This is a genomic window from Saccharopolyspora thermophila (genome assembly GCF_014646075.1).
Taxonomy (GTDB): Bacteria; Actinomycetota; Actinomycetes; order Mycobacteriales; family Pseudonocardiaceae; genus Saccharopolyspora; species Saccharopolyspora thermophila.
The window spans coordinates 1-57,671 of record NZ_BMMT01000020.1; the positions used below are offsets into that span (position 1 = coordinate 1).

General features: G+C 71.6%; 46 protein-coding genes, 3 tRNA genes, 1 rRNA gene, 2 pseudogenes and 2 riboswitches (1 of these 54 running past the window's edge). Of the genes and pseudogenes, 32 read left to right on the forward strand and 20 right to left on the reverse strand.

Translation table 11 applies throughout. The features are described from left to right. The first annotated feature begins 9 nt into the window (after positions 1-9). Together rrf and ilvD are read left to right on the forward strand one after the other, a co-directional pair. Positions 10-126 (forward strand): 5S ribosomal RNA (gene rrf, locus IEY17_RS22040). A 129-nt stretch (positions 127-255) separates the two neighbouring features. Next, positions 256-1,962, forward strand: a complete 1,707-nt coding sequence (ilvD, locus tag IEY17_RS22045; protein ID WP_229680450.1) for a dihydroxy-acid dehydratase — start codon at positions 256-258, stop codon at positions 1,960-1,962. A 60-nt stretch (positions 1,963-2,022) separates the two neighbouring features. Here the strand turns inward: ilvD and IEY17_RS22050 are convergent, their stop codons facing one another. From IEY17_RS22050 to IEY17_RS22065, 4 genes are all read right to left on the reverse strand, one after another. Then, entirely contained in the window at positions 2,023-3,090 is a 1,068-nt protein-coding gene (locus IEY17_RS22050) for a ribonucleotide-diphosphate reductase subunit beta (protein ID WP_188990831.1), read from the reverse strand. 31 nt (positions 3,091-3,121) lie between these two features. After that, positions 3,122-5,467 (reverse strand): ribonucleoside-diphosphate reductase subunit alpha, encoded by a 2,346-nt coding sequence (locus IEY17_RS22055; protein ID WP_188990833.1) that lies wholly within the window; start codon positions 5,465-5,467, stop codon positions 3,122-3,124. A gap of 119 nt (positions 5,468-5,586) precedes the next feature. Continuing rightward, a riboswitch (cobalamin riboswitch) is annotated at positions 5,587-5,817 on the reverse strand. 123 nt (positions 5,818-5,940) lie between these two features. Then, positions 5,941-6,879, reverse strand: a complete 939-nt coding sequence (locus tag IEY17_RS22060) for an ABC transporter substrate-binding protein (protein WP_188990835.1) — start codon at positions 6,877-6,879, stop codon at positions 5,941-5,943. A 225-nt stretch (positions 6,880-7,104) separates the two neighbouring features. Beyond that, complete coding sequence (locus IEY17_RS22065; RefSeq protein WP_188990837.1) at positions 7,105-7,662, reverse strand: DUF5134 domain-containing protein; 558 nt, start codon at positions 7,660-7,662, stop codon at positions 7,105-7,107. Between the two features lie 163 nt (positions 7,663-7,825). On the opposite strand from IEY17_RS22065, the gene IEY17_RS22070 reads away from it, so the two are divergent. Then, a complete protein-coding gene (locus tag IEY17_RS22070; protein WP_188990839.1) occupies positions 7,826-8,185 on the forward strand; it encodes a cupin domain-containing protein in 360 nt (119 codons plus the stop codon). 216 nt (positions 8,186-8,401) lie between these two features. On the opposite strand, the gene IEY17_RS22075 is transcribed toward IEY17_RS22070, so the two are convergent. Then, positions 8,402-8,474 (reverse strand) — tRNA-Lys (locus tag IEY17_RS22075). Between the two features lie 295 nt (positions 8,475-8,769). On the opposite strand from IEY17_RS22075, the gene IEY17_RS22080 reads away from it, so the two are divergent. Next, positions 8,770-9,972 (forward strand): L,D-transpeptidase, encoded by a 1,203-nt coding sequence (locus IEY17_RS22080; RefSeq protein ID WP_188990841.1) that lies wholly within the window; start codon positions 8,770-8,772, stop codon positions 9,970-9,972. A gap of 115 nt (positions 9,973-10,087) precedes the next feature. Here the strand turns inward: IEY17_RS22080 and IEY17_RS22085 are convergent. The 5 genes from IEY17_RS22085 to IEY17_RS22105 all read right to left on the reverse strand — a co-directional run bounded on the left by IEY17_RS22085 (position 10,088) and on the right by IEY17_RS22105 (position 13,834). Then, positions 10,088-10,163 (reverse strand) — tRNA-His (locus IEY17_RS22085). Positions 10,164-10,274: 111 nt separating this feature from the next. Continuing rightward, the gene (gene orn, locus IEY17_RS22090; RefSeq protein WP_188990843.1) at positions 10,275-10,934 is read right to left on the reverse strand and encodes an oligoribonuclease; all 660 of its coding nucleotides are present in this window, start codon (positions 10,932-10,934) and stop codon (positions 10,275-10,277) included. A 49-nt stretch (positions 10,935-10,983) separates the two neighbouring features. After that, positions 10,984-12,597: an AMP-binding protein gene (locus IEY17_RS22095; protein ID WP_308424017.1), complete on the reverse strand. Its 1,614-nt coding sequence runs from the start codon at positions 12,595-12,597 to the stop codon at positions 10,984-10,986. Between the two features lie 106 nt (positions 12,598-12,703). Continuing rightward, positions 12,704-12,901, reverse strand: a complete 198-nt coding sequence (locus IEY17_RS22100; protein WP_188990845.1) for a hypothetical protein — start codon at positions 12,899-12,901, stop codon at positions 12,704-12,706. Positions 12,902-13,096: 195 nt separating this feature from the next. Continuing rightward, positions 13,097-13,834, reverse strand: coding sequence for a hypothetical protein (locus tag IEY17_RS22105; protein ID WP_188990847.1), 738 nt, complete (start codon positions 13,832-13,834; stop codon positions 13,097-13,099). A 277-nt stretch (positions 13,835-14,111) separates the two neighbouring features. Further along, a riboswitch (TPP riboswitch) is annotated at positions 14,112-14,208 on the forward strand. Here IEY17_RS22105 and thiD point away from each other — a divergent pair. From thiD to IEY17_RS22120, 3 genes are all read left to right on the forward strand, one after another. After that, on the forward strand, positions 14,196-14,993 hold the full coding sequence (thiD, locus tag IEY17_RS22110) for a bifunctional hydroxymethylpyrimidine kinase/phosphomethylpyrimidine kinase (protein WP_188990849.1): 798 nt from the start codon (positions 14,196-14,198) through the stop codon (positions 14,991-14,993). Its footprint overlaps the riboswitch before it by 13 nt. Before the next feature lie 119 nt (positions 14,994-15,112). After that, on the forward strand, positions 15,113-15,823 hold the full coding sequence (gene tenA, locus IEY17_RS22115) for a thiaminase II (protein WP_188990851.1): 711 nt from the start codon (positions 15,113-15,115) through the stop codon (positions 15,821-15,823). A gap of 168 nt (positions 15,824-15,991) precedes the next feature. Beyond that, positions 15,992-16,135, forward strand: coding sequence for a hypothetical protein (locus IEY17_RS22120; RefSeq protein ID WP_188990853.1), 144 nt, complete (start codon positions 15,992-15,994; stop codon positions 16,133-16,135). A 73-nt stretch (positions 16,136-16,208) separates the two neighbouring features. Here IEY17_RS22120 and IEY17_RS22125 read toward each other — a convergent pair whose 3' ends face one another. Both IEY17_RS22125 and IEY17_RS22130 read right to left on the reverse strand, forming a co-directional pair. After that, a complete protein-coding gene (locus IEY17_RS22125) occupies positions 16,209-16,553 on the reverse strand; it encodes a hypothetical protein (RefSeq protein ID WP_188990855.1) in 345 nt (114 codons plus the stop codon). A 12-nt stretch (positions 16,554-16,565) separates the two neighbouring features. Further along, complete coding sequence (locus tag IEY17_RS22130) at positions 16,566-17,480, reverse strand: hypothetical protein (RefSeq protein WP_188990857.1); 915 nt, start codon at positions 17,478-17,480, stop codon at positions 16,566-16,568. A 246-nt stretch (positions 17,481-17,726) separates the two neighbouring features. Between IEY17_RS22130 and IEY17_RS22135 the strand changes: the two genes are divergently transcribed. From IEY17_RS22135 to IEY17_RS22175, 9 genes are all read left to right on the forward strand, one after another. After that, complete coding sequence (locus IEY17_RS22135; protein ID WP_229680452.1) at positions 17,727-19,049, forward strand: GNAT family N-acetyltransferase; 1,323 nt, start codon at positions 17,727-17,729, stop codon at positions 19,047-19,049. Between the two features lie 96 nt (positions 19,050-19,145). Then, entirely contained in the window at positions 19,146-26,150 is a 7,005-nt protein-coding gene (locus tag IEY17_RS22140) for an amino acid adenylation domain-containing protein (RefSeq protein ID WP_188990963.1), read from the forward strand. Between the two features lie 98 nt (positions 26,151-26,248). Then, on the forward strand, positions 26,249-26,437 hold the full coding sequence (locus tag IEY17_RS22145; RefSeq protein WP_188990861.1) for an MbtH family protein: 189 nt from the start codon (positions 26,249-26,251) through the stop codon (positions 26,435-26,437). A gap of 5 nt (positions 26,438-26,442) precedes the next feature. Beyond that, positions 26,443-27,828, forward strand: coding sequence for a DHA2 family efflux MFS transporter permease subunit (locus IEY17_RS22150; protein ID WP_229680454.1), 1,386 nt, complete (start codon positions 26,443-26,445; stop codon positions 27,826-27,828). 90 nt (positions 27,829-27,918) lie between these two features. Continuing rightward, positions 27,919-28,728, forward strand: coding sequence for a siderophore-interacting protein (locus IEY17_RS22155; RefSeq protein ID WP_229680456.1), 810 nt, complete (start codon positions 27,919-27,921; stop codon positions 28,726-28,728). 92 nt (positions 28,729-28,820) lie between these two features. Continuing rightward, complete coding sequence (locus IEY17_RS22160) at positions 28,821-30,122, forward strand: lysine N(6)-hydroxylase/L-ornithine N(5)-oxygenase family protein (protein ID WP_188990864.1); 1,302 nt, start codon at positions 28,821-28,823, stop codon at positions 30,120-30,122. Between the two features lie 61 nt (positions 30,123-30,183). After that, positions 30,184-31,272, forward strand: a complete 1,089-nt coding sequence (locus tag IEY17_RS22165; protein ID WP_188990866.1) for an LLM class flavin-dependent oxidoreductase — start codon at positions 30,184-30,186, stop codon at positions 31,270-31,272. 225 nt (positions 31,273-31,497) lie between these two features. After that, positions 31,498-31,890: a DUF3817 domain-containing protein gene (locus IEY17_RS22170; RefSeq protein ID WP_188990868.1), complete on the forward strand. Its 393-nt coding sequence runs from the start codon at positions 31,498-31,500 to the stop codon at positions 31,888-31,890. Further along, positions 31,887-32,816 (forward strand): heme o synthase, encoded by a 930-nt coding sequence (locus IEY17_RS22175; protein ID WP_188990870.1) that lies wholly within the window; start codon positions 31,887-31,889, stop codon positions 32,814-32,816. Before IEY17_RS22170 ends, IEY17_RS22175 begins: the two co-directional genes overlap by 4 nt. Before the next feature lie 40 nt (positions 32,817-32,856). Here IEY17_RS22175 and IEY17_RS22180 read toward each other — a convergent pair whose 3' ends face one another. Continuing rightward, positions 32,857-33,480 (reverse strand): maleylpyruvate isomerase N-terminal domain-containing protein, encoded by a 624-nt coding sequence (locus IEY17_RS22180; RefSeq protein WP_188990872.1) that lies wholly within the window; start codon positions 33,478-33,480, stop codon positions 32,857-32,859. 309 nt (positions 33,481-33,789) lie between these two features. Between IEY17_RS22180 and IEY17_RS22185 the strand changes: the two genes are divergently transcribed. The 13 genes and pseudogenes from IEY17_RS22185 to IEY17_RS22235 all read left to right on the forward strand — a co-directional run bounded on the left by IEY17_RS22185 (position 33,790) and on the right by IEY17_RS22235 (position 47,572). Then, positions 33,790-34,338: a snapalysin family zinc-dependent metalloprotease gene (locus IEY17_RS22185; RefSeq protein WP_188990874.1), complete on the forward strand. Its 549-nt coding sequence runs from the start codon at positions 33,790-33,792 to the stop codon at positions 34,336-34,338. 218 nt (positions 34,339-34,556) lie between these two features. Continuing rightward, positions 34,557-35,207: a nucleotide exchange factor GrpE gene (gene grpE / locus IEY17_RS22190; RefSeq protein WP_188990877.1), complete on the forward strand. Its 651-nt coding sequence runs from the start codon at positions 34,557-34,559 to the stop codon at positions 35,205-35,207. Further along, positions 35,200-36,846: an Hsp70 family protein gene (locus tag IEY17_RS22195; RefSeq protein WP_188990879.1), complete on the forward strand. Its 1,647-nt coding sequence runs from the start codon at positions 35,200-35,202 to the stop codon at positions 36,844-36,846. The genes grpE and IEY17_RS22195 overlap by 8 nt, the downstream gene beginning before the upstream one ends. Further along, entirely contained in the window at positions 36,846-39,194 is a 2,349-nt protein-coding gene (locus tag IEY17_RS22200; protein ID WP_188990882.1) for a SaeA-related protein, read from the forward strand. Before IEY17_RS22195 ends, IEY17_RS22200 begins: the two co-directional genes overlap by 1 nt. A gap of 239 nt (positions 39,195-39,433) precedes the next feature. Further along, positions 39,434-40,504, forward strand: a complete 1,071-nt coding sequence (locus IEY17_RS22205; protein WP_229680458.1) for a TRAFAC clade GTPase domain-containing protein — start codon at positions 39,434-39,436, stop codon at positions 40,502-40,504. Next, positions 40,501-42,918 carry a GTPase-associated protein 1-related protein gene (locus tag IEY17_RS22210; protein WP_188990886.1) on the forward strand — a complete coding sequence of 806 codons (2,418 nt, stop codon included), beginning with the start codon at positions 40,501-40,503 and terminating at the stop codon, positions 42,916-42,918. Before IEY17_RS22205 ends, IEY17_RS22210 begins: the two co-directional genes overlap by 4 nt. Continuing rightward, positions 42,919-44,499, forward strand: coding sequence for a TRAFAC clade GTPase domain-containing protein (locus IEY17_RS22215; RefSeq protein WP_188990888.1), 1,581 nt, complete (start codon positions 42,919-42,921; stop codon positions 44,497-44,499). Beyond that, positions 44,496-44,636 (forward strand): hypothetical protein, encoded by a 141-nt coding sequence (locus IEY17_RS22220; RefSeq protein ID WP_188990890.1) that lies wholly within the window; start codon positions 44,496-44,498, stop codon positions 44,634-44,636. Before IEY17_RS22215 ends, IEY17_RS22220 begins: the two co-directional genes overlap by 4 nt. Beyond that, positions 44,629-45,084: pseudogene (locus tag IEY17_RS25885) on the forward strand (Hsp70 family protein); the annotation flags it as partial. The gene IEY17_RS22220 and the pseudogene IEY17_RS25885, both read left to right, overlap by 8 nt. 116 nt (positions 45,085-45,200) lie before the next feature. Further along, a pseudogene (locus IEY17_RS25890) lies at positions 45,201-45,632 on the forward strand (Hsp70 family protein); the annotation flags it as partial. A gap of 79 nt (positions 45,633-45,711) precedes the next feature. Further along, a complete protein-coding gene (locus IEY17_RS25895; RefSeq protein WP_268240383.1) occupies positions 45,712-46,140 on the forward strand; it encodes an Hsp70 family protein in 429 nt (142 codons plus the stop codon). A gap of 14 nt (positions 46,141-46,154) precedes the next feature. After that, the gene (locus tag IEY17_RS22230; protein WP_188990892.1) at positions 46,155-46,781 is read left to right on the forward strand and encodes a vWA domain-containing protein; all 627 of its coding nucleotides are present in this window, start codon (positions 46,155-46,157) and stop codon (positions 46,779-46,781) included. Between the two features lie 233 nt (positions 46,782-47,014). Then, on the forward strand, positions 47,015-47,572 hold the full coding sequence (locus IEY17_RS22235) for an Rv1733c family protein (protein WP_188990894.1): 558 nt from the start codon (positions 47,015-47,017) through the stop codon (positions 47,570-47,572). Between the two features lie 15 nt (positions 47,573-47,587). Here the strand turns inward: IEY17_RS22235 and IEY17_RS22240 are convergent, their stop codons facing one another. The 4 genes from IEY17_RS22240 to IEY17_RS22255 are packed head-to-tail and all read right to left on the reverse strand — an operon-like array spanning position 47,588 to position 54,278. Further along, a complete protein-coding gene (locus tag IEY17_RS22240; protein ID WP_188990896.1) occupies positions 47,588-48,250 on the reverse strand; it encodes an RES family NAD+ phosphorylase in 663 nt (220 codons plus the stop codon). A gap of 1 nt (position 48,251) precedes the next feature. Continuing rightward, entirely contained in the window at positions 48,252-48,890 is a 639-nt protein-coding gene (locus tag IEY17_RS22245) for a hypothetical protein (protein ID WP_188990898.1), read from the reverse strand. A 12-nt stretch (positions 48,891-48,902) separates the two neighbouring features. Then, positions 48,903-50,498: an Hsp70 family protein gene (locus IEY17_RS22250; RefSeq protein ID WP_188990901.1), complete on the reverse strand. Its 1,596-nt coding sequence runs from the start codon at positions 50,496-50,498 to the stop codon at positions 48,903-48,905. Positions 50,499-50,519: 21 nt separating this feature from the next. Continuing rightward, a complete protein-coding gene (locus IEY17_RS22255; protein WP_188990903.1) occupies positions 50,520-54,278 on the reverse strand; it encodes a CHAT domain-containing protein in 3,759 nt (1,252 codons plus the stop codon). Positions 54,279-54,542: 264 nt separating this feature from the next. Here IEY17_RS22255 and IEY17_RS22260 point away from each other — a divergent pair, with 264 nt between their 5' ends. Continuing rightward, a complete protein-coding gene (locus tag IEY17_RS22260) occupies positions 54,543-55,835 on the forward strand; it encodes a hypothetical protein (RefSeq protein WP_188990905.1) in 1,293 nt (430 codons plus the stop codon). 12 nt (positions 55,836-55,847) lie between these two features. On the opposite strand, the gene IEY17_RS22265 is transcribed toward IEY17_RS22260, so the two are convergent. Beyond that, positions 55,848-56,243 carry a hypothetical protein gene (locus tag IEY17_RS22265; protein ID WP_188990907.1) on the reverse strand — a complete coding sequence of 132 codons (396 nt, stop codon included), beginning with the start codon at positions 56,241-56,243 and terminating at the stop codon, positions 55,848-55,850. Between the two features lie 211 nt (positions 56,244-56,454). On the opposite strand from IEY17_RS22265, the gene IEY17_RS22270 reads away from it, so the two are divergent. Next, positions 56,455-56,676, forward strand: a complete 222-nt coding sequence (locus IEY17_RS22270; protein WP_188990909.1) for a hypothetical protein — start codon at positions 56,455-56,457, stop codon at positions 56,674-56,676. A gap of 24 nt (positions 56,677-56,700) precedes the next feature. Here IEY17_RS22270 and IEY17_RS22275 read toward each other — a convergent pair. Together IEY17_RS22275 and IEY17_RS22280 are read right to left on the reverse strand one after the other, a co-directional pair. After that, a tRNA-Arg gene (locus tag IEY17_RS22275) sits at positions 56,701-56,774 on the reverse strand. A 123-nt stretch (positions 56,775-56,897) separates the two neighbouring features. After that, complete coding sequence (locus IEY17_RS22280) at positions 56,898-57,470, reverse strand: DUF3558 family protein (protein ID WP_229680460.1); 573 nt, start codon at positions 57,468-57,470, stop codon at positions 56,898-56,900. A 185-nt stretch (positions 57,471-57,655) separates the two neighbouring features. On the opposite strand from IEY17_RS22280, the gene IEY17_RS22285 reads away from it, so the two are divergent. Further along, positions 57,656-57,671: the start of a bifunctional copper resistance protein CopD/cytochrome c oxidase assembly protein gene (locus tag IEY17_RS22285; RefSeq protein ID WP_188990911.1), read on the forward strand. Its footprint extends 2,012 nt past the window's final position; 16 of the gene's 2,028 nt are visible here — the first part of the coding sequence; the start codon lies at positions 57,656-57,658; its stop codon lies off the right edge, out of view.

Below are 57,671 nucleotides of genomic sequence, written 5' to 3' on the forward strand. Positions count from 1 at the left end.
GTGTGGGTTGTCGGTGGCGATGGCGGGGAGGGTACGCCCGGTCCCATTCCGAACCCGGTAGCTAAGTTCCCCAGCGCTGATGGTACTGCACTCGGTGGGGTGTGGGAGAGTAGGACACCGCCGACACGTAACGATGATAGGGAGGGGGTCTCTTTTTCCCGGGACAGGGAAAAAGAGACCCCCTCTCTTTTTGCTGGTATGGGCCGCGCAGCTGTGAGCGCGCACCTGCGGTGTGTCGCGCATTACAGTCGTGGTGTGGACGATGCCAAGCTCACCGACGCTCGGCGGGCGGCGGGGCTGAAGCCGCGCAGCCACGAGGTCACCGAAGGACTGGAACGGGCCGCAGCGCGCGGGATGTTGCGCGCCGTCGGCATGCAGGACGCGGACTTCGCGAAGCCCCAGATCGGGATCGCGTCCTCCTGGAACGAGATCACCCCGTGCAACCTGTCGTTGCACCGACTCGCCCAGGCCGCGAAGGAAGGGGTGCACGCGGCCGGCGGCTTCCCGCTGGAGTTCGGCACGATCTCCGTGTCCGACGGCATCTCGATGGGGCACGTCGGCATGCACTACTCCCTGGTGTCGCGAGAGATCATCGCCGACTCGGTCGAGACGGTGGTGGAGGCGGAGCGGCTCGACGGGACGGTGCTGCTCGCGGGCTGCGACAAGAGCCTGCCGGGCATGCTGATGGCCGCGGCGCGGCTGGATCTGGCCGCCGTCTTCGTCTACGCCGGCTCGATCCTGCCCGGGTACGTCGATGACCGTGAGGTCACCATCATCGACGCCTTCGAGGCGGTCGGGGCCTGCTCCCGCGGCCTGATCAGCCGCGCCGAGGTCGACCGCATCGAACGCGCCATCTGCCCAGGTGAGGGCGCGTGCGGCGGGATGTACACGGCGAACACCATGGCCTGTGCGGCCGAAGCGCTGGGCATGTCGGTGCCGGGGTCGGCCAGTCCGCCGTCGGTGGACCGGCGACGTGACGCGGGCGCCCGCGACGCCGGGCGAGCTGTGGTGGGGATGCTGGAGCGCGGCCTCACCGCGCGGCAGGTGCTGACGAAGGAGGCGTTCGAGAACGCCATCGCCGTGGTCATGGCGTTCGGCGGCTCGACCAACGCGGTGCTGCACCTGCTGGCCATCGCCCGCGAGGCCCGGGTGGAGCTGACCCTCGACGACTTCAGCCGGATCGGCGACAGGGTGCCGCACCTGGCCGACGTCAAGCCGTTCGGCCGGTACGTGATGCCCGCGGTGGACCGGATCGGCGGTGTCCCGGTGGTGATGAAGGCGCTGCTCGACGCGGGGCTGCTGCACGGCGACTGCGTGACGGTGACCGGCCGGACGGTGGCGGAGAACCTCGCCGAGCTGGATCCGCCGGAACTCGACGGCGAGGTCCTGCACCGGTTGTCGAATCCGATCCACCCCACCGGCGGCATCACGATCCTGCGCGGGTCGCTGGCCCCCGACGGTGCCGTGGTGAAGAGCGCGGGCTTCGACTCGACGAGCTTCAACGGCATTGCGCGGGTTTTCGACGGCGAGCAGGGCGCGATGGACGCCGTCGAGAACGGGACGGTGCAGCCCGGTGACGTGGTGGTGATCCGCTACGAAGGGCCGCGCGGTGGTCCGGGCATGCGGGAGATGCTGGCGGTGACCGGTGCGATCAAGGGCGCCGGGCTCGGTAGGGACGTGCTGCTGGTCACCGACGGCAGGTTCTCGGGCGGCACCACGGGTCTGTGCATCGGGCACGTCGCACCGGAGGCCGCGGACGGCGGGCCGATCGCGCTGGTGCGCGACGGCGACCCGATCCACCTCGACCTCCGCGACCGGACCCTGCACCTGCTGGTCGACGAGGCGGAACTCCAGCGCCGCCGGGCGGACTGGGTGCCGCCGGAACCGCGCCTGCGGCACGGGGTCCTCGGCAAGTACGCGAGGCTCGTCGGCTCCGCGGCCGAAGGCGCGGTCTGCTCATGAGGGATCCGCGGCCGGCCGCGGGGGTGGGAGTGCCGGGCCCGGCCGCGGAAGATCCGGTGGTCAGTCCCACTCCAGGGACGCTCCGGACTGGTACTCGATGACCCGGGTTTCGAAGAAGTTCTTCTCCTTTTTCAGGTCCATTGCCTCCGACATCCACGGGAACGGGTTGTCGGTCTCCCCGAACACCGGGTCCAGGCCCAGCTGGGCGCAGCGTCGGTTGGTGATGAAGTGCATGTACTGGGCGCACAGCTCGGCGTTGATGCCCAGGATGCCGCGCGGCATGGTGTCACGCCCGTAGGCGATCTCCAGTTCGCACGCCTCCGCCAGCATCCGCCGCACCTCCGCCTGGAACTCTGGGGTCCACAGGTGCGGGTTCTCCAGCTTGATCTGGTTGATGCAGTCGATGCCGAAGTTCAGGTGAATCGACTCGTCCCGCAGGATGTACTGGTACTGCTCGGCGATGCCGACCATCTTGTTCCGCCGCCCCAGCGCCAGGACCTGCGCGAACCCGGTGTAGAACCACATGCCCTCGAAGATCACGTAGAACGCGACCAGGTCGCGCAGGAAAGCCTGGTCGGCCTCGGGGGTGCCGGTGGCGAAGTCGGGGTCCTCCAGGCTGCGGGTGTACTGCAGCGCCCAGGCGTCCTTGTCGGCGATCGACGGGACCTCCCGGTACATGTTGAACAGCTCGCCCTCGTCGAGTCCGAGGCTTTCGCAGACGTACTGGAAGGTGTGGGTGTGCACGGCCTCCTCGAACGCCTGGCGCAGCAGGTACTGGCGGCATTCGGGGTTGGTGATGTGGCGGTAGACGGCCAGCACGATGTTGTTGGCCACCAGGGATTCCGCGGTGGCGAAGAAGCCGAGGTTGCGTTTGAGCAGCAGCCGCTCGTCGTCGGTCAGGCCGTCCGGCGACTTCCACAGCGCTATGTCGGCCTGCATCGAGATCTCGGTCGGCATCCAGTGGTTGTTACAGCCGGCCAGGTACTTCTCCCACGCCCAGCCGTACTTGAGCGGGAGCAGCTGGTTGACGTCGGCGCGGGCGTTGATCATCGCCTTGTCGCCGACGTCGACGCGCCCGGCGGTGCGGTCGATCTCGCCGAGCCCGGTGAACGGTTGTGCTGCGGTCATGCTGTGGTGCTCCAGGGTGCGGTGGGTTCGGTCACTGGCAGGCTTCGCAGTCGGGGTCCTCGACAGAGCAGGCGACGGGCACGGCGTTGAGCTTGCCGTCGGTGCCCCGCAGGGTGCTCTTCTCCACGTGCGTGGCGCTGGTGGAGCGCAGGTAGTACGTGGTCTTCAGGCCCTTGCGCCAGGCCAGCCGGTACAGCTCGTCGAGGGTGCGGCCGCTGGGGCGGCTGACGTAGAGGTTCAGTGACTGGGCCTGGTCGATCCACTTCTGCCGCCGGGCCGCGGCCTCCACCAGCCAGCGCGGTTCGATCTCGAACGCGGTGGCGTAGAGCTCCTTGAGGTGCTGTGGGATGCGGTCGATGGGCTGCAGGCTGCCGTCGTGAAACTTCAGCTCGGCGACCATCTCGGCGTCCCACAGCCCGGCCGCCTTGAGGTCGGCGACCAGGTACGGGTTGATCACGGTGAAGTCGCCGGACATGTTGGACTTGACGTAGAGGTTCCGGTAGACGGGTTCGACGGACTGGTTGACGCCGCAGATGTTGGCGATGGTCGCGGTGGGTGCGATGGCCATCACGTTGGAGTTGCGCATGCCGTCGCGGCGGACCCGGGCCCGCAGCGCGTCCCAGTCCAGTGTGGACGAATAGTCCAGGTCGACGTCGCCGTCGCGTGCGTCGGCGAGCAGCCGCAGCGAGTCGATCGGCAGGATGCCGCGGCTCCACAGCGATCCTTCGTAGGACTCGTAGCGGCCACGCTCGGCGGCCAGTTCGCTGGAGGCGCCGATGGCGTGGTAGCTGATCAGCTCCATGCTGCGGTCGGCGAACTCCACGGCCGCCGCCGAGGCCGCCGGGATGCGCTGCGTGAACAGGGCGTCCGCGAAGCCCATCAGGCCCAGGCCGATCGGCCGGTGTCGCAGGTTGGACCGGCGGGCCTCGGGGATGGTGTAGAAGTTGATGTCGATGACGTTGTCCAGCATCCGCACCGCGGTGCGGGTCGTGCGCTGCAGCCGGTCGACGTCGATGCCGTCGGGGGTGACGTGCCGGGCGAGGTTGATCGACCCGAGGTTGCACACCGCGACCTCGTCCGGGCTGGTGTTCAGGGTGATCTCGGTGCACAGGTTCGACGAGTGCACGACGCCCGCGTGCTGCTGCGGGGAGCGCAGGTTGCACGGGTCCTTGAAGGTGATCCACGGGTGCCCGGTCTCGAACAGCATGGTGAGCATCCGCCGCCACAGGTCGACCGCGCGGACCCGCCGGAACACCTTGATCTCGCCGCGGTCGGCGGCCCGCTCGTAGGCGCGGTAGCGCTCGGCGAACGCCGGGCCGTACAGGTCGTGCAGGTCGGGCGTCTCGTCCGGGGAGAACAGCGTCCACTGCTGGTCGGCCTCGACGCGGCGCAGGAACTCGTCGGGCACCCAGTTGGCGGTGTTCATGTCGTGGGTGCGGCGGCGCTCGTCGCCGGTGTTCTTGCGCAGGTCGAGGAACTCCTCGACGTCGATGTGCCAGGTCTCCAGGTAGGCGCAGACCGCGCCCTTGCGTCGGCCGCCCTGGTTGACCGCGACCGCGGTGTCGTTGGCGATCTTCAGGAACGGCACGACTCCCTGCGACCTGCCGTTGGTGCCCTTGATGTGCGCTCCGATGCCGCGCACCGGGGTCCAGTCGTTGCCCAGCCCGCCGGCGTACTTCGACAGCAGCGCGTTGTTGCTGATGGCGTGGAAGATCGCCGACAGGTCGTCGTCCACAGTGGTCAGAAAGCAGGAGGACAGCTGCGGGCGGGTGGTGCCGGCGTTGAACAGGGTCGGCGTCGAGCACATGAAGTCGAACGACGACAGCAGGTGGTAGAACTCGATGGCGCGGGCCTCGCGGTCGTCCTCGCGCAGCGCCAGGCCCATCGCCACCCGCATGAAGAACGCCTGCGGCAGTTCGAAGCGGGTGCCGTCGTGGTGCAGGAAGTAGCGGTCGTAGAGGGTCTGCAGGCCGAGGAAGCCGAAGGCGCGGTCGCGTTCGGGCACCAGCGCGTGGGCGAGCCGGTCGAGGTCGAAGGTGGCCAGCTCGGGGTCGAGCCGCTCCAGTTCGACGCCGCGGCGGACGTAGACGGGGAAGTGCTGCGGATAGTCGGCTTCCGGCGGCATGCCCAAAAAGTCCAGCGCTTCGCGGCGCATCCGCTCCAGCAGCAGGCGGGCGGTGACCTGGGAGTAGTTCGGTTCGGTCTCGATCAGGGTGCGCGCCGCCATGATCTGGGCCAACGACAGCTCGTCGTCGCTGATGCCCGCGTAGCCGGTGCGTCGCACCTCCTCGAGCACGGCCGCGGCGGACACGCCGGGCAGCCCGGCGCATGCCTGGTGGACCGACAGGCGGGTCCGGTCGTTGAGCGTCGCCGTCACTGGCTCTCTCCCTCGCAGAGCTTTCGGGTACAGACCGCGAGAGCGCGCGAGGTGACGGCGGCGGACGCGTGCCGCCGGTCGTCCGCGCAGACCCGCCCTCGAGGTCCCGGACAGCACGCGCGTGGCGTGCACCGGTGGCAGGTCTTCGGACTCACGGGCGTTGGCTTCGCGCCGGTCCTACTGGTCGTGGCTTCCCAGGCGTGGTGCCCAGTGCTCTACCCGCTGCCTGTCGGGGCAGCCGGGTCACGACGGTCGTTCCCGTTCACCGCTGCGGGGCAGTCCCGGATTCGCACCGGGTTCCCTCTTGCCTCACCGGATCGCTCCGGTGAACCACCAGCGAGCGACACACTACATGTTGGGTTCGGAGCCGTTGCGGATGGGCAGATAACGGCGTGCCGCCGCAGCGGTGGTCTACTTCGGACGACGGCGCGGAGCCCGTGCGCCGAGTGGCCCGCGGGCTCCGCGCCGCCTGATCACTTCGCGGCGAACTTCTGCAGGTCGTCGAGGACCAGGTTGGCCGCGATCGGGCCGAGGCCGAGGAACCAGGTGTCGTCGGGCACCTCGATGGCCTTGCCGTTGCGCACGGCGCCGAGCGTGGTCCACTGCACCGAGCCGGTCACGTCGGCCATCTGCTGCTTGGTGTTGTCGCCGTAGGCGGAGTAGAACAGCAGGTCGCCGTCGGCCAAAGAGAGCTGCTCACGGCTGATCTTGACGTGCGTCTTGTCGACGAGCTGGGTGTCCGGCCGGGTGAAGCCGACGTCCTTGAGGATCGTGCCGATGTAGGAGCCGGTGCCGTACATCCGGAGCTCGCCGGGCAGGAACCGGAGCGTGCTCACCCTGGTGGCGCCCGGGTTGCCGAACTGCCTGCCGATCTCGGCGGCTCGCTGGTGGTAGGCGTCGAGAATCCGCTGCGCCTCCTCCTTCTTGCCCAGGGCCTCGGCGTCCAGCAGGAAGTTCTCCTTCCAGGTCTTGCCGACCGTCTCGGCGAACACCGTCGGGGCGATCTTGCTCAGCGCGTCGTAGTTCTGGTCGTCGCGCACCTTGCTGGACAGGATGAGGTCCGGCTTGAGGGCGGCGATCTTCTCCAGGTTCGGCGAGCCGATGGTGCCGACGATCTCGATGTTGCCCGCCTTCTCCGCCAGGTACGGCTGGAGGTTCTGGTTGGCGTCGGGCAGCACGGTGCCGACCGGCTTGACGCCCAGCGCCAGCACGGCGTCGAGTTCGCCGGTGTCGAGCACGACGACCCGCTGCGGAGTTCCGGTGATCTTGGTCTGGCCCTTGGCGTGCGTGATGACGCGCTCGCCCGCCTGCGGCGCGGCGGGCTGTTCGCCGGTCGATGCCCCGCACGCTGCGGTGGCGCCCAGCGCGAGCAGAGCGGTGACCGTCGCGAGCAGTCGACGGGGACGGAACATGGTGCTCCCTACCTGTCCGGTTGGTTCCGAAAGTTTGGCTAGCCTAACCTGATAGGAGTAAGGAGACCAGGTTTGAGACCGTTCTCACGGCGAGATCAACCACACATGTCGATCAAGGTGTGGTAAGGAGCCCCGGGTGGAGGCGCTGATCTACGACGCCACCGCCCGGATGGGCATGCACCAGGACCGGGACGAGCGCAGCCGGGCACGCCTGGCCTGAGCCTGTCACAGCATGGCCAGGAACATGTACCCCATGCTCAGCGACAGCACGAGCTCGGTCGTCGCGGTCAGCGCGGGGCGGGCGCGCAGCAGGTCGGTCCCGGCGAACCCGGCGCTCAGCGCGCAGTAGACCGCCAGGACCCACGCGATCAGCGGGAACGCGAACCCGGCTGGGGTGGCGGGGCCGAGCGTGACGGCGCTGCCGTGGCCGTGCCCGGCGGACAGCGACACCAGGTGCGTGGTCGGCTCGTGGGGGCGGGCGGCGGCGAACATGTAGGCCATCGCCAGCGCGCCGATGACGTGGTGCAGCGCGGACCACCCGGTTCGGCGGCGCCAGGCGAGCGCGGCCGACCACACCGCGTACGCGGTGAACAGCGCGGCCCACGCGGCCGCGGGCAGCACCGGCGGCAGGAACATCGCCACCATGCCGACGCCCATCAGCACGTGGGCCACATCGGAGCCACCCGGTTGCCGACCGGCGCGCCGACAGCGCACCAGGCGGGTCAGGCACGCGGTCGTGACGGCGACGACGGCGGCGGTCAGCACCTGGTCGATCCACCCCATGGTCACCTCCCGCGCTCAGGGGCGCGCCTGATTGTTCGCGAGCCGCCCCGGCTGGTTACAGGCCCAGCAGGGCGTTGTCGGGCCGCCAACCGGGTAATGGGCCTCTGGTCGGGGAGCCAGGGACCCGGCACGGTGGGTGCGGAGCCGACCTGGGGAGGCTGAGATGGCGCTGGAGAAGAAGAGCCTGGACCAACCGGACGACACCCGGGACTTCTCCCACGGCAAGGTCGACGTGGTGGAGCTGCCCGGGGTGACGGTGGGCCGCGGCACGATGCGGCCGGGCTGGAAGTGGTCGAACGACGTGAAGCCGATCGTCGGGACGAACAGCTGTGAGCAGGCGCACACGATGTATGTCTTGCAGGGCCGCCTGCACGTCGTGATGGACGACGGCGCGGAGGCGGAGATCGGCGCGGGCGAGGCGGCGGTGGTGTCCCCGGGCCACGACGCCTGGGTGGTGGGTGACGAGGACTTCGTGGCCCTGGACTGGTCAGGAGCGGCCACCTACGCCGCACCGGAGGAGTAGACAACAAGGGTGGGGGCCACCCCGCCCGCATTCGAAATGCATGGCACGCCCAGAGGAAGAGACGGGCCTCACCAATTCACCGGAGCCCCCGAGCCCAACACGTCCCGAAGCCGAAGCGACCGCACCGTGACGGTTTCGACCCGCCGAAGAAGAGAAATGACGAAGAAGGACACAAAACGAAGTGCCCCGCACAGAGCGGGGCACTTCGTTTTCGAGTGCGCCAACAGGGACTCGAACCCCGAACCCGCTGATTAAGAGTCAGCTGCTCTGCCAGTTGAGCTATTGGCGCTGGTCTGTCGTTCAGTTCTGACCGTTTCGTTTTCCGTCCCGGTCTCCCTGGCGACATGGAGAACATTAGCACGCCTTCGGGGGGCCTTGAACGGGGGGGGTGGGTTTCGGGAGGAGGGCGAGGTTGGTGTGGGTGGGGACGCAACCTCGGCGCGGGGCGCCGCGTCTCCGGGGTGGTTGATCCACTGACGTTGGTCACCGGGTGTGCACAGGTTGGTCCCCTCACTCACTGTCGGGGCATTGCTGCACACTGTTCACAGGCGTAGTGGCGCATCGCATCGAACGGACTGTTGCCCATGAAGGAGTTGTGTAACCCGGCCGGGATTCCCGTCAGGGTGTCGCGGCTGTTGAGTTTGTTGATCTTCGGCTTGGTGGCCGTACTGGTTGCCGGTTGCAGTGGGGGTGCTTCTGGGGCGGGGTCGACAGCCGCAGCCGAAGTTCCTCCCGGGCCGACAGTCCAGTTCACCCCGGCCAACGGAGCCCAGGACGTCTCGCCGGTCGGGCCGATCACGGCGACGGCTACCCACGGCCGGATCGTCAACGCGGTGTTGACCAACGACGACGGTGAGCAGGTGCCCGGCACCGTCTCTCCGGACGGCACCACCTGGACCACGGGGGCGAAGCTCGGCTACGGCCGGACCTACACGCTGACCGTGACCGCGCAGGGCGCCAGCGGTCCGGCGATCGACCAGCGGGCCACATTCACCACGGTCAAGCCGGGTAAGCAGACCTACGTGTCGATGAACCCGCTGGACGGGCAGACCGTGGGCGTCGGCCAGCCGCTGGCGTTCTACTTCAGCAAGAACGCGCCCGCGCCGGACAAGGCCAGGGCCGAGGCGGCCATCAAGATCCGCACCGAGCCGGCCGTGGAGGGCGCGTTCTACTGGTTCGACAGCCGGGAGGTGCACTGGCGGCCCAAGGAGTACTGGAAGCCGGGTACCAAGATCTCCATCGACATCGACGTGTACGGCCGGGACCTGGGCAACGGGGTGTGGGGCAAGGAGGACCGCAAGGCCACCATCACCATCGGTGACGCGGTGATCCTCAGGGCCGACGGTGCCACGCACCAGATGACCATCGAGAAGAACGGGCGGCTGCTGCGCACGCTGCCGGTGTCGCTGGGCAGGCCCTCGTTCCCGTCCAACAACGGCGTGCACGTGGTCACCGAGCACCACGCGAAGAAGGTGATGGACTCCTCCACCTACGGGCTGCCGATCGAGGCCGGGGGCTACCGCACCGAGGTGGAGTGGGCGGTCCGGATCTCCAACGGCGGCGAGTTCCTGCACGCCGCTCCGTGGTCGGTGGGCGACCAGGGGCGCCGCAACGTCAGCCACGGCTGCATCAACATGAGCACGGCCGACGCCAAGTGGGTCTTCGACCTGGTCAAGAAGGGCGACGTGGTGGAGATCACGAACTCGGGCGGCCCCAATCTGCGGGCCTGGGACGGGTTCGGCGACTGGCAGATCCCCTGGGACCAGTGGCTGACGGGAAACCGCTGACCCGGTAGACCGACAAGCCCGCCCCGCGCACCTGGTCGCGCGGGGCGGGCTTGTTTCGCGATGGGGAACACCGGAATGACGAAGGCCCCGTTCCGGGGGAACGGGGCCTTCCGCGTGGGGTGAGTGACGGGATTCGAACCCGCGACACCTGGGACCACAACCCAGTGCTCTACCAACTGAGCTACACCCACCACGGCTGCTCGGTGGGGCCGTTTCAGGCCCGCTTCCGGAGCAACGCTGACATCGTAGCGTGTGCTGTCACGGGCTTTTTCACCGGCTCCGGTTATCCACTCGGTGCCTGGTCAGCGGGCGTTTCCCGGGCTCTGCTCCTGCTGCCGCGCCTTCTCGGTGCCGCCGACGCCCTCCCCGGTCAGCAGCGCCGCGGCCACCGCCTGGGCCTGCTCGGTGGTCGGGCCCGGCTGCGGCACGAACGCGGTCTCCCGGTAGTAGGCCAGTTCCCGGATGGACTCCCGGATGTCGGCCAGCGCGCGGTGCGCCAGGCCCTTCTCCGGCTGCGCGTAGTAGATCCGCGGGTACCAGCGCCGGCACAGCTCCTTGATGGACGACACGTCGACCATCCGGTAGTGCAGGTGCGCGTCCAGCCGCGGCATGTCGCGGGCGATGAAGCCCCGGTCGGTGGCGATGGAGTTCCCGGCGAGCGGGGCGGAGCGGCCTTCCGGCACGTACTGGCGCACGTAGTCGAGCACCCGCTGCTCGGCCTCCTCGAGGGTCACCGTGGAGCGGCGCACCTCCTCGGTGAGCCCGGAGCGCTCGTGCATCTCGCGCACCACGTCGGGCATCGCGTCGAGCACCTCGTCGTCGGCGTGGATGACGATGTCCACGCCTTTCCCGAGGATGTTCAGGTCGGCATCGGTGACCAGGGCGGCGATCTCGATCAGCGCGTCAGTGCCGAGGTCGAGGCCCGTCATCTCGCAGTCGATCCACACCAGACGGTCGTTCACCCGAGGCAGCCTAACGCGCCACGCGGGGTGATCGCGCAGCCGTCGCCGGTCACGTCCGCAGCCGGGCCAGCAGTTCGCGCGGCACGACCTTGCCGGTGGCGTTGCGGGGCAACTCGTCGAGGAACACCACGTCGCGGGGCACGGCGTACTTCGACACCCGGTCGCGGACGCGCTCGCGCAGCTGCTCGGCGTCCAGTTGCCGGCCGGGGCGCAGCACGACGAACGCGGCGAGCCGCTGCCCGAACTCGGCGTCGTCCACGCCGATCACCGCGGCATCCGACACCTCCGGCAGCCCGGCGATGGCGTCCTCAGTCTCCTTGGGGTAGACGTTCTCGCCGCCGGAGACGATCATGTCGTCCTCGCGGCCGACCACGAACAGCCGCCCGGCGTGGTCGAAGCGACCGAGGTCGCCGGTGGACATCAGACCGTCGCGGGTTTCCCGGCTGCCGCCGCTGGTGTAGCCGCTGAACAGCATGTCGTTGCCCGCGAAGATCCGCCCGGTGCGGCCGCGCCCCACCTCCTGCCCGTGCTCGTCGAGGATGCGGACGGTGGTGCCGGGCGGCGGTCGGCCCACGGTGCCCGGCGCAGCCCGCAGGTCCTGGGGTGTCGCGATGCTCACCCACGAGACCTCGGTGGAGCCGTAGAGGTTGTGCAGCACGGGGCCGAACGCCCGCTGGAACCGGGTGGCCAGGTCGGCGGGCAGCGCCGAGCCGCTGCTGGCCACGATGCGCAGCGTGCTGTGGTCGTAGCGGTCGTGGATCTCCGCGGGCAGCTCGAGCAGGCGTTGCAGCATCACCGGGACGGCGAACATCGAGGTGCAGTGGTGCCGCTGCACGGCGGCCAGCGCCTGCTCGGGGTCGAACCTGCGGCGCAGCACCAGCGTCGCGCCGAGCACCGAGCCCAGCTGGAAGGCGGCCAGGCCCCAGGTGTGGAACAGCGGCGCGCACACCAGCATCCGCTCCCCGGCACGCAGCGGAACGCGGGAGAGGATGGCCGCGGCCGGGCCCAGGCCCGGCGGATCCGGCCGCTGGGCGCCCTTGGGGGCGCCGGTGGTGCCGGAGGTGAGCACCACCAGCCGGGACTGGCGGGGTGGCCGGCGTGGTTGCCGGGCCGATCCGGTCGCGATGAGGTGCTCCAGCGTGGCGTGCCGGGTGGGGCCGTCGGTCCAGGCCAGCACCACGTCAAGCGCGTCGGGCTGCGCGGGCAGCCGGTCCCGGAACTCGGCGTCCACGACCAGCAACCCGACCCGCTGCTCGGTGAGCACGTCGGCGAGCTGCTGGGTGCTGAGCCCGGTGTTGAGCAGCACGACGTCGATGCCGAGCTTGGCGGCGGCGATGACGGTCTCGACCGGGCCATGGTAGTTGCGGCAGAGCACGCCGATGCGGGTGCCGCGCGGGACGCGGTCGCGCAGGGCGTTGGCCAGCCGGGTGGTGCGCTGGTCGATCTCGGCGTAGCTGAGGGCGCCACGTTCGTCGATCACGGCTGCGCGGTCGGCGTGGCGCACCGCGCCGGCGGCGAAGGCGAGGGCGGGGCTGAGGCCCCAGCGCCGCCACGCGCGGGCGATGCGCAGCAGCACGTCCGGGCGCAGCGGCCGGATCACGCCCTGCTTGACCAGCACGAACGCGGTGTGCACGAAGCCCGCTCGTCGCATCACAGTGCCCACGCATCCACCTCTCGGTCGCCAGGCTACCGGGAGTAGATGATGCGCCAGCGGACTCGCGACGAAAAGCATCCGCCGGTCGGCGCCCGTCCGACCGCGCGCTCGCCGGTCATTCGGATGCGGCAGCGTTCATGACCGCGTCCCGCAGGGCAGCCCGCAGCCTGCCCACCTCCAACGGCGACAGCACGGCCGTCTGCCCGGGTGGGGCCACCACCACGACGTTGCCCTGGTTGACGAACACCGACAGATCTCGCCGTCTGCCTGCGACATCGCGGCAGCTCACATGCCACTGCTTGGTGGGCTCCACGATCCCCAGCCTCCCTGGTGCCTGTCGCGCGCTCGCATGCCACGCGCGGTGTTGACCGAGGGACGCAGCGGGGCGGCAACTGTGACGGCGGTTCACTGGATCAGGGGCACAAGACGCCACGAAGTCACCCTTCTGGCGCCTTGCTTTCGGGCCGTGCGCGAGTTAGCCCCCGGCGGGCCTGTCGTCAGCCCGCTGTCAGACGGGGCGGACGACGAGCCCGCCCGGTTCGGCGGTGAAGGTCACCGCGCCCTCGAAGTCGGCGATCGGCAGTTCGTCGCGCACCAGCCGGTGCGGAGCGTCGAACGCCGCCACCCGCAGCCGGTCGGTGGTCAGCGTCCGCTCCGGGAAGTCGGTGCCGGCGACCTCGACCCGCAGCCGGCTGTCCTGCACCGCGACGGTCAGCCAGCCCCCGGGCACAGTCAGCTCCTCGCCGTCGTGGGTAAGGACCAGGCGGCTGGTCGCGGGATTCTCGGAGCGCACCGCGACGTGCGACAGGGCGATGTCGCGCTGGCCCTCGTCACCGGCCAGGGCGATCACGTCGCGCCGAACCTCCGCGCCGCGGTCCTCGCCGGGCTTGGGGGTGAGCACCGGGGCGCGCAGTTCCGCGGCCAGCCGGTAGGGCTGCCAGGAGCCGGCGCCAACCAGGTTGACGACAGCGGCGATCTCGGTGTCGGCCAGCAGCCGGTCGCTGCCCGGGGCCGGGGTCACCTCGATCGCGGCCACGCCCCGCTGGTTCAGCAGGTCGCGCAGGGCCTTGGCGCGCTGCCTGCTGTTGCGGTCGAAACCGCGGGTGATCGCCACGGTGCCGGTCCCGGCCGCGGCAACGGCCGCTTCGGTCAGGTCCGCCAGCGGCGCCCAGATCCGGGCGGGGTCCTCCGGTCGGCGCAGGCGACGGGCACGGGCGAAACTCGGCGCATCGGTCGTCATCTCCATCGCCACCACCTTAGTCGGCCACCAAGGTTCGCCTTGCCTGCCGGTGGGACGCTTCACGGTGTGAAATCGATCTCGGCACGGCGTTGGGCCGATCGGCGCAAACCTGGGCGGCCGCGCCGGGGCGCTGGATCCGCCGAACGGTCGTGTTCGCGGCGGTGCCCGCCGCGATGCCGGGTCGATCATCGGCGGGAGCGCGGTGGGCGGAAGCCGGGACGGGCTTGATCGAGGGACCGCCGTGTGGGCGTGGTGGTCACGGCCACCTGGTTGTTAGGTTGGTGGCAGTGACGCGGGGTGCCCGGCGGGCTCGGGCTGAGAACACACCCGTTGAACCTGACCTAGGTCGTACTAGCGGAGGGACGTCATGGTTGCGAACGTACTCACCATCGCGGGCACCGATCCCAGCGGTGGTGCGGGTGTGCAGGCCGACCTCAAGGCATTCTCGGCGAACGGCGCCTACGGCATGTCGGTGATCACCGCGCTGGTCGCGCAGACCACCACCGGGGTGGCCGAGGTGCACGAGGTGCCGCCGGAGTTCGTCACCGCGCAGCTGGTGACGTTGCTCGACGACGTGCGGGTGGATGCGGTCAAGATCGGCATGCTGGCCAACGCCGGGGTGATCCGGGCGGTGATCGAGGTGCTCGACCGCTACCGCCCGCCGCACGTGGTGCTGGACCCGGTGATGGTCGCCAAGAGCGGCGACCGGCTGCTCGCGCCGGAGGCGGTCAGCGTGCTGCGCGACGAGCTGCTGCCGCGGGTGGACCTGATCACGCCGAACCTGCCCGAGGCCGCGGACCTGCTGGGGGAGCAGGAGGTCACCGACCCCGCCGACATGCCCGCACAGGCGGAGCGGCTGGCCCGGCTGGGCGCCAAGCAGGTGCTGCTCAAGGGCGGCCACCTCGACGGTGAGTCCAGTGTGGACCTGCTGTACGGGGACGGGGTGTCGGAGTTGCTGACCAGCGAGCGGGTGGTCACCACCAACGACCACGGCACCGGCTGCACGCTCTCGGCGGCGATCGCCGCACTGCGCCCGCAACGCCCGGGCTGGCTGGAGGCGGTGCGCGAGGCGAAGGAGTACCTGACCGAAGCGCTGCGGGCGTCGGAGCGGTTGGACGTCGGCCACGGTCACGGCCCCGTCCACCACTTCCACCGCTGGTGGTGAACCCACCGACCGGACCGCGGGTGGGACCGGCTGACGTCGGCGATCCCGCTGCGTCTGAGGCGATCCACCCCACGCGAAGCGACCCGCGTCCCTTGCCGCCGACCGACGAGAGGTTTCCCATGAGCAAGCTCCCCGCCCCGCCGGCCGACGGCTTCTGCGCCAAGGCGTGGGCGCACACCGCCGACCTGCAGCAGGCGATCGTCGAGCATCCGTTCAACACCGCGCTGGCCGACGGCACCCTGGACCGGGACCGGTTCGCGTTCTACATCGTGCAGGACTCCCGCTACCTGGTCGGGTTCGCGCAGGCGCTGGCCGCGGCGGCGACCCGGGCCGACGACCCCGCGGACGCCGCGTTCCTGGCCGGTGCGTCGCAGGGCGCGCTGGTGGAGGAGCGGCGGCTGCACGCCGGTTACGTCGCGGAGTTTGGTCTGACGGACGAGGAGATCGCCGGGATCGGCACCTCGCCGTCCTGTCTGGCCTACACCTCCTACCTGCGGGCGTGCGCGCTGACCGAGCCGTACCCGGTGCTGCTGGCCGCGATCCTGCCCTGCTTCTGGGTGTACCAGCACGTGGGCAGCACGATCCTGGAGGCCACCGACGGTGCCGAGGGGCATCCGTACCAGGCGTGGATCCGGACCTACGCCGACGACGAGTTCGCCCAGGCGGTGCTGACCGCCCGCGACCTCACCGACCGGGTCGCCAAGGGCGTGGACGCGCAGACCGAGGCCCGGATGCTGGAGGCGTTCACCCGCGCCACCGAGTACGAGTGGCTGTTCTGGAACAGCGCCTGGGTCCGGGAGGAGTGGCCTACCGCCCGCTGGCTGCGGTGAACCCCGCGCGCTCGCGAAAGGTGTTGAGTGGCAACGGGTTTTCCCGGGTTCTGGACGCGTGACGGGACGCACAACCGGGCGTGCTAACGAAGCCCGTGGTGCAGCGATGTGATCAGCGATCGCCTGTTCGGGCGAGGAATTCCCACCCTGGACGGAGTTTCGAGGGCCGTGGGCACTTCGCTGCTGATCGTGCTGGCGGGCATGCTGGTGCCCGTGCTCGCTGCTGCGCCGTTCTACATCGCCGACCGGCGCAGACAGCGTGAGGAGGCCAGCCGAGGCGTCCTCGAGGAACGCGTCGACCGGCGTCCGTAGCGGCCGCCACCGGGAGCGGCACGGGCAGCGGGACACCCTCAAGGTCACCTGGCGCACGTGAGACGGGTGGCGGTCATTCCTTGCTGATCTCGGCACGCAGCCGGGCCAGCCGCTGCCGCGACCGGTTGAACTTCGCCTCGAAGTGCTTTTCGAACAGGTCGGTCGCCAGCACCGGGATCTCCACGGGTCCCGCGGTCGGCTGCTGCGGCGCGGGCTCCGGCTCCGCCGCGGCGTCGGCGGGCTGCTCCGTGACCGCCGGCCGGGGTGGTGCCGCGGGGGTGCGCACCGTGCGCCTGCCGCGCGGCGGGTGCGCCTCGCCGCTTTCGGCGAGCCGCTGGTTCGCGCGGTGCAGCAGCGGCCAGAAGATCAGGGTGGCCAGCGCGAAACCGGACACGAACATCAGCACGAGCAGGTCCACGGTGAACTCCGATCAGTTCTGCCGGGCTTGGTGCGCGGTGGTGCCGTTGGTGGACTGTGGCTCGATCGGGATGGTGAAGGTCTGCGCGTCGTCGCGTTGCTCGGGCACCCGCACGTCGTCGGGCCGGTTCGCGGCGAGCTCGGCCAGTTCCGGGGCGGGTTGCTGGCTGCGCAGGCCGGTGAGCGACTCGTCGAGCAGCTCCCGCGCCCGGTCCATCGCGGCCAGGACGGCCTCGCGCATCTCCGCGAGCCGCCGTTGCTGGACCCGGATCTCCTCCAGCGCTTGCAGGCGCATCTGCTCGGTCTCGGCATCCCACTGCTCGCACTGCAGCCGGGCCTGGTTGATCAGCGCGTCGGCCTCCTCCTGCGCGACGGCCACGATCCGCTTGTACTCGTTGCGGATGCGCTGCCGGAGGCGCTGCTCGCGGGAGCGCAGTTCGCTGAGCTTCTGGTCGTGCTCGCGGTGCAGCCGGGCGCGGCGCGCCTCGACGTCGGCGACCAGGTCGCTGCACTCCTTGCGGAGTTCCGCGGTGGCCTTCTCGGCCTCGGCGAGCAGTTCGCGGGCCTCGGTCTCGGCGGTACCCCGGATGATCTCCGCCTGGCGCCGGGCCTGGTCGCGCAGGGTCTGCACCTCCTCCTCGGCGATCGAGAGCATGTTCTGCACGCGCTGCGAGGCGGCGGGCAGGCCGGTGTCGGAGGACTCGATGCGCCTGAGGCGCTGCTCGGCGTCGTCGAGGGCGCGGCGGGTGTCGTCGCAGAGCTTACGGAGGTCGGAGTTGAGCTGGACGGCCTCGTTGCGGTCGATGGTGACCAGCCGGAGCTGGTCCTCCAGCAGCTCGATGTGCTCGATGACCTGGCTGCGGTTGAAGCCGCGGAGCTGGATGTCGAATCCCGGACGGAGCGGCACGACGGCGTCGGCGTCTTCCACGGTGAGCTCCTCTCCGGACGGTGGGGCCGATTCGATAGCTCGGAGAGTAGGGGCGATGGTGGGCGCGCGCCCGGCGGAAGGCAACGGCTACCACCTGATCAGGTAGTGATCGTCGGGCGCTCGGCCGCCGCGATGCTCGCCCAAACGAGTCCACTGTGCACGGTGTGGTGGTGGCGCGGGGCACACCTGCCATGCGGCTGGTTAGGTTAGGCTGCGCTTACGATGGTCAATCGGGAGGGGCGCGGTGTGACGGATCTGGTCGGGCAGGCGCACCAGCGGGCGTCGGCGTTGTTGCGGCGGTGGGTGGCCGAGACGCACACGCCGGTCGCCGAGGGATCGTTGCGGTTGACCATCGGCCCGCTGCGGGTGGGCACCGAGGTCGTCTACGTCTCGCCGACCGGCGCCCACGGGTTCGGGCCGATCCACGTGCTCGACGGCGGGGGCGAACCCGTCGCGGTCGCCGATGCGGGGCTGCTCGCCGCCGCCTGCTCGGCGGAGGCGCGGGCGCGCGCGCTGCCGGACGCGCCGATCAACGCGCCGGAGTCGGGCACGCTGGTGGACTGGGTGCTGGACGCGCTGCCGCGCGGCGGGGTGGATCCGCTCGGCTGGCCGGACGACCTCGTCGCGGTGGCGCGCTCGATCTCCGATGCGGCCGAGGCACAGCGTTGGCTGACCGCGCACGTGGAGAGCCGGTTGCTGCCCGCCGTGCTGGGCTGGGATTCCGGCGACCTCGCCGCGGCGACCGCGACGCTGCTGACCCGTGGGGTGTTGGCGGTCATCGGTGTGCTGGGGCGGTGCGGTGTCGTGCACGAATCCCAGCTGCTGGACGAGCTGGCGGCCCGGTTGCGCGGGATCGCCGAGACGCACCCAGCCGTGCAGCGGTTGGTCCAGCACTGGTTGGGCAGCCCGACGGTGACCGACCTGGCCGCGGTCAACGGTTCCGAACTGCGGTACCGGTCGGAGTCGGGTTCGGTGGCGGTGCGGGCCGTGCCGTTCGAGGTGGCGAACCCGTTGGCCCCCGATGCCCCGGACGTGCCCGGGGTCCCGCTGCCGGAGCTGACGGAAGGCTGGTCGCTGCGACCGGTCCGCCTCGCGGGCGGCGATGTCGAGCTGGTGCACCGCTGGATGAGCACCGAGCACGTCGCGGTCAACTGGAACCAGGCGTGGCCGCTGGCGCGGTGGCGGGACGAACTGGCCGGGCAGCTGGCGGGACGGCACTCGCTGCCGTGCGTCGTCGGGCTCGACGGGCGGGACGTCGCCTACCTCGAGCTGTACCGCGTGCGGCGCGACAAGCTGGCGAGGTGCTACCCGTACGACGCGCACGACCTGGGCGTGCACATCGCCATCGGGGAGGCGGACGCGATCGGGCGCGGGGTCGGGACGGCGCTGCTGCGGGCCGTGGCGCAGGGCCTGCTGGCCGCGGACCCGCAGTGCCGCCGGGTGGTCGCCGAGCCAAACGTCCACAATGGAGCATCGGTGGGCGCGTTCGCGAAGGCGGGGTTCCGGCGGGACCGCGAGGTCGGCCTGCCGGGCAAGAACTCGGCGCTGATGGTGTTCGACCGCCGGTGAGCAGCCCCACGTCCGCGGCGGCATCGCGCCGCTGTCCTTCCGATCTTCCGGCCAGTAAGGTAAGCCTTACTTATCTTGTCGATCGTGGGGAGAGCGATGCCGGGGCCTGAGCAGACCGCGGTCGAGGGGCTGACCGCCGCGCAGTCCGGGATCTGGTTCGCGCAGCAGCTGGACCGGACGAACCCGATCTTCAACACCGCCGAGTACGTCGAGATCCGCGGGCCGGTCGACCCCGACCGGTTCGCCGCCGCGCTGCGCCGGGTGGTCGACGAGGCCGAGGCACTGCGGGTGCGGATCGTCGACGACGGCGAACCGCGCCAGGTCGTCGGCCCGCCACCGCAGTTCGACCTGCCGGTGGTGGACTGCACGGCCGCGCCCGACCCGGCCGCGCGGGCCCTCGACTGGATGCACGCCGACCTGCGCCAACCGGTCGACCCGGTACGCGGCCCGCTGTGGCATGCCGCGCTGTTCAAGCTCGACGACCAACGCTGGTGGTGGTACCAGCGGATTCACCACATCGCCATCGACGGCTACGGCTTCGCCATCCTCATCAGGCGCGTCGCCGAGATCTACACCGACCCGGGCGCCGGGCCGTCACCGTTCGAACCGCTGGCGTCGCTGCTGGCCGAGGAACGCCGGTACCGTGCGTCCGAGAAGTTCGCCCGTGACGCGGAGTTCTGGCGCAAGCGGTTCGCCGACCGGCCGGACGTCGTCTCGCTGGCCGCGGGGCGGCAGCCGTCGGCGCACATCTTCCGGCGGCAGACCGGAGAACTGGACCGCGCCACCGCGGAGGCGCTCGCCGCCGCGGGCGCGGAGGGCCGCACCATCTGGACGGACGCACTGATCGCCGCGTTCGCCGCCTACCTGCACCGGATGACCGGCGCCACCGACGTGGTGCTCGGGCTGCCGGTGATGGGTCGCCTCGGGTCCGCCGCGCTGCGGGTGCCCGGCATGGTCGTCAACGTGCTGCCACTGCGGCTGCGGATCACGCCCACCACCCCCCGCGCGGAGCTGGTCGCACAGGTGGCGCGAACCGTTCGCGAGCTGCGCCGGCACCAGCACTACCGCAGCGAGGACCTGCGCCGCGACCTGCGGCTGCTCGGTTCGGACCGGCCGCTGTTCGGGCCCATGGTCAACATCAAGTCCTTCGACTACGACCTGCGCTTCGGCGAAAGCCCGGCGAGCGTGCACAACCTGGCCGCCGGGCCGGTCGACGACCTCACCCTCGCCGTCTACACCGGAGACGAACCGCGCCTGGAGTTCGACGCCAACCCGGACCGCTACTCCGAGTCGGAGCTGACCGGGCACCGCGAGCGTTTCCAGCGGTTCCTGCGCGCCTTCGGCGCCTGCGGCGGGCAGACCCCGGTGGGCGTCATCGACCTGCTGTCGCCGGAGGAGCGCCACCGTGTCCTGCATGAGTGGAACGCGCCGATTCCCGGTGTGCAGCCGCCACCGGACACCACCCTGCCGCAGCTGTTCGAGGAGCAGGCCGCGCGCACCCCGGATGCCGTCGCGGTCACCTTCGGCGAGCAGCACCTGACCTACGAGCAGCTGGACGTCGCCGCCAACCGGTTGGCGCACCACCTGATCGACCACGGCGTCGGGCCGGAGCAGCTGGTGGCGCTGGCGCTGCCGCGCGGCGTCGAGCTCGTCGTGGCGCTGCTGGCCGTGCTCAAGGCCGGAGCCGCGTACCTGCCGCTGGACCCCGGTCACCCGGCCGAGCGGATCGCCTACGTGGTCGGCGACGCCCGGCCGACCGTGCTGATCAGCGACACCGCGCACGCCGGTGGCCTGCCCGACGGCATCACCCGCGTCCTGCTGGACGACCCTGCCGACGTGGCCGCCATCGCCCGGCACTCGCCGCGCGACCCGCGGCCGGGCGAGCGCGGGCCGCTCAGCCCCGAGCACGCCGCCTACGTCATCTACACGTCCGGCTCCACCGGGCAACCCAAGGGCGTGACCATCGCGCACCGCAACGTGGTGCGCCTGTTCACCGCCACCGACCCGTGGTTCGGCTTTCGCGCCGACGACGTCTGGACCCTGTTCCACTCCTACGCCTTCGACTTCTCGGTGTGGGAGCTGTGGGGCGCGCTGCTGCACGGCGGCCGGCTGGTCGTGGTCCCGCACGAGGTCAGCCGGTCCCCGCGGGAGTTCCTGCGGCTGCTGGCGCGCGAGCGGGTCACCGTGCTCAACCAGACCCCGTCGGCGTTCTACCAGCTCATCCAGGCCGACCGGGAGGAACCGGACACCGAGCTGGCGCTGCGCTACGTGATCTTCGGCGGCGAGGCGCTGGAACCGTCCAGATTGGACGACTGGTACGCGCGGCACCCGCGGACACCGAAGTTGGTCAACATGTACGGGATCACCGAGACCACGGTGCACGTGTCCTGTGCGGAGCTCGACGCGGACGTGGCCGCTCGCCGGGACGGCAGCGTCATCGGCCGCGCCATCCCCGACCTGCGCGTCTACCTGCTGGACCCGATGCTGCAACCGGTGCCGCCGGGCGTGGTGGGGGAGCTGTACGTGGCCGGGGAGGGGCTGGCGCGCGGGTACCTCGGCCGCCGCGGCCTCACCGCGCAGCGGTTCGTGGCCGACCCGCACGGCGAACCCGGCACGCGGATGTACCGCTCCGGGGACCTGGGGCGGTGGCGGCCGGACGGCACCATCGAGTTCGTCGGCCGGGCCGACCAGCAGGTCAAGGTGCGGGGTCACCGCATCGAACTCGGCGAGATCGAGGCGCACCTCGTCGCGCACCCGGACGTTCGGCAGGCCGCCGTCGTGGTGCGCGAGGACACCCCCGGCGACCAGCGCCTGGTCGGCTACCACACGGGCGCGGCCGACGCCGAGCGGCTGCGCGCCTTCCTGACCGACCGGCTGCCGGCGTACATGGTGCCGTCGGCCTTCGTGCCGGTCGACGAGATCCCGTTGACGGCCAACGGGAAACTGGACCGCGACGCGCTGCCCACGCCGACGTTCACCGGCGGTGGCCGCCCGCCCCGCAACCGGGTCGAGGAGGTGCTGTGCCGGTTGTTCGCCGAGGTTCTGGGCGTGCCGGACGTCGGCGTCGACGACGGGTTCTTCGACCTCGGCGGGCACTCGCTGCTGGGCGCCCGGCTGCTGTCCCGGGTGCGCATCGAACTGGGGGCGGAGCTGACCATCCGGGCCCTGTTCGACCACCCGACCGTCGAGGGGCTCGCCGAGCAGCTGGGCGGGCGGGCGCGGCGACCGGAACTGCGCCCGGTGCCCCGGCCGGAACGAGTCCCGCTCTCGTTCGGGCAGCAGCGGCTGTGGTTCCTCAACCGGCTGGAGGGGCCCAGCGCGACCTACAACCTGCCGCTGGTGCTGCGGATGACCGGCGAGCTGGACGTGGCGGCGCTGCGCGCGGCGATCGGGGACGTGGTGCGGCGGCACGAGAGCCTGCGCACCGTCTTCCCCGACGAACTCGGCGAACCGCGGCAGGAAGTCCTCGACACCGCACCGGAACTCGCCGTGCACCAGGTGTCCGATGTGGATGCCGCGGTGGCCCAGGAGGCCGCGCGCGGGTTCGACCTGGCACGGGAACTCCCCCTGCGCACCGTCCTGTTCGAGGCCGGCGACGAGCACGTGCTGCTGGTGCTGCTGCACCACATCGCCGCGGATGAGTGGTCGATCCGGCCGCTGGTGCGCGACCTGTCGACGGCCTACGCGGCCCGGCTCGCCGGGACCGCACCGGACTGGGCCGACCTGCCCGTCCAGTACGTCGACTACGCGCTGTGGCAGCACGACCTGCTCGGCGACGAGTCCGACGCGGCCGGGTTGGCGGCGCGGCAACTGGACTTCTGGCGGCGGGCCCTGGCCGACCTGCCCGACCAGCTGGAACTCCCCACCGACTTCCCGCGCCCGGCGGTGTCCACGCACCGCGGCGACGCCGTGCGGTTCGACCTCGACCCGGTCCTGCACCAGCGACTGCGGGAGCTGGCCGGGCGACATCGGGCCAGCGTGTTCATGGTGCTGCAGGCCGGGCTGGCGGCACTGCTGACCCGGCTGGGCGCGGGCACCGACATCCCGATCGGCTCGCCCGTCGCCGGTCGCGGCGACACCGCCCTCGATGACCTGGTGGGCTTCTTCGTCAACAGCCTGGTGCTGCGCACCGACACCTCCGGGCAGCCGAGCTTCGCCGAGCTGCTCGACCGGGTGCGACAGGTGGACCTGGCGGCCTTCGACAACGCCGAGCTGCCCTTCGAACGGCTGGCCGAGGTGCTCAACCCGGCCCGGTCGCTGTCCCGGCACCCGCTGTTCCAGGTGATGCTGGCGTACTGGGGCGCCGCCGAGGCGGTCACCGCCGATCTCCCCGGACTGACCACCACAGTGGACACCGCGGATGCCGGGGCAGCCAAGTTCGACCTGGCGTTGAGCCTGCACGAGCGCCCCGACGGCGGCGTCGACGGGCTGCTGCAGTACAGCACCGACCTGTTCACCCGCGCGACCGCCGCGGACCTCGCCGCCTGGTACGTCCGGCTGCTCACCGCGGCGGCGGCCGACCCGGGCACCCCGATCACCCTGCTGGACGTACTGGGCGAGCAGACCCGGCGGCGGGTGCTGGACTGGGGCGACGCCGCCGGGGACGTGGCGCCCGCCGGGACGTTCCCCGAGCTGTTCGCCGCGCGGGTCGCCGAGGACCCGGACAAGGTCGCGCTGGTCTTCGAGGACGTCGAGCTCAGCTACCGCGAACTCGACCGGCGGGTGACCGCGCTGGCGCGGCTGCTCGTCGAGCGCGGCGTCCGCCCCGGTGATGTCGTCGGTGTACTGCTGCCGCGCTCTGCGGACCTGATCGTCGGGTTGCTGGCCGCGATGACCGCGGGGGCCGCCTACCTCGCGCTGGACCCCCAGTACCCGGTGGAACGGCTGCGGCACATGGTCACCGACGCGGCACCGCGGCTGGTGGTCACCGACGATCCCGGCATCGACCTGCCCACGACCCTGGTGAGCTGCCACGACAGCCCGGACGGCGACGCGGAGCTGCCGCTGCCGGGGCTGGACGACCCCGCCTACGTGATCTACACGTCCGGGTCGACCGGCACGCCCAAGGGCGTCGTGGTGCCGCACCGGGGCATCGGCAAGCTGCTGGCCACCCAGGCCCGGCGGGTCGGCATCACCGCCGGCAGCCGCGTGCTGCAGTTCGCCTCGCCCAGCTTCGACGTGGCGTTCTGGGAGATCTGCATGGGCCTGCTCAGCGGCGGCACGCTGGTCGTGGTGCCCGCCGACCGGCGGGTGCCGGGCGAGCCGTTGGCCGAGTACGCCCGCCGGCACCGCGTGACGCACCTGGCGATCGGGCCGTCGATGCTGGGCATGTTCCCGCCCGGCACCGAACTGCCGCCCGACGCGACGCTGCTGTGCGGCGCGGAGAAGGTGCCCGCGGACCTGGTGCTGCGTTTCGCCCGCGGGCGGCGGATGCTCAACTGCTACGGCCCGACCGAGGCCACGGTCAACACCACGCTGTGGGACTGCGACCCGGACGCCGTCGGCAGCTCGGTCCCGATCGGCGTGCCCGACCCGGGTGCGCGGCTGTACGTGCTGGACCAGGCGTTACAGCCGGTCCCGCCCGGCGTGGTGGGCGAGCTGTACGTGTCGGGCCTTGGCCTGGCGCACGGCTACCTGAACCGGCCGGGCCTGACCGCCGAGCGGTTCGTGGCCGACCCGTTCGGCCCGCCCGGCTCCCGCATGTACCGCACCGGAGACCTGGTGCGCTGGCGCCGCGACGGCGTGCTGGACTTCGCCGGACGCGCCGACGAGCAGGTCAAGGTGCGGGGTTTCCGCATCGAGCTCGGCGAGGTGGAGGCGGTGCTGGCCCGGCACCCCGACGTCGCGCAGGTCGCGGCCGTGGTGCGCGAGGACACCCCCGGCGACCGGCGCCTGGTCGCCTACGTCGTGGGTGATGGCGACGCCGCCGGGCTGCGGCGGCACATGGCGGAGTCGCTGCCGGACCACATGGTGCCCGCGGCCGTGGTGTTCGTCGACGCCCTGCCGCTGATGCCCAACGGCAAGCTCGACCGGCACGCGCTGCCCGCACCGGACCTCAGCGAAGCGGTCGGCGGCGCGATGCCGCGCAACCCCACCGAGGAGATCCTGTGTGGCCTGTTCGCCGAGGTCCTCGGCCTGCCGCGGGTCGGCGTGCACGACAGCTTCTTCGACCTGGGCGGGCACTCCCTGCTGGCGGCCAGGCTCATCGGCCGCATCCACGACGCGCTCGGGCTGCGGGTCAACGTCGGCAGCCTGTTCGCCGCACCCACCCCGGCCGGGCTCGCCGAGCGGCTGACCAGCTGCGGCGGCAGCCGGGACGCGCTGGACATCCTCCTGCCGCTGCGTACGGAAGGCAGCAGGGAGCCGCTGTTCTGCGTGCACCCCGCGGCGGGGCTCGCCTGGCCGTTCGCCGGGCTGCTCAGGCACATCGACGCCGAACGCCCGATCTACGGTGTCCAGTCGCGCGGGCTGGCCGAACCGGCGCCGGTGGCCGCGAGCCTGCACGAGATGGCCGCCGAGTACCTGGAGCACATCCGGCGGGTGCAGCCGCACGGCCCGTACCACTTCCTCGGGTGGTCCTTCGGCGGTGTCGTCGCGCACGAGATGAGCACCCAGCTGCAGGCGCAGGGCGAGGAGGTGCGCTTGTTGTGCATGCTCGACTCCTACCCGAAGGACGTGTGGGACGAGCTGCCGACCGAGCAGGAGGCCCTCGCAGCGCTGCTGTACATGGCCGGCCACGACCTCGCCGAGCTGGGCGACGGGCCGCTGACCAGAGCGGACGTGATGGCGGTGCTGTCCGCGGAGGGCAGCGCCCTGGCGAACCTGGAGGAGCACACCGTCACCGCGATCATCGACAACTTCGTCAACTGTGCCGTGCTGGAGAACCAGGCCGACCACGACAAGTTCCGCGGCGACGTGCTGTTCTTCACCGCCACGGTCAACCCGGCGAAGGACTCGCTGTCCGCCCGGATGTGGCAGCCCTACGTCGACGGGACGGTGCGCAACCACGACATCGCCTGTGAGCACAAGGACATGACGCAGCGCGGCCCGCTCGCCGAGATCGCCGCGATCGTCGACCGCGAGCTGCGCGCGGCGACGTGATTGGAGTCGTTCCCCCGGGGACGTCACGGTCCTCGAGGAATCGCGTCCGCCACGGAGAGGGGTTGCGCCAGGGTTGCGCGTCGAGATGAAGGAGGACCATGACCAACCCGTTCGAGGATCCTGACGGCGAGTACTACGCGCTGATCAACGAGCAGGACCAGTACTCGCTGTGGCCCGCGGTGATCCCGGTGCCCGCCGGGTGGACCGTCGCGCACGGGCCGACGGATCGGCAGTCCTGTGTGGACCACATCGAGTCGAACTGGACCGACATGCGGCCCGCGCGCTGATGGTGGTGCCGGCGAAGCGACGGGCGGACCCGCGAAGCGCGGTGTGTGTCTGCTACGTCGCGGCGATGTTCATGAACGGCATGGACGCCACGATCGTCACCGTGGCGCTGCCCGCCATCGGCGCGGAGTTCGGCGTGCCGCCCAGCGCGACGTCCGCGGTCAACGTCGGCTACCTGGTCAGTCTGGCGGCGTGCATCCCGATCTCCGGCTGGTTGGGCGACCGCTTCGGCACCAAACGCGTGTTCCTCGGCGCCTTCGGGCTCTTCGTGCTCGCCTCGGCGCTGTGCGGCCTGGCCGCTGACCTGGCGCAGCTGACGCTGGCGCGGGTGCTGCAGGGCGTTGGTGGCGGGGTGATGAGCCCGGTGGCGCTGACCATGCTGTTCCGCGCCTACCCGCCGCAGGAGCGCATCCGGCTGACCCGCGTGCTGGTGCTGCCCACCGCCGTGGCGCCCGCGCTCGGGCCGGTGCTGGGCGGGTTCCTCGTCGAGCACCTCACCTGGCGCTGGGGCTTCTCCGTCAACCTCCCGGTCGGGGTGGCCGCGCTGCTGTTCGGCGCGCTGCTGCTGGCTGAGCACGTGGAGTCCCGTGGGAAACCGTTCGACCTGCTGGGTTTCGCGCTCGCCGCGCCCGGGCTCGGGCTGGTGATGTACGCGCTGGAGGCGGTCGCGCAGACCGGGCCCGCCTCGCCGCACTGCTGGGCCTCCGGCGCCGCCGGCCTGGGGTGCCTGGCCGCCCTGGTGCGGACCCAGTTGCGGTCCGCACTACCGATGCTGGAACTACGGTTGTTCGGCGATCCGGAGTTCCGGCGCGGCAGCCTGATCCTGTTCACCTGCGTCGCCGGATTCCTCGGCACGCTCTACGGGTTCACCCTGATGTTCCAGTCGGAGCTGGGCGCGTCCGCGTGGGAGACCGGGCTGGTGACGCTGCCGAAGGCGTTCGGGCTGATGATCGCCTCGCAACTTCTCGCCTGGGCGCACCGCACGCTGGGGCCGCGGGTGCTCGTGGCGACCGCGATGCTCGGCGCCGCCACGTCGTTCGCGCTGATGAACGCCATCGGCCCCGGTGACCTGTGGCTGGCTGCGGGCGTCCAGCTGGCGTCCGGGTTCTTCGTCGGCGCGGCCTCGGCGGAACTGCAGGTCGTCGCCTTCGCCACGATCGGCTCGGCGGCCACCGGCGCGGCCGCCACGCTGTTCAACGTCCAGCGGCAGGTCGGTTCGGCGCTGGGCGTGGCGATCACCGCGGGCGTGCTGGCCGGGCTCGGCCCCGGCCTCGGGGCCTACCACGCCGCGATGCTGGTGTCGGCCGGATTCGCGCTGGTCGGTGCGGTTCTCGCGCTGCGGGTCGGGGATTCCCGTGTCCCGGCACGGCAAACGGCCGTCGCCCGGGGATGAGAGATCTGAGCCACCGCGGGGCAGACAAGGTCCACTTCTTTGGTTAGGCTAGCCTTAACTGGCAGGATCGGCAGGGAGGAACGCAGCGCCGTGGCACCGCACAACCGCCCCCCGGCACGCGACCTGCAGGTCCTGCGCACGGCCGAACTGAGCCCCTCCATGCGGCGCGTCACCCTCGGCGGCGAGGAGCTGGCGGGCTTCCTGGACGAGCACACCGGCCCCAACATCAAGATCTTCGTGCCTCAGCGCCACCAGCGACGCCCGGTGCTGCCGGTGCTCGACCGCGAAACCGGGCGCTACCAGTGGCCGGAGCCGCACGAGCGGCCCACCATGCGCACCTACACGGTCCGCCGCTACGACGAGGCCTGCGGCGAACTCGACGTGGACTTCGTGCTGCACGAGCACGGCGTGGCCGCCACCTGGGCGCGGCACGCCCGCCCCGGCGACCACCTCGGCGTGATGGGCCCCGGCGGCCGGACCCCACGGCCCGCCGACTGGTACCTGCTGGTCGGCGACGAGACCGCGCTGCCCGCGATTTCCGCCATCGTCGAGGGACTGCCGCCCACCGCGCGCGGACAGGTGTTCGTGGAGGTCGGCGACGCCGCGGACCAGCTGGACATCACCGCCCCGCCGGACCTGCGGTGGACCTGGCTGCACCGGGACGGCGTCCCGGCCGGGCACTCCCGGCAGCTGGTGGACGCCGTCCGGGAGCTGGTTATTCCGTCCGATGTGGACGTATTCGCGTGGGTGGCCGGCGAATCCGGTGTGGTCCGCGGCATCCGCCGCCACCTGCGCGACGACCGCGGGCTGGACGCGAGCTCCGTGCTCGCCATCGGCTACTGGAAGCACGGCATGGCCGAAACCGAGTACCACGACAGGCACAACCACGACCGGGACTGAGGCGGACCGGTCCCGTGCCGGCGCAACCGGTCGGGGCCGCCGGGAAATCCGCGTGCCCGCACCACGGGGCACCGGTGAGGTGAGGGGACAACGTGGCAGCGATCGACGAGCAGGGCCCCGTGCACGACATCCTGGGCGTCGGCTTCGGCCCGTCCAACCTGGCGCTGGCCATCGCGGTCGAGGAGCACAACCGCTCGGCGGCCGGGTCCGACCGGCTCGACGCGGTGTTCTTCGAACGGCAGGCGCGCTTCGGCTGGCATCGCGGCATGCTGATCGAGGGCGCCACCATGCAGGTGTCGTTCCTCAAGGACCTGGTCACCCTGCGCAACCCGGCCAGCGACTTCTCCTTCCTGTCGTACCTGCACGCGCGGGGGCGGCTGGTCGATTTCATCAACCACAAGACGATGTTCCCGAGCCGCGTGGAGTACCACGACTATCTGGAGTGGGCCGCGGACCGGGTGGCCGACGCCGTGCACTACGACTCCGAGGTCGTCGACGTGCACTCCGCGGGCGGGCACTTCGAGGTGGCGGTGCGGCACGGCGGGCGGCTGGCGGTGCACCGCGCCCGCAACGTGGTCGTCGCGGTCGGCCTGGAGGCGAGCCTGCCGGACGGCGCCGAGCTGGGCGACCGGGTGTGGCACAACCTGGACCTGCTGCACCGGGCCGGCGAACTGGACACCCCGCCGCGGCGCTGCGTCGTCGTCGGCGCCGGGCAGAGTGCCGCCGAGGCCGTCGACTACCTGCATCGCACCTTCCCCGACGCCGAGGTCTGCTCGGTGTTCACCCGCTACGGGTTCAGTCCCGCCGACGACAGCCCGTTCGCCAACCGGATCTTCGACCCGCAGGCGGTGGACGAGTTCTACGCGGCCTCCCCGGAGGTGCGCCGCGACCTGATGACCTACCACCGCAACACCAACTACTCGGTGGTCGACCTCGACCTCATCGAGCAGCTCTACGCCCGCGCCTACCAGGAGAAGGTCCAGGGACGGCAGCGGCTACGGTTCCTGCACGCCTCCCGTGTCGTGGACGTCACCACCCGCGCCGACGGCGCCACCGCGACCGTGGAGTTCCTGCCGACCGGCGAGCGGACCGAACTGGACGCCGACGTGCTGGTGTACGCCACGGGCTGCCGGCCCCGCGACCCGTTCCGGCTGCTGGGCGAGACGGCGCGGTGCTGCGCCCGCGACGAGCGCGGCCTGCTCCAGGTGGAGCGCGACTACCGGGTCCGCACCACCGAGGACCTGCCGGGCGCGATCTACCTGCAGGGCGGCACCGAGCACACGCACGGGCTCACCTCGTCCCTGCTGTCCAACGGCGCGGTGCGCGCGGGCGAGATCCGCGACTCGATCCTCGCGCGCCGCCGGGCACCCGCCTACGCCCTCACCCGTGGCTGAGCGGCTGTAACCACGCGCACAGCAGGGAACAACATCGGCGTCACCGCGGTTGCAGCCGACGATGGAGACGGAAACGACTGCGGAGCGCGGCGACCGCGCTGCCCCGAACCAGGACGACCCGATCAGGGGTGTGGCGCGCGGTGACTCGGCGGTGCCGCTGTCGGTGCTGGACCTGTCCACCGTCGGCGTCCACACCACGCCGGCGGACGCGCTGGGCACCACCACCGAGCTGGCGCGGCGCGCCGAGCAGTGGGGCTACCACCGGCTGTGGGTGGCCGAGCACCACGGGATGCCCGGCATCGCCAGCTCCGCGCCCGCCGTGGTCATCGCCCACCTCGCCGCGCACACCAGCACCCTGCGGCTGGGCTCCGGCGGCGTGATGCTGCCCAACCACGCGCCCCTGGTCGTCGCCGAGCAGTTCGGCACCCTGCAGGCGCTGCACCCCGGCCGCATCGACCTCGGCATCGGCCGCGCCCCGGGCACCGACCAGGCCACCGCGCGGGCGCTGCGCCGCACCAGCGGCCCGCTGTCGGCTGACGACTTCCCACAGCAGCTCGGCGAGCTGATCGCCTTCCTCGGCGATGACTTCCCGGCCGACCACCCCTACGCGGCCATCCAGTCGGTGCCGCACGGCCCGACCCCGCCGATCTGGCTGCTCGGCTCCAGCGGGTTCAGCGCGCAGCTGGCCGGGGCGCTCGGCCTGCCGTTCGCCTTCGCGCACCACTTCAGCGCGCAGAACACGCTGCCCGCGCTGGAGCTGTACCGGCGGACGTTCAGGCCGTCGGAGGTCCTGTCCGAGCCGTACGCGCTGATCGGCGTGCAGGTGGTCGCCGCGGACACCGACGAGGAAGCGCTGGACATCGTGCGGCCGATCGCGTTGAGCATGCTCAGGCTGCGCCGCGGCATGCCGGGCAAGCAGCCGACCCGCCGCGAGGCCCGCGAGTACCCCTACACCGAGCTGGAGCAGAGCTTCGTCGACAGCTGGCTGGCCGACGCCGTGTACGGCTCTCCGGAAGTGGTCCGCGCCGGCCTCGACGAACTGCGCGAACGCACCGGCGTCGACGAGCTGATGATCACCACCAACGTCGCCGATCGCGACACCAAGCTGCACTCCTTCGAACTGGTCGCCAAGGCTTACCGGATGATCTGAGCGCGCCTGCCACGTCGTGGCGAGGGCGACCGCCGATCCGGGAACGGTGGTGTCGGTGGTGCCACAGCAGGCGTCTGTGGTTCCGCCATGGAGAAGGAACCTGGATCGGTCGAGCGGGGTGGGCGGGGCCACTCCGGCCGAGGTCCGGCGCAGGGCGTCAAAGCGTGTGGCGTACGGTCTAGTGACACCGGTGTCCGAGGCACGAGGCGGGATTGAGGGATTGGCGTGAAGCCTGGTGTGCTGATCTTCTACCGGATCATGGCGTACGTCACCGCGGTGCTGTTGATCCTGCTGTGCGCCGCGATGGTGCTCAAGTACGGGCACTTCGCGGGCCTGTGGGCGGAGGGCACCCCGACCCAGCAGCTCGGCGTGACGTGGACGTTCCGGATCGGCGTCGCGCACGGCTGGCTGTACATGGTGTACCTGCTCGTCGCCGTGGTCGCCACCACCCAGTTGCGCGCCCCGATCGGCCGCATGCTGCTCGTGCTGCTCGCCGGGACGATCCCGTTCGGCGCGTTCGTGGCCGAGCGCAAGGTGACCCACTGGCAGGAGCTGCGGTTGGCGGGCAAGCCGATCGTGCAGCCGCACAGTTCCTCGGAGGAAACCCCGGCCCGATGACCATGACCTCCCAGTCCGCACCGGTCACCGCCCCGGCCTCCGGCCGCCGCGGGGTGTTGGCCGCCTACCTGGCGTTGACCAAGCCGCGGGTCATCGAGCTGCTGCTGGTCACCACCATCCCCGCCATGTTCCTCGCGCAGCGGGGCATTCCCTCGCCGTGGCTGGTGATCGTCACGCTCGTCGGCGGCACCATGTCGGCGGGCAGCGCCAACGTGCTCAACTGCGTGGTCGACTCCGACATCGACGCGGTCATGAACCGCACGAAGGGGCGCCCGCTGGTGCGCTACGAGGTGCCGCGCCGCAACGCCCTGATCTTCGGCATCGTGCTCGGGGTGGTGTCGTTCGTCGTGCTGTGGCTCGGCGTGAACCTGCTGTCGGCGGTGCTGGCGACCGCGGCGCTGCTGTTCTACGTCTTCGTGTACACGCTGGTGCTCAAGCGCCGGACCGCGCAGAACATCGTGTGGGGCGGCGCGGCGGGCTGCATGCCGGTGGTGGTCGGCTGGGCCGCGGTCACCGGCAGGGTCGAGTGGCCCGCGCTGGTGATGTTCGGCGTGGTGTTCCTGTGGACGCCGCCGCACTTCTGGTCGCTGGCGATGAAGTACAAGGACGACTACGCCCGGGCCGGAGTGCCGATGCTGCCGGTGGTGGCCACCCCGCGCACGGTGTCGGCCCGGATCCTGGCCTACAGCTGGGCCACGGTCGGCTGCACCCTGCTGCTGGTGCCGGTGACCAGCTGGGTCTACGTGGCGTGCGCGGTGCTGGTCGGGGCGGCGTTCCTGGTGGTCGCGCAGCGGCTGCACGCGGCGGTGCGCGACGGCCGGGCCGTCAACCCGATGACGCTTTTCCACCTGTCGAACTCCTACCTGGCGCTGCTGTTCGTGGGTATCGCGGTGGACGCGGCGGTCGGGCTGCCGGTGCTGGGCTGATCACCACCGCAGCACGCTCACTTCCCTCTCAGGGAGGTCTTCAGCGCAGGACCGGGAACACCGAGGGCGTGCCGCGGCCGGTCGCGGCGTCGACGAACGCCACCGGGTCGGCGGTGTCGGCCAGCAGCCGCACCGTCGCGCGTAACGGAGCACCGGCCATCGGGCCGGGCACGGCCAGGTCCAGCGCGGTCGCCATGTCGAAGTAGTGCACCACCGCCTCCATGGTGAAGATCCGCAGCGCCTCCGCCGCGGTCACCACGGCGAAGCCGCCGTAGTCGACACGGCGGTCCAGGTTCGCGTTCCGCAACGAGGCGATCAACCCCGGCGCGACCTCGGCGAACTGTGCGACGAGCTGCTCGGCCGGGGTCGCGGTGGCCTGCCGCACGGCCTCGTCGCGCAGCTGGTCGGCCGCCTCGTGCGCGATCCCGCCCGGCCGCTGCATGAAGGCGAGCAGCTCCGCGGCGTCGGCGTGCGTGACCGGCCCGTCCGGTTCCTCCGCCGCGAGTCCCGCCCTGGTGGCCGCCGGGAATCCGCTGCAGTGCGCGTACACGTCCTTGACGGTCCAGCCAGGCAGCCGGGTCGGCCGCTGCCACCCGGACTCGTCGAGCGACCCGCCCAGGTCGGCCCATGCCCGCCAGGACTGCTCCAGTGCGTCGATGATCATGTGCATCCGATCGGTTCGAAGGTCACGCACGACTGGCCGCCAAAGCGCCCCGCGTGCTGGCTGGTGGAAGTCCGGTTCGCTGTCCACAACCGGACCGTAGTGTGGCCCGGGCCCCACCCGCGGTGATCAAACCCCCCGGCGGTGGTGCCCGGGGGGGCGATCCCAGATCATCGCGCGATGTCCACCCATCTCGCCGGAATTCCGGGAAATTCGCGTCGTGGCCGATCTACGCCAAGGCGGTGGGCGCGGCCCGCGTGGCCAATACGTTCGACGGGTGCCGTGATCCGGTCAGCTTGGAGGTTGGTGCAGATGAACCTGCCGCGCCCGATACGACCCGTCCTCGGGGTGCTCGTCGCGTTCCTGGTCGCCCTGGTCGCGCCGGTGACGGCGGCCGCGACCCCGGATCAGGTCCGGGTCGTCACCTACGACGCCGGTCAGGCCGCCGAGTTCCGTGACGCGGTGGACGCCGGGGCGCAGATCTGGAACGACAGCGTGCACAACGTGCGCCTGGAACCGGCCACCGGCGGGGACGCCGACGTGGTCGTGCTGGCCGACGACGGCTGGCCGCGCGCGGAGGTCGTCGACCTCGGCCGGGGCCGCATCTGGATGGGCCGGCAGGCCGTGGCCGAGGGCCACGACGTCGTCCGCATCGCCGCGCACGAGTTCGGCCACATCCTCGGCCTGCCGGACAACCGCACCGGCGAGTGCGCGGACCTGATGTCCGGCGCCAGCGCCGGGCCCGACTGCGACAACGCCAAGCCGAACCCCGACGAGATCGCCGAGGTGGAGCGCAACTTCGCCGACAGTGTGCGGATCACCCCGCGGGTGTTCCGCGAGGACGTGCTCGCCCGCGGGTGAGCATGCGGGTGGCGGCCGGCCGCAGCCCCCGACGGCCGCCACCCGACCGCTCCGCTGCGCGATCCGGGTGAACCCGCAGCCCGGTGCCCCGCACCCGGAACCGACACCGCCGCCCCCGCCGTCCCAACTCCGCGAAAGCCGCTCGACGACGCGTCCGGCGGCGATAGAGTTCGCAGTGATCAACTGATCACTGCGACAGCACCGAGGCGGGCAGGGGCATGCACGACGAGCCAGGGCACGACGACCGGCCGCCGGAGACCGTCGATCCGGTCGAGGCCGCACCGGCACCGGAAACCACCGAGGAACCCGAGCCCGAGAAGGCGCCCGACCCGGTCACCGAGCTGACCGAGGCGGTCACCGCCCTCGCCGCGGAGGTCCGCCAGCACCACGAGCGCGCCGCCGCCCGCGAGCGCGTCATCGACAGGCTGCACGCCGAGGTGGAGCGGCTGCGCGCCGGGGAGCAGAACCTGCTGCTGCGCCCGATCACCACCGACCTGCAGAACCTCCGCAACGACCTGCTGCACCAGGCCCGCACCCTGCCCGCCGAACTCACCCGCCAGCAGGTTGCCGACCTGCTGGAGTCCTTCGCGCTGAGCGCCGAGCAGGCCCTGGAACGCTGCGGCAGCACACCGATCAGCCCGCAGGCCGGGGCCGAGTTCTCCGCGCGCGAGCACCGCGCCGTCAGGGTCATCCCGGCCGACGACCCCGCCCAGCACCAGCGCATCGCCGCGGTCGTTTCCGACGGTTACCTGGACACCATGACCGAGCGCGTGACCGTCCCGGCGCGGGTGCACGTGTACCGCTGGAGCGAACCGACCGCACCGGCCGAGGACAACAGTCCGCGAGAGGGGATGAGCGCAGATGTCTGACCGCGACCTCCAGGTCTTCGGCATCGACCTGGGCACCACGTACTCGGCCATCGCCTACGTGGACGAGACGGGTCGCCCCACGGTCTGCCGCAACACCGACAGCAACGAGACCACCCCCTCGGTGGTGTTCTTCGAGAACGAGACCAACGTGGTCGTCGGCTCGGTGGCGAAGAACTCCGCGATCATCGACCCGGACCGGGTGGTGTCGCTGATCAAACGCCAGATGGGCAGCGACGCCGAGTTCGAGTTCCACGGCACCACCTACACCCCGGAGTCGATCTCCGCGCTGATCCTCAAGCAGCTCGCCCAGGACGCCGCCGCGCACACCGGGCGCGAGGTGACCCGCGCGGTGATCACCGTGCCCGCCTACTTCGGCATGCTGGAGCGCAGCGCCACCAAGAACGCGGGCCGGATCGCCGGGCTTGACGTGATCGGCATCGTGCCCGAGCCGGTGGCCGCGGCGCTGCACTACGAGGCGACCACCGACGCCGAGGACAAGACGATCCTGGTGTACGACCTGGGCGGCGGCACCTTCGACACCACGGTCATCCGGGTGTCCAAGGACGAGATCGTGGTGGTCTGCACCGACGGCGACGACCACCTCGGCGGCGCCGACTGGGACCTGCGGCTGCGCAACCACCTGCTGGCGAAGTTTCTGGAGCAGGCCCCCAAGGGCACCGAGGTGGAGGACGACGAGGAGTTCCTCCAGTCGCTGACCACCACCGCCGAGGAGACCAAGAAGCAGCTGTCCAGGGCCGAATCCCGCGCGGTCGCGCTGCGCGGCGCCGGGGTCAGCGCCCGGGTGGAGGTGACGCGGGCGCAGTTCGAGGACGAGACCCGGGACCTGCTGGACAAGACCATCGACATCGTCCGGCGCACCCTCAAGACCCTGCAGACCAAGGAGCCGGGCGCGCAGATCGACGACGTGCTGCTGGTCGGCGGGTCCACGAAGATGCCCGCGGTCGCCGAGCGGCTGCGCGCCGAGTTCGGCTGGGAACCCAAGCTGCACGACCCGGACCTGGCCGTCGCCAAGGGCGCGGCGCTGTACGCGCTGGGTCGCGTGGTGCACCGCGAGATGCAGGAAGCCAGCGGCTCCGACGTCGCCGAGGCGGTGCAGGAGGTGGCGCGCCAGACGGGCATCTCGGCCCGCGCACTGGAGGACCTGGCGACCAAGCAGACCCGCAACGTGCTGCCGAAGGCGTTCGGCGTAAAGCTCGTCGACACCTCCGACCCGGACTGGCGCAGCAAGCCCACCCGGCACTTCGTCAAGCACCTGGTGCACGCCAACGACTCGTTGCCCACCGAGGAGCGCCTGCTGGAGGCGGTCACCGTGGAGGAGGGCCAGACCGGGGTGGAGATCGAGCTCTACGAGCAGTCCGGGGTGGTGGCCGGCCCCGAGCTGTCCGAGAACAAGCCGATCAACGAGGGCAGGGGCCTCATCGACGGGCTGCCGCCGCTGCCCGTCGGCTCACCGGTGAACATCCGGATGACCGTCGACGACGAGGGCCTGCTGGAGCTGACCGCCACCGAACCGTCCACCGGCAAGTCCCTGGACATCAAGGTGCGGGTGAGCGTGCGCAGCGACGAGGAGGTCGAGGCCGCCACGAAGGTGGTCGCCGGGATCACGGTCACCGGCTGATGCGGCCGTTCGACCCGAAGGCGTACGAGCGCGAGGTGGTCCGGCCGCTGCGGGGGCGCAGCGGCCGATTACCCGACGACCTGCTGACCCGGTACGCCGTCGACCTTGGGTTCTCCGACGCCGAGCTGGCCCAGCGGCTGGCCCAGGTGCGGTCGCACTGGAACAAAAGCGCCCAGTCCACCGCCAAGTCCAGCTTCACCACCAGCGTCTACAAGGCGTTCCTGCGCGAGGACGAGGAGCTGCGCCGCCAGCACGGCGACGCGATGTCGCGGATGTCGTGGTGGCGCGACCAGGCCGCGAAGCGCTCCGCCACCGGGCAGCAGCGGATCAACGAACTGGCCGCGATGCTGAAATCCACCTTCGGCGACCTCGGGCTGATCACGCCCGGCCAGCTGGAGGCCATGCGCGAGGCATTCGGCCAACTCGGACCGTCCGAAGTGGACGCAGCATTGGCCGAAGCCGGGGTGCGGTCGGTCGAACCGCTGGAGCTGCCCAAGACCAGCGGCCTGTCCGACACCCTGTTCCGGCGGCTCAAGGCGCTGCTCACCGACGCCGAAGTCACCTCCATCCCCGAACTGCTGCACGGCAAGCTGCGCGGCTTCCGCATCCTCGAGACCTTCCGCAGCGATCCCCCGCACCCGCTCACCGCCGACGCCGTGCGGGCCGCCATCGACCGGGAGGACCGGCGCTCCGGCAACCAGCCCGCCCGCGAAGCCCTCGGCATGATCAACACCGCGGTCACCCGCGACGGCGTCGACCTCCGCCAGCTGACCCTGCACCATCTCCTCGACGACGTGCGGCGCCTCCGCGCAGGCGGTGCACCGGCCGCCGCTCTGGTCCGCGTGCTCCAGCAGACCGGCCTGGCGGACGACGAGGTCCGCCACGCCGTGGTGAGCGTCCTCAGCGAAACCGGTGCCACCGCACCCACAACCAGCGGACTGCCGGAGGTCACCGAACTGCTCGCCGCCGGCCAGCTCTTCGCCGCCCAACAAGCCCTGGCGGGCATCACCGACGCCGACGAGGCGGCCGCCGCGAAAGCGGCCGTCGACCGGCACGCCGAGCGGGTCCGCGAACTCCGCGAAGCCGCCCACCGCGCGGCGCGCAGCGGAGCCGACGGCGAAGCCCGGCGCACCCTCGCCGAGGCCGCGCGGCTCGCCGCCGACGACGAGGCGATCGCCGCGGAGCTGCGGCGCATGCCGCTGAGCCCCGTCGCGGACGTGACGGCGCGGCCGGAAGGTGCCGGAGTGCGCGTGTCGTGGCGGGCACAGCCCGACCACGACGAGCACACCACCCGCTACCGCGTGGTGCGCCGAGCCGGACGGACGCCCGGCGACCCCGCCGACGGCGACGTGGTCGCCGAAGGCGCGGCGACCGCCGTGGTGGACAGCGACGTGCGGGCCGGGGTGCTCGTCGGCTACGCGGTGTTCGCCGCGGAGGCGTGCGGCGCGTGGTCGCGCCCGTCCGGCACCACGGTCGAGGTGCTGCCCCCGGTGCACGACGTGCGGTTGTCCGTGCACAACGGGGTCGCCGAGGGCACCTGGAAGGTCCACCCCGACGTCGTGGGCGTCGACGTCCGGCGGCGCCGCGACGGCGAAGCCGGTGACGTCTCCGTGCCCACCAACGGCACCACGGCCTTCCGCGACGCCACCGCGGACGTCGACGCCGACCACACCTACCTGCTGACCGCCCGCTACCGCAGGGACGACGGCACCGAGGTCGCCGCGGAGACCGTCGCGGTCCGGCACACCGCCCGGGTGGCGCCGGCGCTGCCGCCGGTGAGCGCGCTCGAAGCGCGGCGGTTCGGTGGTGGGGTGGTGCTGTCGTGGGTGTGGCCGGACGACGTCCGGATGGCCGAGGTGACCTGGACGGGCGCCGCCGAGGGCAGCAGGCGGCTGACCCGGCAGCAGTACCAGGCCGACGGCGGCTGCCGCATCGACCCTGGCCCGGGCCCTGTTCGCGTGCAGGTCTGCTCGATCGCTCCCGCGGAGCACGGCGAGGGGCGCTCGGCGCCGAGCGCGCTTGAACTGGCCGGGACACCGCCGCGGGCGACGTACCGGGTGGAACGGCAGAAGCGCCTGTTCGGGGCGCGCACCGCGCGCATCGTGCTCACCTGCGACCAGCGCGTGCCGGACTGCGCCGTGGTCGTCGTGATCGCGCCGGGCCGCGTGATGCCGCTCAGACCCGAGGACGGCCAGGTGGTGCACCGCGCCACCCACGACCTCGGCGACCCGGTCGAGATCACCGTCGAACTCCCGCGCCGCAGACCGTTCTGGCTGCGCTGCTTCGTCGAAACCCCCGGAGTCCAGCTCGTCGACCCGCCCACCACCCAGCTGAAGGTGGCCACGTGATCACCCCACCTCGTGACACCCGCCCCGACATGCCCACCCCGACCTCGGGGGCCGTGGGGTCCAGACCGAGCGCGACCACGGACTTCTCGGCGCGGGGGAGCTTCACGGCGACTGCCGAGGGGAGGGCCTGAATGGCCAAGGTCGCTTGTCCTTACTGCTACCACCAGTTCGCGCCCAGCAGCCTCTGGTTCCAGTGCACCGGGCGGCCCTCGCCCGGCCGGGAGAGGTGCCGCCGGACCGTGGATCCGGAACGGGAGCGGCTCACCGGGTTCGCCAACCCCGCGCCCCCAGCCTTCCCGCCACCGAAGTCGTGGCGCACGCCGCGGCGGGCCGCGTGCCCGGACTGCGGCACCGTCAGCGGCATCCGCGCCTGCCCGGTGTGCCACACGCCGCTGCCCGCGGGTTTCGCCGACAGCCGCAGCCCGCTGATCGGTGTGGTGGGCGGCAAGAACGCCGGGAAGACCGTCTACACCACGGTTCTGGTGCACGAACTGCGGCACACCATCCGGCGGCGCTTCGACGCCGACATCTCCTTCGCCGGGGAGCAGGCCGGGATGGGCACCGCGCAGTGGCTGGAGCGCTACGAGCAGGCGCTGTTCGACGACCGCGCCCTGTTCGAGTCCACCGCGGGCTCCGCCGACGGCGTCCGCATCCCGCTCGTCGTGCAGTGGCGGCAGCCGCGCACCCGGTTCGGCCGCGAGGTGCACAGCACCACCACGCTGTCGTTCTACGACGCCGCGGGCGAGGACATGACGACCCAGGAGTTCGTCAACCGGCAGGCATACCTGTCGGCGGCCGACGGGATGATCGTGCTGCTCGACCCGTTCCAGCTGCCCGGCACGGCGGACCGGATCGAGCTGCCCGACGTCGGCCGGCGCGACGCCGAACCGCCGATCAACGTGCTCACCCGCATCACCGGGCTGCTGCGGGCCGGGCTCGCCGACCGCCGCCGCATCAGTACCCCGATCGCCGTGGTGTTCTCCAAGATCGACGCGTTCTTCGGGATGCTCGGCGAGCAGCACCCGCTGCTGCGGCCCCCGGTCGCCGGCCCGTACTACGACGAGGCCGCCGGGCAGGACACCGACGAGCACCTGCGGGCACTGCTGGCCGACCTCGGCGCCGACGACATCGACGCGCACCTGCGTGCGCACTACCAGACCTTCCGCTATTTCGCGGTGTCCTCGCTGGGCGCGGAACCCGACTATGGCCGCAAGCGGATCGACCCGGCCGGGGTCCGACCGTTCCGGGTGGACGAACCACTGCTGTGGCTGCTCAGCCACTTCGGGGTGATCGAACGGAGCCGAGCATGAGCGCGCGGGAGTTCCACTCGCTGTTCTACACCGACTGCCGACCCGGGCAGGGGCTGCGCGGTGGCGCCGGGTTCCAGTTCCAGGCCGTGTCGCCGGGCACCACCGACGAGATGATGAGTGTCGTGCAGCGGTCCGCGCTGTACGAGGCCCCGGTGGGCTGGATGCGGGAGAAACGCCCGGTCGCCGACTATCCGCCGTCGCTGGTCCACGTGCACGACGGTGTCTACGCCACGGCCCGCGGCATCTACCTGGGTGAAGAGGCGGGCGGGGTGCGCGAGGGCAACCAGTTCACCCACGCGCTGGCCACCGGCGACCCGCAGCTGTACGGGCCGATCCGCCCGGCCCAGCTGTGGGGCGCGTCCTGGTGGGCCGAGCGGCCCGCGCCGACCACGCAGTGCGATCCGGTACCGGCCGAGCCGGAGCCCGGTCCGTTGGGGGTGGCGGCGCTGCGGGAGTGGGTGCTGGGCCAGCCCGACGGCGAATCCTGGTTGCTGGCAGTGCATTCCGCGGTGGACCGGATGCACGAGCCGGATGCGCGGCGGGTGCTGTTCGTCAGCGCCGACGCGGAGGCCGCGGTGCGCTGGATCGCCGCGGCGACGCTGCTGCTGCCGCAGGAACGCGCGCTGCGCGTGGGTTTCCGGGTGTTCGCCACCAATCCGCAGTACAGCCGGCACGAGGTGCTGGCGGTGCACCCGGACTGGGCCGGGTCGCTGGCCGATCCGGCGCGCACCAACGACTTCGTGGTGTTCAACCTGGTGACCGGCGAGCACCGGCCGGTGGAGCCGACCGGTTCGGCCCGCCACTGGGTGCCGCGCTTCCTGCACGCCGACCCCTACGACGTGGTCGAGGCCGTCGAACTGGCGCACCAGTTCGCCCGCAACCGGGGCGAGGAGCTCCCGGCCGAGGCCGACCGGTTGGCCGCCGGGGTGCTGATGCTCGACGAGCCGGTGCGGGACCAGGACTCGGCGCTGGTGCTGGCCGAGTGGCTGGCCTCGCCGCCCGCGGTGTCCGCGGCGGACGTGCTGGAACCGGTGCTGGACGCGGTGCTGGCGAGTTCGCCGACGCTGCCGGTGCTCACCAGGCTCGCCGAGGCTGCCACCGACCAGGCCGGGCGGGTGCGGCTCGCGTTACTGCGCGCGGAGGTCGACGAGATCGTGCGTGGCACCCCACCGGACGACCGCACCCCGCTGTCACCGCGCCGGTGGACGCCCGAGGAGGCCGAACGGGCCTGCGAGCTGGTCGAGGCGGCGGCCGCGGCGGTGAGCCCGGAGCGGATGGACCGGCTGCTGCGCACCGCCACGCGGTTCGACGTCACGCCGCGGGTGGGCCGGTTCGGCGACGCGGCGAGCGGTTTCGTCGCCTGGTGGGCGGACCACCCGCACACCTCGATCGACCCGACGCGCTGGACGTGCGGCCAGCAGGTGGTCGACCTGCTGCGCGACGAGCTGTCCGCCCGGCTGGCGGGAGCGCGGGCCGAGGAGACGGCGGAGGCGATCCGGGACCGCTGGTGGACGCTGCTGGCTCCGACGATCAGCGACCCGTTCATGCCGCTGGACGCCGCGATCGCCGCCGCCGCGGTGGCCGCCGGAGGCGACGCGCGTCGCGACACCATCGCGCTGTTCCGCGCGCAGCTGCGCGCGTCCGAGGAACCCACCATCGGGCAGGTCGTGTGGGACGCGCTGTTCCGGCTGTCGCCGCCCACGATGGACGAGGTGGCGGAGTTCCTGTCGGCCCTGCCGTCCACCGCGGTCACCGACGCCCTGGCGCAGCGGGCCTTCGCGGTGCTGGAGAAGGCCACGGTGTCCGGCCGGTACCTGGACGTGCTGCGGATGCTCGGCCACCACATCGGCGACCGCGAGAACCTCCGCAGGTTGTGGGAGGACGACAGCCGGTTGCGGTCCTGGCTGAGCGCCTTCCACCGACACCCGACCAGCCCGGAGAGCGGGGCCGGTGCGGTGCGGGACGTGTCGGAGCGCGTGTTCGCCGCCCGCGCCGCCGGGGTCGTGGCCGCGTTGCTGGACACCGCGCCGCAGACGGCGGTGGCCGCCGTCGAGGCCGCTGGTGCCGGGATGCAGCAGATGCTGGCGCACGAGTTGCCGCAGGCGTGGAACCGGGAGACGACGCCGCCGGGACGGCGGGATCACGCGGTGGCGCTGGCGTTTCTCACCGCCTGGTCGGACAACGCCTCCGAGCAGGTGCGCGTGGCGTTCGACAAGGCCCTGGAACACTGGGCGGGCAAGCACAAGCAGACCGACTACCGGCGGATCAGCAAGCTGCTGCGCGCGGTGGACGCCGAAGCCGCGGCGGCCTGGCACGACTGGCTGAAGGACTTCGCACAGAAGAAACCCAAACCGGCCCGCACCCGCGAGGTCGCGCGTCTGCTGTTCGGCCGAAGAGGCGGGCGGGGGAAGTAGATGCAGTACCTCGTCGTCGCCCTCGTGGTGCTCGCGCTGGGGCTCTGCCTGGTGGGGCTGGTGCTCTACCTCGCTGCTCTGCTGGCGCCGCTGATGATGCTGTTCGGCGCCTGCGCGACGCTGGTCAACACCTGCCGGGTCCTGGTGGGCCGCGGGATCTGGCAACCGGTGCTGGTCACGCCGAACGACGTGGTCAACGGCACGGCCGGGTTGAAGCAGCGCGGCCCGTTCCCGCTCGATTACGCCTGGCCCGGCTACCAGGTCGCGCAATGGCGCCGCGACCTGGTGGCGCTGTGGCGCTGCTGCGCCGACTTCATCCGGCACGGCTGGTCGCGGGGGTTTGGCTACGGCCGGGGCAGCGACCTGCGCTGGGGGGCCATCGGGCTGACGGTGCTGCTGTGGACCCCGGTCACGCTGGGCGCGGCCCTCGGTGGGGCGGTGATGGTGGTCCTCGGCGCGGTCGTGCTCGGCATCTCCTGGGCCGCGTGGGGCACCCTGATCGGCTTCGAGCGCGGCTACGACACCACCGTGCGGCGGCTGCGCAGGGCCCAGCCGAGCTGCGGGGTGTGCTTCCACGTGATGACCGTGCCCGCCTACCGCTGCGACGGGTGCCGGACGGTGCACCGCGACCTGCGGCCCGGGCTGCTGGGCGCGGTCTGGCGGCGGTGCGGGTGCGGTCAGCGGCTGCCGACGACCGTGCTGCGCGCATCCCGGCGGCTGGAGGCGCTGTGCCAGCGCTGCGACCGGCCGCTGCAGGCGCGGTCCGGCGCGGTCACCGACATCCGGCTGCCGGTGTTCGGCCCGGTGTCGGCGGGCAAGACCCGCCTGGTGTACGCGGGTCTGGTCGCGTTGCGGGATCGGGCTGCCGCCGAGGGCGCCGTGATGGCCTTCGACGACGACACCAGCCGCCAGGCGTTCGAGCACGGCGCGCAGCTGATCGCCACCGGTGGTGACACCGCGAAGACCCCGGCCGGGCAGCTGCCGCCCGCCATCACCGCCCGGTTCCGCCGCGGTCAGTCCGACAAGGACGCCGACCAGGCGCTGCTGCACCTGTTCGACGCGGCCGGCGAGTTCTACGCCAACCGCGACGACAACAGCGAACTGGAGTTCCTCGACCACGCCGGGGGACTGGTGTTCGTGGTCGACCCGTTCGCCGTCGCGTGGGTGCGCGACCAGCTCGGCGGGGCCCTGCAGGACCGGCTGGCGCAGGCGCATCCGGCCACCGGCGACCCGGACGAGGTCTACCAGGTGACGGCCCGCCGCCTGCAGGACTTCGGCGTGGACACCCGGCGCAAGGCGTTGGCGATCGCCGTGGTGAAGGCCGACCTGCTGACCGACCTGCCGTGGGCCGCCGACCTGTGCGCAGGAGCGGTGCGCGACTGGCTGACCACCGCGGGCCTGGACAACCTGGTGCTGCAGGCGGAACGCGACTTCGGGGAGGTGCGCTACTTCGTGGTGTCCTCGGTCACCGGGGTCCACCCGGGCAGCAGGATGTCCCCGGCCGAGCCGTTCGTGTGGCTGCTGGACCGCGGCGGTTTCGCCCTGGGACGAGACGAGCAGCAGACCCGGGAGCCCGCATGAGCATCCGCCCACCGACCCACTACCGTGTCCACCGCTGGATCCTGGCCGTGCTGGCGGCCATCCTGGTGGCGTTGTCCGTTCTGTTGGTCGGCTCCGACCTCTCCGAGTTCGCGACGGGTCTGCTGACCGATGGGTGAGGAACTCGTCCTGGGCATCGACCTCGGCACCACCTGCTCTGCGGTGGCCACTGTGGACAGTGGTGGTGTCGCGGTGATCCGCAACCGGCTGGGCGAGCTCACCACACCGTCGGTCGTGCACTTCGCCGCGGCCGACACCGCGGTGGTGGGTGCGGCGGCGCAGCACAGCGCGGACCCGGACAACACCGTGGCGCTCATCAAGCGCCGGATGGGAACCGAGTTCGAGCTGGAGTTCCACGGCGTCCGCCACACGCCGGAATCCGTGTCCGCGCTGATCCTGCGCAGCCTCGTCGACGACGCCGTCGCCGAACTCGGCCCGCACCGCACCGTCCGCGCGGTGATCACCGTCCCGGCCTACTTCGGCATCCGGGAACGGGAAGCGACGTTGCAGGCGGCGCACCTGGCCGGGATCGAGGTGCTGGAGGTGCTCAGCGAACCCATCGCGGCGGCCCTGCATTACACCGGGGGATACCGGCGGGAACCACCGGACGCTCCGGGGACGTGCGCAGCCGCACCGGCGCCGTGCTCGTCTACGACCTCGGTGGCGGCACCTTCGACACCACGGTGCTGCGCACGGGCGTTGACGGCGTGCACGTCGTCGCCACCGACGGCGACAGCCGACTGGGCGGGGCCGACTGGAACGAACGCATCCGCGAGCACCTCGCCGCCGCCTTCGTCCGCGAGTTCCCGGCCGCCGACCCGGACGACGAGGAGTTCCGCCTGCACCTGCAGGATGCCAGCGAGCAGGTCAAACGCCAGCTCAGCGCGGTGACGAGCCGCCGGGTTGCGTTGTGCTGCGGGGACGACGCGATGACCGTCGAACTCGACCGCGCCACCCTCGACGAGCTCGGCGCGGACCTGGTGGACCGCACGCTGCGGATCGTCGACCGGGTGCTGGCCGCGGCCGCCGAGAAGGGCGTGACCAACATCGACGAGGTCCTGCTCGTCGGTGGCGCGACGCGGCTGCCGGCGATTTCGCGGGCGGTGCACCAGCACCTCGGCCTCGCCCCGAAGACCGCCGACCCCGATCTGGCGGTCGTCTGCGGCGCCGCCCTCGCGCACCACCGCGGCGGTCGTGCCGCGCAGCTTCGGCCTGCTGCTTCAGGACAGTTACCGCGAGGACGGACGGTCGTTCGTCCAGCATCTGGTGCACCGCAACGAGCCCCTGCCCGCAGTGGCCACCGGCCGCTTCGCCACCGTCCTCAACGGCCAGCGATCGGTCCGCATCCAGGTGTTCGAGCAGTCCGGGGACGTCCCGTCACCCGAGGTGGCGCATAACCGCCGGGTGCTCGACGGCGAGTTCACCGGACTGCCGGACCTGCCCGCTGGTGCGGTGATCGAGGTGACGCTGCGGGTCAGCGCCGACGGACTGCTCTCGGTCACCGCGCGGGAACCGCTCAGCGGCGCCGCGCTGGAACTGTCGGCCTATGTGGACGGTGTGGTCGACGCCGCGGCCAGCCGGGAACTGGCGGGCACCATCGCGGGCCTGACGGTGCGCTGCTGACCAGGGGAGGGCCGATGAGTTCGTGGACGCGCCGCCGGTTCGACGGGGTGGGGCTGACCCAGTCGCCGCCCGGACCGCACCTGGCAGCTCTGCAGGCCCGGTACGGTGGACACGTCCTGCTGTGCATCGACGTGAGCTACTCGATGTCCGGCGACCTGCTTCGGCGGGCCATCGCGGGCGGTGAGAAGTTCCTCGCCGAGGCCACCGCCGCGCACTACGCGGCGGGCCTGGTGCTGTGGGCCGAGGAGGTCCGGCAGTTCGTGCCCCCGGAAGCCGGGACCGAAACAGCGCTTTCCGTGCTGCGGAAAGCCGCGGCGGGCGGCGGGACGCGGCTGTCCCCGGCGCTGGAACGCGGCATCGAGGTGCTGGCGAACCGCTCCGGCGATCGAGTGATGTGCATTTTCAGCGACGGCGAACTCGCCGACCACCGCGAAGCCCGCGAACTCGCCCGGAAAGCCTGTGCGCTGGGCATTCGCATCATCGTCCGCGGGCTCGGCCGGGCCGCGGCGACGTCGCTGGCGGACCTGGCCTGCCCCGGGGTGGCGGACGCAGAACAGCGGATCGATGACGCGACCGGCGTCACCTCCGGCATCGCCTCGATGGCTGCCGGCCTCTCACTCCGCGGGAAACCCAGCGACTGAAGGGGTGATCCGCTTCACCCATGGTGTAGGGCTGGTCACGTTGTGATAACGATGAAGGTCAGGAAGTGGATACTCGGGGTAGAGGTCTGCCGCGCACAACGATCCGGGCACAACCGACGGCGGTCGTTCGCGGCACACCGGAGCCGGGGGTCCCCAGGAACACGGGTGTCTGGAGGTTGGCGATGATCGCGGCGCTGAAAGCGCACGCAACATGGTTGGTCAATGCACTCGGCATGTCGCGGAACCCGCTGCGCAGGCCGATCGACCGGGCGGCAGCCGCGATCTCGCTGCTGCTGCTCACCGCGGCGGTCGTGGTCGTCCCGGTCTCGGCCCTGTTCGGCGTGTCGCTGCACGAGAACCTCACCCAGCGGGCGGCGTACGCCGCGCAGACCACCCACCGGGTGGACGCGGTTTTGACCACCGCCCCCACCATGAGCGTCCCGGTCTCCGAGGTCTACACGCAGGACTCCATCAGCTCCACCGCGGTCGTCGAGTGGCGCACCGACCAGGGTACGCGCACCGCCACGATGCAGGTCCCCGCGAACGCCGCCCCCGGCGACACCGTGCCGCTGTGGATCGACCAGGCGGGCAACCGGGTGCCCCCGCCGCCGACACCCGGTTCGGTCACCGTCTCCGCCGTCTTCGCCGCCCTGCTCCTGCTGCTGGTCCTCGAACTCGGCTGCTTCGCCCTCATCTCCGCGACCCAGCGCCTGGCCCGCCGGATCGGCATGCGTGCCTGGGAACGCGAGTGGGCGTTCCTGCAGCGAGGGGGCACCTGGTCCCAACGCTGACCGCGGACCCAGCGGTCAGGCCGGTTTCGGGGCGACGACCGCGCGGTAGGGCGCCAGCATCCGGTTCAACCACGCCTCGCCGATCGGGGTGTCCAGGTCGATCTGCAGCTCCGGGTCCTCGCCGTCCAGACCGTCCGCGCCGCAGCGGTCCCCGAACAGCACGATCGCCGGGTTGCCGGTGTCTCGTTTGGACGGCCAGATCAGCCCGTCCGCCCACTGTGCCTGAGCCCGGATCCACGCCGCCCACCGCCGGGTCAGCTCGTAGGCTTCGCGGCCCTCCGCGTCGACCAGCCACGAATCCTGCGCCACCGCCGCTAGGTCCGGGCCGGTGAGCAGGCTGACCAGATTCAACTCCCGCGCGGTGCGCACCGCGCTGAGGCGCTTTTCGGCGATCTGCATCCGCCGGATCAGCCGCTGCCCGTCGTGGCCGAACCCGAGGTTGCGCAGCAGCACCTCGGCGAGCGCGGTCGTCGCGTGCAGCGCCGCGTAGTAGCTGGGGAACGGGTCGGCGGCGGTGCCGTCGAACCGGCCGCCGGGCGAATCCGCGCCAACCTGGGCGGGTTTGAACTCGGTGGCGCCACGCTCGCGGTGGTGCACCCGGAACAGCGTGGTGTCGGCGGGCAGCACGTACTTGGTGGGGTTGGCCTGAAACGACTGCGGTGGTGTGGCCTGCGGCACCTCACACCTCCGCCGAGTCGACGCGGGCCGCGTCGATGAGCACGTCGGCGCCGACCTCGTCGATCAGCTCCGCCGGCACACCGCCGAGCCACGGGTTGGACCCCAGCCACCAGTCCGCCGCACCCCACGGGTCGTCCGCGGCGTGCAGGTACCGGTTCACGGTGCGCACCAGCTCCCGCGGCACACCGGAGGCGTCGAACTGGAACGCGGGCCACCGGCTGCCGCCGTCCTCGCCGGGCAACCGGATCAGATCCGGGTCCGCCGGGTCGCCGCCGGCGGCACGGATCCACTGCTCGTCCACGGAATCCACGCCGCGCAGCCGTGCCAGCGACAGCTCCGCGCCCGGCGCGGACTCGGTGACCCGGTCGCGCAGGTCGGTGCTCAACCGCTGCCAGTCCACCTGGGGGCGCCGGAACCGCGACTCGGGTTCGGCCAGCGCCCGCCGCACCGGATGCGTCACCGGCAGCGCGTCGCCGAGCAGCGACGCGATGTCCTCGGCGACCAGCGCCGCCGTCCCGGTGTCGGCGTCCTGCAGCTCCGCGACCAGCGCCACCAGCCGGGTGAACGTGTCGGGGTCGAGCCGGTCGGCGACCTCGTTCCACCCGGCGGCGAGCGCGTCCAGCATCTTCTGCTGACTCACCGCGGCAACCTCCTATCCGCTGACCTGGTGCTGGGCGATGTCGGTGCGGGCCCGGTCCACGGCCCGCCGGTCCATGCCGCCGATGCTGAGTTCGAAGCGCACGTCGTTGCCGCCTTCCAGTTCCTTGGCGTGCACCGTGAGCGCCCCGGTCTCGGACATGGCGAAGGTGACCTCGATGCGGCAGCCCGCGGGCCGCGGCGGGATGCCGGTGAGGAAACCGTTGCCGACCTTGGTGTTGTCGGCCAGTTCCTCCGACGGCGTCGCCCCGGCCTGCTCCCACACCTCGATCTCCACCATCCGCTGGTTGTCGATGGCGGTCTGGAACGGGTAGGGGCCGGTGTCGGCGGGCAGCGGCGTGTTGGCCGGCAGCAGGTGCACCACCATCTGCCGGGCCCGCATCGGGTCGGTGAGCGCCAACGGGTCGCGCGGGTCGACGGCCTTGACCCCGAAAGCCCGCGGCACCACGGTGGCGACCCGCTTGCGGGCCATCGCGTCGGCGTCGGCTTCGCTGATGCCCAGCTGCCGCGCCGCGTCGCCCGACCTGGCCCGGCGGATCGTGGCGAACAGCGCCGCCCCCTTGGCGACGGCAAGGTCCGGTTCGGACAGCCGCGCGTCGAGCCCGAAGCGCTGCTTGAGTCCCGCGGCGACCGCGGGCATCCGCGTCATGCCCCCGGCCAGCAGCACCTCGTCGAAGTGGTCGACGCCCTTACGCCGCGCGGTGTCGATGATGCGCGCGGTGATGTCCATGGTGCGGTCCAGCAGGTCCGCGGTCATCGCCTCCAACTCCTGGCGGGTGACCGGGACAGTGACCGCCGCGCCGCCGAACCGCAGCGCGACGGTGCGGGACATGGTGGCGCTCAACGCCTTCTTGAGGTCCTCCGCGCGTTCGGTGAACTCCTGCATGGCCATGTCGTCGGCACTGGGGTCCAGCCGTGGCTGTTCGGCGCGGAAGCGGTCCAGCAGGTGTTCGACGATCCGCTGGTCCCAGTCCACGCCGCCGAGTTCCCCGTCGCCGTCGGTGCACACCACCTGGATGTCGTCGCCGCTGACGCGGATCACCGAGGTGTCGAACGTGCCGCCGCCGAGGTCGTAGACCAGCACGTGCCGGGGCTGCGTCGTGGCGTCCAGGGCGTTGTGGTGCAGCGCGGCGGCCACCGGTTCGTCCAGCACGTCCAGCACGTTCAGCCCGGCGATCTCCCCGGCCTTGCGGGTGGCGTCGCGTTCGGCGATGCCGAAATAGGCGGGCACCGTGATCACCACGTCCCGCACGGTGAGTCCGGTGTTCTCCTCGGCGGCGCGGGCCAGTTCCCGCAGGATCAGCGCGGAGATCTTCTCCGGCGTGTAGCGGTGCCCGTGGTAGGTGTACTCGACGTCGGGGCGGCCCATGTCGCGCTTGACGTGCTGCGCCACCAGGTGTGGCGCCAGCAGCGCGGAGTTCTTCGCCGCGGTGCCCACCAGGGCGACGCCCGGCCGCTCGAAGTACACCACCGAGGGCGTGGTGTCCTCGCCGATCGCGCTCCTGGCGATCACCGGTCGAGCGGTCCCGTCGATGTGTGCGATGCACGAGTGGGTGGTGCCGAGATCGATGCCGAACGTCGTCGGCGCCATACCAGTCCTTTCTGTCGGGGGTTACCGGCCCTGGTAGGTGAATGCTGCCCAGTGCGCGGGTTCGGTGGGGTCGACTTCGGCGAAGTAGGCCGCCAGTTCCTCCGGTACGCCGGGCAGCGCGCGGCGGCGCGGGTCGAGCATCCACAGTTGGGCGGCGCGCAGGGCAGCGGCCGGGTCGGCGTACCCGGCGTTGAGGAAGTGGTGGAAGACGATCATGAACATCGAGGTGGGCAGGTCCTCGACCTCCCAGCGGGTGCCGACCACACCGGCGGCCCCGGCGGCGAGGAACGCCGTGGACAGCGTCAGCACCTCGTCGTGCTGGCGGTCGGTGAGGTCGCTGGCGCACGCCGCGAGCACCACCAGCGCCCCCGGCGCATCGCGCGGCCGTTCCCGGGCCTGCCGCAGGATGTCCTGCACCGGTAGCTCCTCGCCGTTGCCCAGCAGCAACGCGGATTCGACCGGCAGTTCCGCGGGAGTGGCGTGGCAGGCCAGGTGCAGCAGCGACGCGCCGGGCAGCCGCGCCAGTACGTCGCCCGGTGTCGGCAGCGGCTCGCGGCGGCGGCGCGTACTCGGCCTGCCCAGGTAGGTGCCGCCGCCGTAGTGCTGCTGGTGGAGGTAATCGAGCTCGTGCCGGCTCCAGTGCAGTTCCGGCGTGCGCAGCAGCACCGGTTCGCTGTCCCAGTCCCGGGTTGCGCGCCGCCCGGCTTGCAGGAACTGCCGCGCCGAGGCGGCGTAGCAGATCACGGCGTCCTGACACGCGTAGCGGACCCTGCCGCCCGGCACCCGGCGTCGCGCGGCGTGCCACGGCACGGTGCCCAGCTTCCCCACCGGAACCAGCACGATCCGCAGCGGCCGGTCCCGCGAGGTGGCGGTGATCCGGTCGAACACCCGGTTCAGCACCGCCGTCCACGCCCAGTCGCACACCGCCTCCAGCGCGGGCCGCCACCGGTCGTCGACGCCGGCGCCGACCCGGGCGCGTTCGCGTTGCAGCTGGTCGAAGCGCTCCACCGGCCCGTCCTCGGCGAGCAGCGCCGACGGCACGCGCTCCACCCGCCCGTCCGCGGTCACCAGCACCGACACCCCGGGCAGCAGGTACACCAACCCCTGGGTACGGGCCGCGCGGAGCCCGGCGGCGATCTCGGCGACCGAAGGCGGGGACAGCAACTGCGCCTCCGCCTCGGTGCCCTCGAAGGCGTGCAACACCCGGTAGCGCAGGTCGCTGGGCAGGGCCGCGTCCGCGACGCGCATCGCCTGCGCCGTACCGGTGTCCCACAGTTGTTCCCGCCCCACCTCGGCTTCCCACCGCTCGGCGAGGTCGGCGTGGCCGTTCGCGCGCAGCAGCGCGGGCATGCCCGACTCGACGGTGGCGGCGTGCAGCACCATGCCGCGCCCGAGTTCCAGTGCCTGCACAGCGGTGTCGGCCTGCCCCGCGACCAGGCACCACGCGCTGACTTCCGCGGCCTCGCCGGACGCGACGGCGGCGGTTTCCAACGCGCGACGCGGGGTCGACTGCAACAGCACGTTCCGCGCGCGCTCCCGCAACGCCTCCAACCCGGTGCTGATCGCCCGCTGCTGGTCCCGGCGGGCGTTGTCGCCGCGGGCGGCGTAGCAGTCGGCCAGGGTGGTGAGCAGGTTCGCCGTCTCGAAATCGCCTGGCTCCAGCGTGAACTCACGCCGCACCTGCTCGAACCGGTCGATGGCGTTGTTCAGGTCGCGCGGCGAGCCGGTCAGCTCGAAGCGCATCCGCAGCGCGGTCGCCAACCCGCGCAGCGCGCTGCGCCGTTCCTTCGGGAACAGGTCGGGGTTCGCGCAGACCTCGGTCAGCATGCCGATGGCCCGGTTCAACGACGCGAGATCCCTGGTGGCGAACGCCGGGCCCACCAGGGCCGTTGCCGCGCTGATGGTTTCGTGCGGTCGGTCGAGGTGGTGCCCGGGCATCCGCTGCAGCGCCCCGAGAATGTCGTCGACCGCGCTGCGCACCTCGACCGGATCGACGTTCTCCGGTGTGTACTCGGTGCCGGTGAGCATGCCGCGCAGCAGCCGGACGGTGCCCTTCGCGCTCTTTAGGCGGGGATGCAGCAGGTGGTCGGCGGGCAGGTCCGCCAGCATCGCGTCCAGATCGGCGGCAACCTCGTCCAGCACGGCGGAATCCAGGTGATGCGGGGAAATCCGGCTCATCGCGATGGTGAAGCGGGTGATGATGTCGTCGCCGTCGTTGCCCGCCGCGTAGAACCGCGCCGCCTCCAGGTCCTCCTGCCCGCCGAACGCCATGAACCGCTGGATGAGCAGATTGCTCAACCACGGCAGCAGCAGAGGCCGCAGGTTGTGGTCGGCGGGCAGCAGCTCGTCGGCGCACCGCGCGTGCCGCACGGACGAGTCGAACAGATCCCTTGCGCCGCCGGTCATCGCGTCGAAGCCCTCGGCGACGGCCAGCAGGAAGTGGTTGATCGCGGCGTTGACCGGGTCGGCGGCGCCGCGCCCGACGGCCTGCCCGGCCAGCTCCCGGACCCGGGCCAGCGACTGCGTGGACCGGGTGCGGTCCGACGCGACCGAGACCAGCAACGCCGCGGTCAGCGGGGTGAGCACCGCGGCGCGATCGGGGTCGTCGTCGGAGAACCGCGTCAGCGCCTGCTCCAGCCGCCGCACCACGGCCGCGTGCTCGTCGGGGTGCATGTTCGGCGTGCCGGGCAGGGTGGACGTGCTGCGCAGGCCGCTGAGCAGCAGTGACCGCATCGGGTGCCCGGCGGGCAGGGCGGCGGCCGCGTCGGCCAGCCGCTCGGTGGCCGCGTCGGTGGCCTCGGAACTGCCGGTGACCTCGGCGAGCCTGGCGGCCAGCCCGGCCTGCAGCGCGGTGATCTCGGCCCGGCCCGGCACCTCGTCGTCCCAGGACCGGGCGGCATCGTCGAGTTCGGCGATGGCGGTCTCCCAGTCCGCGGGATCGGACTGCTCCGCCAGGTTCGCGGCGGCGTCGACGATGACCTTCAACGTGGTGACGGCACCGTCGGTCGCGGAGTCGGGGGAGAGCGCGTCCAGGTGGCGGCGGATTTCGGCGTGCTGCTCCGGGGAGATCCGCAGCGAAACCCCGTCGGCCATGTCCGCGGTCACCTTGCCCTGTCGCAGCTCGGCGGGGATGTCCTGGGTCACCAGCAGGTAGGCGAGACCGATGTGGCAGGCGTCGGCGGTGCGGGTGTCCTCGCTGTCGCGCAACGCCGCGGTCAGATCCTCGGTGGCGGCACGGTGATCGGTGTCGCCGCCACCGCGGGACAGGAACCGGGTGAGGTGCATCATCCCGCGCACGAAGCGAATCTGCCTGCGTAGTGCGGATTCCGGCAGCTGCTCGAACGCGGTGTTCAGCTCGGCGAGGGCGTCGTCGACGTGCTCGAACTCGTCCAAAGCCAACACCAGCTGCGCGGTGATCAACCCGATGCGGGCGACGATCTCGGCGGCGTCCTCAGCCAGCAGCGGGCGGAGTTGCCGCAGATATCCGACCGCGGTGCGGAATTCCTCCGGCTCGCCGCGCTCGGCGAGGAGCGCGTGCGCCATCCCGAGCTGGTACAGCGGTGCGGCGCGGGCGGGTGAGTCGGCCGCGAGGGCGTGCAGCAGAGTGCCCGCGACGTCGATGACCTCGCCGACGTCGGCCCCGGTGGTCTGGGCGCGGTGCAGCAGCAGATCGGCCAGCTCCACCAGGAGGTGGTACGCGGTCTCGTCGTCCAGGTCGTCGGCCAACCGCGCGTATCGCTGCGCGACGGCCTCGTCGAGTTCCGCTGGGTCGGCCGACATCCCACCCCCTCAGCAGTCCCGATCAAGCTTATAGAACCACCCAATCCCCCACACGAGATTCGACACAAATCCCAATTCCGTGGGTGGGAAGTCGGGTGGCGGGACAGAGCGCTCCGATGAGCGGATCATCTTCCGCACCAGCCTGCCGTGTGCTGTCTGCCGAACGGGTGAATCGGCTGGCGGGAATCGGCTGTTCAGACCACGAGGGGGCGGATCGTCGGCATAGTGACCGGGCTCTGTCCCCTTGTGTGCGAAGGAGTTCCGGTGGCTGTCCGACTACCCCGAGCCGCAGCGGTCCTCTCCGCCGCCGTCGCGGCGGTCCTGGCGACAACGGCACCAGCGCCGGCCGCGACGGCCACCCCGCCGAACCTGGTGGATTTCGAGCTGGTGAACACCAGCGGCGACCTGCGGTCCCGAGTGGACAAACTGGCTGACCAGCTCCCGAAGGCCGACGTCCCGAGCATCCTGGCGAACGCCAACCGCCAGGGCAGCACGGGCGACGCCTGCACGTCTCCGGCGCTGGATGCGATGCAGGAGGCGCCGCTGCGCAAGTTCTGCTTCAACGCCGAGGACACCGGAAAGGTCGGCGGCACCGTGGAGTGGATGCCGCAGGGCGTGACAACCGTGGCGGACGCCAACGACGACCAGCAGGTGGGCGGCAAGCAGGCCCTGCTGGTGAGTTGGTACGACAAGGGCACGGACCCGATCAAGGGCGTCCGCGTGTCGTTCCTCGACCCGGCGACCAGCAAATACCGCCACGTCCTGCTGGTGTACCCGTACATCAACAGCAACGGAAACCCGTCCTACGAAGCCGTGACCACCCCGCAGGCGGGCAACGGGAACAGCGTCCACGCGGGCGGAACAGCCTGGTACGGCAACTACCTCTACGTGGTGGACACCGCCCGAGGCATCCGCATCTTCGACATGCGCACCATCTTCGACCTCGGCGCCGCCGACAACGGCGACACGTCGAACAAAGCCCTGGTGGGCCGCCACGACAACATGTACCACGGCTTCGGCTACCGCTATGTGATGCCGCAGGTGGCGGGCTGGTCGAATCCGGAAGGTGTGGTGGACCACCCGGGCGACTACAAGTGCACGGCCACGGGACGCCAGCGCTACTCGTACGTTTCCCTGGACCGCAGCACCTCCCCGCACACCCTGCTGACGGGCGAGTACTGCGCGGACCAGCACAACGCGAACCTGAACGGCCGGGTGGCCCGGTGGAACCTGGCCACCACGGGCCTCCCGGCACCGGACAGCGACGGAACCTGGCGAGCCACGTCGGCCTACCGCCTGCCGAAACCCCGAGTCCAGGGAGTCACGGCGGCAGCAGGCCGCTGGTACCTCAGCACCAGCAACGGGCAGAACAACGCGGGCAACTTCCAGGCCGCGGTCCCGGACAAGGACACCGGAGCCGGTGTCCTCACCACCGACGGCCCCAACCGGGCGGTGGCGATCGGTGTGGAAGACCTCTCGTACTGGCCGGGCAACAACGAGGTCTGGACGGTCACGGAACACCCGGGCAAGCGGGTCCTCTACAGCGTTGCCCGCTAGCCGCTCGCGAGGTCAGGCAAACCAGGTGAGGACGCCCAGCACCGCTGCCACGCCGAGCAGAACCAGTCCGGTTACCAGCACACCCCGGCGCCGGGCTCGCACCGGAAGGGCCATCGGGGGCGGTGGGGAGCCGGGCTGGTCCGGCGACGTCCAGAACGGGGGCGGGCCGCCGTAGTCCCCAGCTGGGAGGTGGTCGGGGGACGGCACCCAGTCCGCGCGGTCGGGGATCTCCAGCCGGGGCCGTTCGGGAGCCGGCGGCGGCAGTGGCAGTGGCGGCGGCGGTGGCGGTGGCGGCGGCGCGGACGAGGCACGGCGTTGCAGCCACAGCCCGTAGCCCGTCAGGACCAAGCCGACCAGCCCGATCAGGGCCGACGCGACCGACCCCAGCTTGTCCGCAATCTCCAGCACCCGATCAGACTGCCAGAACTTGGCCTGATCTCGGCGCGATCTGGGACGATGCCCGTCCTACCGGCACGGCTACGTTCGGGTCGCTCGTGGCATCGTGTCGATGGAGACGGCGCGGTTTCCACCGTGATGGCGACAACGCGGTGCCGCCACTGCCGCGAACGCCCCGGCCGCCAGTGCGGCTACGGACCACCCGCGTAGAGAGGAACAGCGGATGACAACCGAGCCGGGCGAATCGGGCGATGGTGAGTCGACACCGGCCGGGCCGAACGCGGTGTGCCACACCTGCGGCGGCATGCAGCGGATCAGTACTCCTCGGCTGTACGTGGTGCAGGCAACGAACGAGCTCACAACCGGTATGACGATGGCCGAGGGGCGCACCTGCCCGCAGTGCAAGGGCCGGGGCTCTCTGTCGGGGCTGCAGCCGCCTGGGTAGCAACTTCGTCTACCTGCGGTTTTGCGCCCCCAGCAGGATTCGAACCTGCGACCTAAGGATTAGAAGTCCTTTGCTCTATCCAGCTGAGCTATGGGGGCCGTTCGGTCGACAGCTCGGGCTGAGCTGCAGCAAGCAGGGTAGCGGTACGGGACTCCCGGCGCGGGACCGACGCCGCAGCCGTTGCCGAGCCGGTACCGAACGGCAGCCTGATCGACAGCCGGTCAGACCGCGGGCAGCTTGCCCAGGGCGGCCCTGGTCAGCTGGAACAGCTGGTCGGAGGTGTCGGCCGCGGAAGCACCCTGCATCGACAGCATGGTCAGCATCGAGTGGTCCTGGTGGATCGCGGTGGCCGCGGTGCACGTCTGGTAGCCGCTGACCAACTCGCAGTACAGCCAGGCTGAGTGCCCTTCCACGTCGACCTGCACGCCGCGGGGTTGGCGGTTCGCCGCCTTCTCGAACGGCTCGTAGAAGCCGGCGGCGGCCGTGTTCTCCGGGCCGCTGCCGAGCAGGTGCGCGCAGCTCCCGGCGATCGGATTGTCCGGGTGCGGCGGTCCGACCGGGCCACCGACCAGGGCCAGGTCGGCTGGGGTCAGCAGGTTGCACGGGTCGATGCCGGCGATGGTGCGCGGTATCGGGATGCGGGCTTGCGGGGTCATGGTGGACCGCGGCGGCGTCGGCTCGTTGTGAAATCCGGCCGCCGGGATCGGCGCACCGGGGACCTGCGTGGCGCACCCGGTCACGACCGACAACAAGCACACCGGAACCAGGAGCAGCCAGCGGCGGACAAGGGTCACAGCGGTAACGGTAGCGGTTCGCCGGTGCTGCCGACCATCACGATGACGTGCTCCGTTCGTGCCAGCCGGTGGCTGTGTGGGCAACCAGACACCGGCCACCGCGACCCGGTTCCGCCACGAACGCGCAGGTCAGACCGGGCCATCCTGCGAGGTGATGCTCGCGCACCTGCGGCTACGCTCGGTGTGTGGCATCCGAGACCG

What these genes read in the sequence shown, in the direction of transcription:
- IEY17_RS22050 (WP_188990831.1), bottom strand. Translation starts at nt 3,090, where the DNA reads ATGACCGCAGCACAACCGTTCACCGGGCTCGGCGAGATCGACCGCACC.
- IEY17_RS22060 (WP_188990835.1), bottom strand. Translation starts at nt 6,879, where the DNA reads ATGTTCCGTCCCCGTCGACTGCTCGCGACGGTCACCGCTCTGCTCGCG.
- IEY17_RS22065 (WP_188990837.1), bottom strand. Translation starts at nt 7,662, where the DNA reads ATGGGGTGGATCGACCAGGTGCTGACCGCCGCCGTCGTCGCCGTCACG.
- IEY17_RS22070 (WP_188990839.1), top strand. Translation starts at nt 7,826, where the DNA reads ATGGCGCTGGAGAAGAAGAGCCTGGACCAACCGGACGACACCCGGGAC.
- IEY17_RS22080 (WP_188990841.1), top strand. Translation starts at nt 8,770, where the DNA reads ATGAAGGAGTTGTGTAACCCGGCCGGGATTCCCGTCAGGGTGTCGCGG.
- IEY17_RS22105 (WP_188990847.1), bottom strand. Translation starts at nt 13,834, where the DNA reads ATGGAGATGACGACCGATGCGCCGAGTTTCGCCCGTGCCCGTCGCCTG.
- thiD (WP_188990849.1), top strand. Translation starts at nt 14,196, where the DNA reads ATGGTTGCGAACGTACTCACCATCGCGGGCACCGATCCCAGCGGTGGT.
- tenA (WP_188990851.1), top strand. Translation starts at nt 15,113, where the DNA reads ATGAGCAAGCTCCCCGCCCCGCCGGCCGACGGCTTCTGCGCCAAGGCG.
- IEY17_RS22140 (WP_188990963.1), top strand. Translation starts at nt 19,146, where the DNA reads ATGCCGGGGCCTGAGCAGACCGCGGTCGAGGGGCTGACCGCCGCGCAG.
- IEY17_RS22145 (WP_188990861.1), top strand. Translation starts at nt 26,249, where the DNA reads ATGACCAACCCGTTCGAGGATCCTGACGGCGAGTACTACGCGCTGATC.
- IEY17_RS22165 (WP_188990866.1), top strand. Translation starts at nt 30,184, where the DNA reads ATGGAGACGGAAACGACTGCGGAGCGCGGCGACCGCGCTGCCCCGAAC.
- IEY17_RS22175 (WP_188990870.1), top strand. Translation starts at nt 31,887, where the DNA reads ATGACCATGACCTCCCAGTCCGCACCGGTCACCGCCCCGGCCTCCGGC.
- IEY17_RS22180 (WP_188990872.1), bottom strand. Translation starts at nt 33,480, where the DNA reads ATGATCATCGACGCACTGGAGCAGTCCTGGCGGGCATGGGCCGACCTG.
- IEY17_RS22185 (WP_188990874.1), top strand. Translation starts at nt 33,790, where the DNA reads ATGAACCTGCCGCGCCCGATACGACCCGTCCTCGGGGTGCTCGTCGCG.
- grpE (WP_188990877.1), top strand. Translation starts at nt 34,557, where the DNA reads ATGCACGACGAGCCAGGGCACGACGACCGGCCGCCGGAGACCGTCGAT.
- IEY17_RS22195 (WP_188990879.1), top strand. Translation starts at nt 35,200, where the DNA reads ATGTCTGACCGCGACCTCCAGGTCTTCGGCATCGACCTGGGCACCACG.
- IEY17_RS22200 (WP_188990882.1), top strand. Translation starts at nt 36,846, where the DNA reads ATGCGGCCGTTCGACCCGAAGGCGTACGAGCGCGAGGTGGTCCGGCCG.
- IEY17_RS22210 (WP_188990886.1), top strand. Translation starts at nt 40,501, where the DNA reads ATGAGCGCGCGGGAGTTCCACTCGCTGTTCTACACCGACTGCCGACCC.
- IEY17_RS22215 (WP_188990888.1), top strand. Translation starts at nt 42,919, where the DNA reads ATGCAGTACCTCGTCGTCGCCCTCGTGGTGCTCGCGCTGGGGCTCTGC.
- IEY17_RS22220 (WP_188990890.1), top strand. Translation starts at nt 44,496, where the DNA reads ATGAGCATCCGCCCACCGACCCACTACCGTGTCCACCGCTGGATCCTG.
- IEY17_RS22230 (WP_188990892.1), top strand. Translation starts at nt 46,155, where the DNA reads ATGAGTTCGTGGACGCGCCGCCGGTTCGACGGGGTGGGGCTGACCCAG.
- IEY17_RS22235 (WP_188990894.1), top strand. Translation starts at nt 47,015, where the DNA reads ATGTCGCGGAACCCGCTGCGCAGGCCGATCGACCGGGCGGCAGCCGCG.
- IEY17_RS22250 (WP_188990901.1), bottom strand. Translation starts at nt 50,498, where the DNA reads ATGGCGCCGACGACGTTCGGCATCGATCTCGGCACCACCCACTCGTGC.
- IEY17_RS22255 (WP_188990903.1), bottom strand. Translation starts at nt 54,278, where the DNA reads ATGTCGGCCGACCCAGCGGAACTCGACGAGGCCGTCGCGCAGCGATAC.
- IEY17_RS22270 (WP_188990909.1), top strand. Translation starts at nt 56,455, where the DNA reads ATGACAACCGAGCCGGGCGAATCGGGCGATGGTGAGTCGACACCGGCC.